The 48,037-nt window shown below is 73.9% G+C and carries 43 protein-coding genes; 27 read left to right on the top strand and 16 right to left on the bottom strand.

From position 1 onward, the window contains the following. Positions 1-161 precede the first annotated feature (161 nt). The 3 genes from ACFU7Z_RS02405 to ACFU7Z_RS02395 form a co-directional block, all read right to left on the bottom strand. Positions 162-971 (bottom strand): aminoglycoside N(3)-acetyltransferase, encoded by an 810-nt coding sequence (locus ACFU7Z_RS02405; RefSeq protein WP_380775433.1) that lies wholly within the window; start codon positions 969-971, stop codon positions 162-164. Between the two features lie 98 nt (positions 972-1,069). Continuing rightward, positions 1,070-2,191, bottom strand: a complete 1,122-nt coding sequence (locus ACFU7Z_RS02400) for an alkene reductase (protein WP_380775431.1) — start codon at positions 2,189-2,191, stop codon at positions 1,070-1,072. 34 nt (positions 2,192-2,225) lie between these two features. Further along, positions 2,226-3,593 (bottom strand): condensation domain-containing protein, encoded by a 1,368-nt coding sequence (locus ACFU7Z_RS02395; RefSeq protein ID WP_380775428.1) that lies wholly within the window; start codon positions 3,591-3,593, stop codon positions 2,226-2,228. Between the two features lie 244 nt (positions 3,594-3,837). Here ACFU7Z_RS02395 and ACFU7Z_RS02390 point away from each other — a divergent pair, with 244 nt between their 5' ends. The 3 genes from ACFU7Z_RS02390 to ACFU7Z_RS02380 all read left to right on the top strand — a co-directional run bounded on the left by ACFU7Z_RS02390 (position 3,838) and on the right by ACFU7Z_RS02380 (position 9,097). After that, positions 3,838-5,142 (top strand): MFS transporter, encoded by a 1,305-nt coding sequence (locus ACFU7Z_RS02390; protein WP_380775426.1) that lies wholly within the window; start codon positions 3,838-3,840, stop codon positions 5,140-5,142. Positions 5,143-5,283: 141 nt separating this feature from the next. Continuing rightward, on the top strand, positions 5,284-6,462 hold the full coding sequence (locus tag ACFU7Z_RS02385) for a serine hydrolase (protein ID WP_049656527.1): 1,179 nt from the start codon (positions 5,284-5,286) through the stop codon (positions 6,460-6,462). Between the two features lie 175 nt (positions 6,463-6,637). Continuing rightward, positions 6,638-9,097, top strand: a complete 2,460-nt coding sequence (locus ACFU7Z_RS02380; RefSeq protein WP_380775424.1) for a penicillin acylase family protein — start codon at positions 6,638-6,640, stop codon at positions 9,095-9,097. A 75-nt stretch (positions 9,098-9,172) separates the two neighbouring features. Here ACFU7Z_RS02380 and ACFU7Z_RS02375 read toward each other — a convergent pair whose 3' ends face one another. Together ACFU7Z_RS02375 and ACFU7Z_RS02370 are read right to left on the bottom strand one after the other, a co-directional pair. Beyond that, complete coding sequence (locus ACFU7Z_RS02375; RefSeq protein ID WP_380775435.1) at positions 9,173-10,462, bottom strand: cytochrome P450; 1,290 nt, start codon at positions 10,460-10,462, stop codon at positions 9,173-9,175. Positions 10,463-10,488: 26 nt separating this feature from the next. Then, positions 10,489-11,844 (bottom strand): glutamine synthetase family protein, encoded by a 1,356-nt coding sequence (locus ACFU7Z_RS02370; RefSeq protein WP_380663819.1) that lies wholly within the window; start codon positions 11,842-11,844, stop codon positions 10,489-10,491. A gap of 422 nt (positions 11,845-12,266) precedes the next feature. Here ACFU7Z_RS02370 and ACFU7Z_RS02365 point away from each other — a divergent pair, with 422 nt between their 5' ends. From ACFU7Z_RS02365 to ACFU7Z_RS02320, 10 genes are all read left to right on the top strand, one after another. Then, positions 12,267-12,455 carry a ferredoxin gene (locus tag ACFU7Z_RS02365; protein ID WP_049656520.1) on the top strand — a complete coding sequence of 63 codons (189 nt, stop codon included), beginning with the start codon at positions 12,267-12,269 and terminating at the stop codon, positions 12,453-12,455. Positions 12,456-12,458: 3 nt separating this feature from the next. Next, the gene (locus ACFU7Z_RS02360; RefSeq protein ID WP_380775422.1) at positions 12,459-13,781 is read left to right on the top strand and encodes an NAD(P)/FAD-dependent oxidoreductase; all 1,323 of its coding nucleotides are present in this window, start codon (positions 12,459-12,461) and stop codon (positions 13,779-13,781) included. 10 nt (positions 13,782-13,791) lie between these two features. Next, the gene (locus ACFU7Z_RS02355) at positions 13,792-14,598 is read left to right on the top strand and encodes an acetoacetate decarboxylase family protein (protein ID WP_380775420.1); all 807 of its coding nucleotides are present in this window, start codon (positions 13,792-13,794) and stop codon (positions 14,596-14,598) included. A gap of 52 nt (positions 14,599-14,650) precedes the next feature. Continuing rightward, on the top strand, positions 14,651-16,114 hold the full coding sequence (locus ACFU7Z_RS02350) for an aldehyde dehydrogenase (protein WP_380775418.1): 1,464 nt from the start codon (positions 14,651-14,653) through the stop codon (positions 16,112-16,114). Beyond that, a complete protein-coding gene (locus tag ACFU7Z_RS02345) occupies positions 16,107-17,045 on the top strand; it encodes a 3,4-dihydroxyphenylacetate 2,3-dioxygenase (protein ID WP_049650718.1) in 939 nt (312 codons plus the stop codon). Before ACFU7Z_RS02350 ends, ACFU7Z_RS02345 begins: the two co-directional genes overlap by 8 nt. A gap of 12 nt (positions 17,046-17,057) precedes the next feature. Then, positions 17,058-17,903 (top strand): fumarylacetoacetate hydrolase family protein, encoded by an 846-nt coding sequence (locus tag ACFU7Z_RS02340; protein ID WP_074005209.1) that lies wholly within the window; start codon positions 17,058-17,060, stop codon positions 17,901-17,903. 27 nt (positions 17,904-17,930) lie between these two features. Beyond that, entirely contained in the window at positions 17,931-18,548 is a 618-nt protein-coding gene (locus ACFU7Z_RS02335; RefSeq protein ID WP_074005210.1) for a TetR/AcrR family transcriptional regulator, read from the top strand. Between the two features lie 140 nt (positions 18,549-18,688). Next, positions 18,689-20,137, top strand: coding sequence for an APC family permease (locus ACFU7Z_RS02330; protein ID WP_049650721.1), 1,449 nt, complete (start codon positions 18,689-18,691; stop codon positions 20,135-20,137). A 136-nt stretch (positions 20,138-20,273) separates the two neighbouring features. Then, positions 20,274-21,761: an aldehyde dehydrogenase gene (locus ACFU7Z_RS02325; RefSeq protein WP_380775416.1), complete on the top strand. Its 1,488-nt coding sequence runs from the start codon at positions 20,274-20,276 to the stop codon at positions 21,759-21,761. After that, on the top strand, positions 21,758-22,492 hold the full coding sequence (locus ACFU7Z_RS02320) for a gamma-glutamyl-gamma-aminobutyrate hydrolase family protein (RefSeq protein WP_380775414.1): 735 nt from the start codon (positions 21,758-21,760) through the stop codon (positions 22,490-22,492). Before ACFU7Z_RS02325 ends, ACFU7Z_RS02320 begins: the two co-directional genes overlap by 4 nt. A 3-nt stretch (positions 22,493-22,495) precedes the next feature. Here ACFU7Z_RS02320 and ACFU7Z_RS02315 read toward each other — a convergent pair whose 3' ends face one another. The 3 genes from ACFU7Z_RS02315 to ACFU7Z_RS02305 all read right to left on the bottom strand — a co-directional run bounded on the left by ACFU7Z_RS02315 (position 22,496) and on the right by ACFU7Z_RS02305 (position 24,474). Further along, entirely contained in the window at positions 22,496-23,068 is a 573-nt protein-coding gene (locus tag ACFU7Z_RS02315; protein WP_375877031.1) for a MarR family winged helix-turn-helix transcriptional regulator, read from the bottom strand. Between the two features lie 147 nt (positions 23,069-23,215). Continuing rightward, positions 23,216-23,914, bottom strand: a complete 699-nt coding sequence (locus ACFU7Z_RS02310) for a hypothetical protein (protein ID WP_380775412.1) — start codon at positions 23,912-23,914, stop codon at positions 23,216-23,218. After that, on the bottom strand, positions 23,911-24,474 hold the full coding sequence (locus ACFU7Z_RS02305) for an RNA polymerase sigma factor (protein WP_074005214.1): 564 nt from the start codon (positions 24,472-24,474) through the stop codon (positions 23,911-23,913). The genes ACFU7Z_RS02310 and ACFU7Z_RS02305 overlap by 4 nt, the downstream gene beginning before the upstream one ends. A 315-nt stretch (positions 24,475-24,789) precedes the next feature. Here ACFU7Z_RS02305 and ACFU7Z_RS02300 point away from each other — a divergent pair, with 315 nt between their 5' ends. After that, positions 24,790-25,620 (top strand): SAM-dependent methyltransferase, encoded by an 831-nt coding sequence (locus tag ACFU7Z_RS02300; RefSeq protein ID WP_380775410.1) that lies wholly within the window; start codon positions 24,790-24,792, stop codon positions 25,618-25,620. Positions 25,621-25,761: 141 nt separating this feature from the next. Here ACFU7Z_RS02300 and ACFU7Z_RS02295 read toward each other — a convergent pair whose 3' ends face one another. From ACFU7Z_RS02295 to ACFU7Z_RS02265, 7 genes are all read right to left on the bottom strand, one after another. Next, entirely contained in the window at positions 25,762-26,541 is a 780-nt protein-coding gene (locus tag ACFU7Z_RS02295) for a hypothetical protein (protein WP_380775408.1), read from the bottom strand. A 30-nt stretch (positions 26,542-26,571) separates the two neighbouring features. Beyond that, on the bottom strand, positions 26,572-27,771 hold the full coding sequence (locus ACFU7Z_RS02290) for a cytochrome P450 (RefSeq protein ID WP_380775405.1): 1,200 nt from the start codon (positions 27,769-27,771) through the stop codon (positions 26,572-26,574). A gap of 97 nt (positions 27,772-27,868) precedes the next feature. Further along, on the bottom strand, positions 27,869-29,755 hold the full coding sequence (locus ACFU7Z_RS02285) for an amino acid adenylation domain-containing protein (RefSeq protein WP_380775403.1): 1,887 nt from the start codon (positions 29,753-29,755) through the stop codon (positions 27,869-27,871). Between the two features lie 4 nt (positions 29,756-29,759). Further along, the gene (locus tag ACFU7Z_RS02280) at positions 29,760-30,860 is read right to left on the bottom strand and encodes a Gfo/Idh/MocA family protein (RefSeq protein WP_380775401.1); all 1,101 of its coding nucleotides are present in this window, start codon (positions 30,858-30,860) and stop codon (positions 29,760-29,762) included. A 10-nt stretch (positions 30,861-30,870) separates the two neighbouring features. Continuing rightward, a complete protein-coding gene (locus tag ACFU7Z_RS02275; RefSeq protein WP_380775399.1) occupies positions 30,871-31,716 on the bottom strand; it encodes a hypothetical protein in 846 nt (281 codons plus the stop codon). Next, positions 31,713-32,837: a hypothetical protein gene (locus tag ACFU7Z_RS02270; protein WP_380775397.1), complete on the bottom strand. Its 1,125-nt coding sequence runs from the start codon at positions 32,835-32,837 to the stop codon at positions 31,713-31,715. The genes ACFU7Z_RS02275 and ACFU7Z_RS02270 overlap by 4 nt, the downstream gene beginning before the upstream one ends. Beyond that, positions 32,834-34,090: a type III PLP-dependent enzyme gene (locus ACFU7Z_RS02265; protein WP_380775396.1), complete on the bottom strand. Its 1,257-nt coding sequence runs from the start codon at positions 34,088-34,090 to the stop codon at positions 32,834-32,836. Before ACFU7Z_RS02265 ends, ACFU7Z_RS02270 begins: the two co-directional genes overlap by 4 nt. 423 nt (positions 34,091-34,513) lie before the next feature. On the opposite strand from ACFU7Z_RS02265, the gene ACFU7Z_RS02260 reads away from it, so the two are divergent. The 9 genes from ACFU7Z_RS02260 (at position 34,514) to ACFU7Z_RS02220 (ending at position 40,889) form a co-directional block, all read left to right on the top strand. Next, on the top strand, positions 34,514-34,819 hold the full coding sequence (locus tag ACFU7Z_RS02260) for a cupin domain-containing protein (RefSeq protein WP_380775394.1): 306 nt from the start codon (positions 34,514-34,516) through the stop codon (positions 34,817-34,819). 9 nt (positions 34,820-34,828) lie between these two features. After that, positions 34,829-35,338: a thiamine pyrophosphate-binding protein gene (locus ACFU7Z_RS02255; protein WP_380775392.1), complete on the top strand. Its 510-nt coding sequence runs from the start codon at positions 34,829-34,831 to the stop codon at positions 35,336-35,338. An 86-nt stretch (positions 35,339-35,424) separates the two neighbouring features. Further along, positions 35,425-35,919 (top strand): thiamine pyrophosphate-dependent enzyme, encoded by a 495-nt coding sequence (locus tag ACFU7Z_RS02250; protein ID WP_198959482.1) that lies wholly within the window; start codon positions 35,425-35,427, stop codon positions 35,917-35,919. Positions 35,920-35,948: 29 nt separating this feature from the next. Then, positions 35,949-37,031 (top strand): phosphoribosyltransferase, encoded by a 1,083-nt coding sequence (locus ACFU7Z_RS02245; RefSeq protein WP_380775390.1) that lies wholly within the window; start codon positions 35,949-35,951, stop codon positions 37,029-37,031. A gap of 104 nt (positions 37,032-37,135) precedes the next feature. Further along, complete coding sequence (folE, locus tag ACFU7Z_RS02240) at positions 37,136-37,669, top strand: GTP cyclohydrolase I (RefSeq protein WP_049650735.1); 534 nt, start codon at positions 37,136-37,138, stop codon at positions 37,667-37,669. 104 nt (positions 37,670-37,773) lie between these two features. Beyond that, complete coding sequence (locus ACFU7Z_RS02235; RefSeq protein WP_380775388.1) at positions 37,774-39,078, top strand: MFS transporter; 1,305 nt, start codon at positions 37,774-37,776, stop codon at positions 39,076-39,078. After that, positions 39,075-39,743, top strand: coding sequence for an HAD family hydrolase (locus ACFU7Z_RS02230; RefSeq protein ID WP_380775387.1), 669 nt, complete (start codon positions 39,075-39,077; stop codon positions 39,741-39,743). The genes ACFU7Z_RS02235 and ACFU7Z_RS02230 overlap by 4 nt, the downstream gene beginning before the upstream one ends. Before the next feature lie 70 nt (positions 39,744-39,813). Further along, the gene (locus ACFU7Z_RS02225; RefSeq protein WP_380739511.1) at positions 39,814-40,419 is read left to right on the top strand and encodes an NUDIX hydrolase; all 606 of its coding nucleotides are present in this window, start codon (positions 39,814-39,816) and stop codon (positions 40,417-40,419) included. Positions 40,420-40,487: 68 nt separating this feature from the next. Further along, a complete protein-coding gene (locus ACFU7Z_RS02220) occupies positions 40,488-40,889 on the top strand; it encodes an NUDIX domain-containing protein (RefSeq protein WP_117486925.1) in 402 nt (133 codons plus the stop codon). 1 nt (position 40,890) lies between these two features. On the opposite strand, the gene ACFU7Z_RS02215 is transcribed toward ACFU7Z_RS02220, so the two are convergent. Further along, positions 40,891-42,255, bottom strand: coding sequence for a wax ester/triacylglycerol synthase family O-acyltransferase (locus tag ACFU7Z_RS02215; RefSeq protein ID WP_380775385.1), 1,365 nt, complete (start codon positions 42,253-42,255; stop codon positions 40,891-40,893). A gap of 261 nt (positions 42,256-42,516) precedes the next feature. On the opposite strand from ACFU7Z_RS02215, the gene ACFU7Z_RS02210 reads away from it, so the two are divergent. The 4 genes from ACFU7Z_RS02210 to ACFU7Z_RS02195 all read left to right on the top strand — a co-directional run. Beyond that, positions 42,517-43,500 (top strand): alpha/beta hydrolase, encoded by a 984-nt coding sequence (locus ACFU7Z_RS02210; RefSeq protein WP_380775383.1) that lies wholly within the window; start codon positions 42,517-42,519, stop codon positions 43,498-43,500. A gap of 13 nt (positions 43,501-43,513) precedes the next feature. Further along, on the top strand, positions 43,514-45,088 hold the full coding sequence (locus ACFU7Z_RS02205) for a peptidoglycan DD-metalloendopeptidase family protein (protein ID WP_380775381.1): 1,575 nt from the start codon (positions 43,514-43,516) through the stop codon (positions 45,086-45,088). Further along, positions 45,085-46,560 carry a hypothetical protein gene (locus ACFU7Z_RS02200; protein ID WP_380775379.1) on the top strand — a complete coding sequence of 492 codons (1,476 nt, stop codon included), beginning with the start codon at positions 45,085-45,087 and terminating at the stop codon, positions 46,558-46,560. The genes ACFU7Z_RS02205 and ACFU7Z_RS02200 overlap by 4 nt, the downstream gene beginning before the upstream one ends. A gap of 67 nt (positions 46,561-46,627) precedes the next feature. Further along, positions 46,628-48,037: glycosyl hydrolase family 32 (locus ACFU7Z_RS02195; protein ID WP_380775377.1), on the top strand; the 1,410-nt coding region annotated here is incomplete at its 3' end.

Here is a 48,037-nt window from a genome sequence, read left to right as displayed (position 1 = left end):
GGTTCGCAATTGCCCCGCTGTGGCTCCCACCCCCGCCTTGCGATGCCCCCACCCCACCGCCCCCCCGCCCGCCCGGGGGGCGGACGACGGGAGTTTGAAGACACGCCCGAGGGGGTTCGGGTCGGCGGTTCCGCGCGCGCTGCGGGGACCGTCGGCCCGGCCTATGCCTCCCCGGGGCCGTCCGCCGCCCGCAGTTCGGTGAGGCGGCGGACGGCGAAGGGTATGAGCTCGCGGACCGGGACCAGGCGGCAGGGCGCGGCGCCGACCAGGACCTCGCGGATGCCCGCCAGCTCCTCGAACTCCCGCCCCACGACCGGGAAGTGGGTGTCGTTGTCGTCCCCCACGTCCGGTGCCTCGATCCAGACCCGCTCGCCCTGGATCGCCATCGGGAAGCGGCGGAGCTTGAGCCGGCGGTTGGGGGCGAAGGTCTCGGCGTAGTGCAGGAAGGTGTTGCGGTTGTGGCCGACGCCGACCAGCAGCACGTGCCCGCCGAGGTCGTGCAGCGCGCCGAACGGCGACTCCCGGCCGACGGCGAAGCCGAGCGAGCGCCGGGCGGTGACCTCCCGGGCGTGCGCGCCGACGGCGGCGACCGAGACCTGCGGGTGGGTGCTGCGCAGGCTCTCCGGCAGGGCGCGCAGCGCCTCCGCGACCGCGCCCGTGTCGCAGGGGAGCCCGGCGTGGAACAGCGGGACGGCGGCCCGGAGTTCGGCCAGCGCGGGGCCGGGCGGGCCGCTGTGCCCGGGGGCCGGGTCGTGGACCGTGCCGGAGGTGAAGGCGGGCACGGCGACGGTGCCGCCGGGCCCGACCGCCTCGCGCAGGCCGGCCACCACGGCCGCCGCGCCGCCCTCGACCCGGCCGAGGCTGGAGAGCGAGGAGTGCACGATCAGCGCCATGCCCTCACGGACGCCCACCCGGTGCCAGCCCTCCACGAGGTCGGCGGTGGTGAGCGGGCGGGTGCCCGGTGTGGTCATGGTGCCCCCTGGTGACGGCGGTGCGGTTGGTACTGGATGGTTCGGGGCCGACCATAGCGGGTGGCACTGACAGTGGGTCAGGACGGGGGTGCCCTGGGTCAGCTCGTGGTCGGCCGGACGGCGGGGCGGCCGGCCGGGAGGCGGGGGTAGTCGGTGTAGCCGGTGGCCTCCTGGCCGTAGAGGTGGGTGGGGTCGACGGGGGTGAGCGGGGCGTTCGCGGCGAACCGTTCCGGCAGGTCGGGGTTGGCGATGAAGGCGCGGCCGTAGGAGACCAGGTCGGCCAGGCCGGCGGCCAGCACGGCCTCGCCGCGCTCGCGGTCGGTGGCGGCGCGGTTCTCGCCGACGTTGCCGATCAGCGGGCCGGACCAGCGCGGGCGCAGGTCGGCCAGGGCCGGGTAGTCGTCGTTGTCGGTGAGGTGGAGGTAGGCCAGGCCGAGGCCGTCGAGTTCGGCGAGCAGGGCGCGGTAGACGGGGGCGGGGTCGGCCTCGTCCATGCCGAACTGCGGGTTGCCGGGGGACAGTCGCAGGCCGAGGCGGTCGGGGCCGATGGCCTCGGCGACGGCGGTGACCAGTTCGATCGGGAAGCGCAGCCGGTCGGCGAGGGTGCGGGGGCCGTACTCGTCGGTGCGCAGGTTGGTGTTGTCGGCCAGGAACTGGTGGATCAGGTAGGAGTTGGCGCCGTGCAGTTCGACGGCGTCGAAGCCGGCGGCGAGGGCCAGGCGGGCGGAGTCGACGTGGTCGGCGACGGTGCGGTGGATCTCCTCGCGGGTCATGGCGCGCGGGGTGACGGCCTCGGCCTTGCCGCCGTCCTTGACGTGCACCGGGCCCGGGGCCGGGACGGCGGAGGGGCCGGCCGGGACGTCGCCGAGCAGCCGGTTGAGCGGGTGGCCCTGGCGGCCGCCGTGCATCAGCTGGGCGGCGATCCGCCCGCCGGCGGCGTGCACGGCCCCGGTCACGGCGCGCCAGCCGGCCGCGTGCGCGGGCGTCTCGAGGCCGGGCAGGCGCCAGCCGGACTGGCCCTGCCGGCTGGGCCAGATGCCCTCGGTGACGATCAGGCCGGCGCTCGCGCGCTGGGCGTAGTACTCGGCGACGACGGGCAGCGGCGTGCCGTCCTCGGCGGCCCGGTAGCGCGTCATCGGGGCCATGACGACGCGGTTCGGCAGGTCGAGCGCGCCGAGGCGGTACGGGGTGAGCAGGGATGCGGTGGCGGTCGTGGTCATGCCGGTACGGTAGAACTTGACATCAGTGTCAGGTTCAAGCGCCGACGGCCGCTCCGTCCGCCGGCGCGGCAGCCTCGGTGAGGATCAACTCCTCGATCCCGTACAGGAACCGCTCCATCGCGGGGCGCGGCAGCAGGGCCGGGTCCGCCGTCATGGCCAGGCTCAGCGCCTCGGCGGACTGCAGGGCGTCCAGGGCGTAGGTCAGGCCGGGGCGCGGCTCGAATTCCACCGGCCAGCTGAGGGTGGTGTGCTCCTCGCCGGGGGCGGCCGGGGCCGGGAGCAGCTCCCGGGTGTCGTTGAACACGCAGGAGCGGTCGGCCAGTTGGACCCCCTCGGCGGTCAGTCGGTCGATCTCGGCGGCCAGGGCCAGCCTGTCGTAGTACGCGTGGCGGTAGGTGCCGATCGCCGCGGCATGGGTGCGGCGCACGACCTCGCCGAACTCGGCGGTGGCGTCCGGGAGATGGAAGAGGCCGTCGCCCGCGATCACACCGACCGCGTTGGCCAGCTCCGGCAGGAAGCGGTTGTTGACCACGACGTTCAGCACGGCCTCGGTGGAGCCGGCGAGCCGGGCGGTCATCGCGGCCGTCGCGGCGAGCAGCACCGAGCCCGTGCTGACCCGGTGCCGGGCCGCGACCCGCTCGACGGCCCGGGGCAGGGCGGGGGAGCGGAGCACCGCGTTCGGGAACCGGGCGGGCTCTGCGGTGGTCGGCGGGAGGGGGTGGGACGGGAAGAGTCGGGGCGGGCCGAGTCGGAGCTTGCGCACGAACTGCTTGCGGGCCCCCGCGTCGCGCCGCAGGCCGCGTTCGGAGGTCTGGAACTCGGCTTCCTCCAGCGGCTGTTGGGCTGGTTCGCGCAGCTCGGCCAGCTCCTCGGGGGAGCTGCCGAGGCAGAGCGCGGACAGGTCGGCGACCAGCCGGCTCATCCCGGAGCCGTCCACCGCGGTGTGCGAGAGCACCAGGCTGATGTGCCGGACCAGCCCGCCCGCCGTCACCGCACCGATCCGCACCGGCCACTGGGCGGCGGTGTCGAAGGGCTGTGCCGCCAGCTCCTCGTGCAGTCGGGTGCCGAGTTCGGCCGGGTCCTCGTGCTCCCCGGCGGGCCACAGGTGGACGTCCAGGGTGCCTTCGCCGTCGACGAGTTGGCGGAGGCCGCCGGCCTCGTCGGGGAGCAGCCGGGTGTGCAGCGAGTCGTGCAGGTGCAGCAGCCGCTCCAGGGCGGCGAGCAGGACGGGCAGGGGCAGTCCCGGGTCCAGCGGCGCGGCGGTGGCGATGTTGTAGCGCGGTGCGTCGGCCGGCGGCAGCCGTCGGACGGCGTCCCAGATGGCCCGTTGGCCCCAGGTGGCCGGTCCGGCCCCGGTCCGTCCGGACGAGAAGGCGAGCTCCAGCAGTTGGGGAGTGGTCACCGATCGGCTCTCCGTAGTGCGGTGGTCGTGGCGTCGTGGCGTCGTGCCGGTGCGTTGGGAGCGCGGGTGCTGCTGGGGAGAGTGTGGCGCACCGCCCGCCGCGCGTCGAGGGTCGTGCGGCCGTCCGCGCCCGGCGGCCGTCGGGGGTTTCGGGGCTTCCAAAAGTCTCTTGATGTGAAGTATCTTGATATCGAGATTGATGCCGATCGCGCGACTCGCGCCACGCACACGACGGGGGCCTGCCATGCGGGGGAACGGACTGATAGCGCAGCTGCGGCGGCCGCCGGGCGGGCGGGACGCGCGGATCATGCTGCTGGCGCAGTGCGTCGACCGGACCGGCACGGGGGTGTGGGCAGCGGCCTCGGTGCTCTACTTCACCTACGTCTGCGGGATGGACGCGCGGCAGCTGGGACTGCTGCTCGGGGTCGGGGCGGTGGCGGGGATCGCCGGGTCCCCGCTGGCCGGGCGGGCGGCCGAACGGGTGCCGGTGCGGTGGCTGCTGATCGGCTGCCACCTGCTGCGGCTCGGGGCGATGGGGCTGCTGCTGGTGGTCGACGACTTCGCCGCGCTGCTGCCCGTGGTGGCCCTGATCTGCCTGGCCGAACGGGCCGCCAAGACCCTGGAGATGCTGTTCGCGACCCGGGTGGCGGGCGAGCGGCGGGCCACCTACCAGGCGCTGTTCCGCAGCGTGGCCAACGCCGGGTACGCGCTCGGCGCGGGTGTCGCGGCGATCGGGCTGGCGGTCGGGACCACCGCCGCCTACCGGGTGCTGATCCTGGCCAACGGGCTGTCCTACGTGCTGGCCGCCGTGCTGGTCTGGCGCACCCGGGAGCCGTCCGGGCGCGGCCTGGTCGCGGCGAAGGCCGGGGAGGCGCCCGCCGGGGCGGCGGCCGCCGCGCCCAGCCCCTGGCGCGACCGGGGCTACCTGCGGTTCGTCCTGCTGGACATGCCGCTGAACCTGGACGACTCGGTCCTCAACGTCGGGCTGCCGCTCTGGCTGGTCCACCACACCGGCGCGCCGCACGCCGTCGTCCCGGTCTTCCTGGTGCTCAACACGGTGCTCGTGGTGCTGCTGCAACTGCGGGTCTCCGCCTGGGCGGAGGGCGCGCTCGGGGCGGCCGCGGCGGTCCGCTGGTACGGGGTGACGGTGCTGGGCGGCTGCCTGCTGATCGCGCTCGCCACCGGCGCCGGGCCGGTCCTGGCCTCGGTCGCGCTGCTGGCCGCGGCGATGCTGATCACGCTGGCGGAACTGCTGCGCTCGGTGAGCTCCTGGGAGCTGGCGGTCGTGCTGGCCCCGCCGGGCGCCCAGGCCTCGTACCTCGGGGTCGCCGGGATGTCCCAGTCGGTGCAGAAGTCGGTGGGGCCGCTGCTGCTGACCGGGGCGGTGATGGCGGCCGGGCCGGTCGGCTGGCTCGGGCTCGGCGCGGCGACCGTCGGCCTCGGCGCGCTCCAGCGCCGGGCCAGCCTGCGGCGGCTGGCGGCGCTGGGCGGGGCGGCCGACGGTGCGGGGGCCGAGCCGGCGCGGCCGGTCACGGCCTCGGTGGGCTGAGTCGCCACGGAGTCGGTGCGGGGGAGTCCCGGGGGGAGTCCCGGGACGGCGCTGGGGGACGACTGGGGGACATCCCCCATTCCTCCCCCAAGTAGCGGAGCACCGCGGCCCGTTCGGGCCGGAACCGGTTAGCGTGCGGCCATGACTTCGATCATGGGTTCGACCCTGCGCAGGCACCTCGTCGTGGCGGCCGGCGTCACCGTGCTGCTCGCCGCCAACGCGGCCACCGCCGTCGCCCGCCCGGCCGGGCCGTCCGTCGCCGAGCAGTTGCGCCGGGACGCCGCGGCGATCCACGACCTCGGCATCAGCGGCGTGCAGGCCCGGGTGATCGGGCCCGACGGCCGCCAGACGGTCGCCACCAGCGGCACCGCCGACGTCACCACCGGCCGCCCGGTCTCCCCCGACGGCTACTTCCGGATGGCCAGCACGGCCAAGACGATGGTCGCGACCGTGGTCCTCCAACTGGAGGCCGAGGGGCGGCTGTCGCTGGACGACACGCTCGGCCACTGGCTGCCGGAGGTGGTACGGGCCAAGGGCGGAGCCGGCGGCGGGACCACCGTCCGCGAACTGCTCCAGCACCAGGGCGGCATCGTGGACCACCTGCCCGGATACGACTCGAAGGACGGGTACGAGCGGGAGCGCTACAAGGTCTACCAGCCCGAAGACCTGGTGGCCGGGGCGGAGTTCGGCACCGACAAGAGCTGGAGGTACTCCAATGTCGGCTACCTCCTGCTCGACATGGTCGTCGAGCGGGCCACCGGCCGCCCCGCCCACCGGGAGGTCGAGGACCGCATCCTGCGCCCGCTCGGCCTCGACCGGACCCGGCTGATGGGCACCTCGCCCACTCTGCCCCGGCCGCACGCCCAGGCCTACCAGCTCTTCCCCGAACCCGACGGCCGGGTGGACGTCACCGAGCAGGTGCCGATGGACCAGGGGCTCTCCTGGGCCACCACCACACGGGACGAGAACGTCCTCCTCCGCGCACTGCTCGCGGGCCGGCTGCTGCCGGCGCGGCAACTGGCCGAGATGCAGCGGACGGTGACCGTGGACGACCAGACCTCGGAGATGTGGCACGGCGGCGAGTACGGGCTCGGCCTGGTCAAGCGCTCGCTGACCTGCGGCGGGACCTACTGGGGCCACGACGGCGGGGACGGCGGCTTCATCACCCTCAACGGCGTCACCGAGGACGGGAAGCGCAGCGCCGTGGTCTCCATGTCCGAGGCGCTCGGCGACAGTTGGGACCACATCAAGGCCCAGGAGGACGCGGCCTCGAAGCTGATCGACCACGCCCTGTGCGCCGGGAGCCCCCGCGCCAGCTGAGCGGGCGCCGGCGGGGCGTCGGACCCTGTGATCGACGACCGCATCGTCCGAGGGGAGGGTCGTGCGGGTAGGGAACGTCTCCTCCCCGGGGTGTACACGGATAGGTCGTAGGGTCGAGGGCAGGTCGTCCCGAGGGGCGATGACCGGCGGGTGCCGGCGGCCACAGGGTGAGGCCATGACGGAAGTGAAGAACATGAAGGAACGTCAGTTCCCATCGAAAATAAGGCGGTTCACCTCGGGCGCGCTAGCAGTCGGGCTGACGTCCGCGCTGCTGACGGCCCTGGTGCCCGCCGTGGCCCAGGCCGCCGGCACCGACCTCGGGGCCGGCCCGGACGCCGACCGGGGTGGCTGGACCGCGAAGATCAGCCGGACCGAGTACGGCGTCCCGCACGTCCTCGCCCGTGACTTCGGCGGCCTCGGCTACGGCTACGGGTACGCCTTCGCCCAGGACAACCTCTGCCAGCTCGCCGACCAGGTGCTCACCGTGCGCGGCGAGCGCTCGCGCCACCTCGGCCCGGACGGCGAGTCCGTGGACCGGGTGAGCAACCTGGTGAGCGACACCTACCAGCAGGGCCTGCTGCGCGCCGGGACGGTGCGGCGGCTGCAGGCCGCCCCCGCGCCGCTCGGTCCGACCGACGAGGTGCGGCAGCTGGTGGACGGCTACGTCGCCGGGTACAACCGCTACCTGCGCGACACCGGCCCCGACCACCTGCCGGACCCGTCCTGCCGGGGGAAGGCCTGGGTCGGGCCGATCACCGCGGACGACCTGTGGAACATCCTCTACTCCGCCAACACCCTGGCGGGCAGCGGCGCCGCCAAGCAGCAGATCGCCACGGCCGTCCCCGCGGCCTCGACCGGGCCCGCATCCGGCGCGTCGCGCGCCGAAGCCGCCGGACCCGCGGCGGACGCACCCCGGATCGCCGCCCCCGGGCACTCCGCCGACAACCCCGAACTCGGCAGCAACGCCTGGGCGATCGGGCGCGACGCCAGCCGCGACGGCACCGGCCTGCTGCTGGCCAACCCGCACCTCCAGTGGGCCGGCGAGCAGCGCTTCTACCAGGCCCAGCTGACCATCCCCGGCGTCCTGGACGTCGCCGGCGCCGGACTGTACGGCATCCCGTTCCTCCAGATCGGCCACACCCGCGGCCTCGCCTGGAGCCACACCACCAGCTACGCCGACCACTACACCCTCCACCGGCTCAGCCTGGTGCCCGGCGACCCGACCGCGTACCTGGTGGACGGCAAGGCCGAGCGGATGGCCCAGGAGACCGTCAAGGTCACCGTCCGGGCCGCCGACGGGACGCTCTCCACCGTCGACCGGAGCCTCTACCGCTCCCGCCACGGCTACGTCCTCGCCGACGGCTGGACCGGGGAGCACGCCTACACCCTCGGCGACGCCAACGCCGAGAACCTCCGCTCCCTGAACCAGTGGCTGGCGGTCGGCCGCGCCCAGAACCTCGACCAGCTCCGCCAGGCCCAGCGCACCTACCAGGGCCTCCCGTGGGTGTACACCACGGCCGTCGACTCCACCGGCACCACCTGGTTCACCGACGCCTCCGCCGTCCCGAACCTCCCCGACGCCCAGCGCGACCGCTGCCTGGTCGCGGGCGGCGGCTTCGGACAGGTGCTGGACGGCTCGACCGCCGCCTGCGACCCGGGCACCGACCCGGACGCGCTCGTGCCCGGCGTCTTCGGCCCCGCCAGCCAGCCGGGCCTGACCCGTACCGACTACGTCGCCAACTCCAACAACGGCCCGTACCTGACCAACGCGGAGGCCCCGCTCACCGGCTTTCCCGCCATGTACCAGGGCGCCTCCGCGCGGATGCTGCGCAGCCAGCTGGGCCTGCGGATGATCGCCGACCGCCGGGCCGGCACCGACGGCCTCGGCGCCCCCGGGTTCACCCTCGGCTCGCTCCAGGCGACGATGTTCGGCAACCGGGTGCAGAGCGCCGAACTCGACCGCGACGACGCCGTGGCGCTGTGCCGCGCCCACCCGGAGATCGCCGCCTCCGACGGCAGCCGGGTCGACGTCCGCCCGGCCTGCGACGCGCTCGCCGCCTGGAACACCCGGGCCGACGCCGACAGCCGGGGCACCGTGCTCTGGCAGGCGTACCGGGACGCGCTGGCGGGGACCGGCACGACCGCCTGGCAGACGGTCCCGGCCGATCCGGCCCGGCCGCTGACCACCCCGCGCGGCATCGACGCCGCCAACCCCGAGGCCCAGCGCGCCCTGGCCGACGCGGTGAAGGGCATGGCGGCCCGCGGCCTGCCGGTGGACGCCCCGATCGGCCTCGTCCAGCGCTGGGCGGGCATCCCGCTGCACGGCTGCTCCCACCAGCTGGGCTGCTTCAACGTGCTGACGGCGGGGCCGGATTCGGGCACCGGCGGCGGCACCTACCCGACGAACCTCGGCAGCGTCCCGCACGGCGGCACCTTCCTGATGGCCACCGAGCTGACCGACCGGGGTCCGCGCACCAGGACGCTGCTCACCTACGGCGAGTCCGCCGACCCGACCTCGCCGCACTTCACCGACCAGACCCGCGTCTACGCCCGCAAGCAGTGGGTGACCGAGCGCTTCACCGAGGCCGAGATCCGCTCCGCGCCGGGCCTCGGCGTCACCGTCCTGCGGCGCTGACGCGCCGTCGTACGGGCCTCCGGGCCGCCGCCCGTCCCCGGACGGCGGCGGCCCGTCCGACCTCGTGCGGCGGGGTCAGGCGAGGGTGACCTCGACCGGGAGCCGCTTGATGCCGTTGACGAAGTTGGAGCGCACCCGCGGGACCTCCCCGGTGAGTTCGATGCCCGCCAGCCGCGGGATCAGCTCCTCGAACATGATGCGGATCTCGGTGCGCGCGAGCAGGTTGCCCAGGCACAGGTGGGGGCTGCCCTTGCCGAAGGTGACGTGGTCGTTGTCGCGGCGGGTCACGTCGAAGTCGTAGGGGTTGCCGAAGACCTCCTCGTCGCGGTTGCCGGAGGCGAACCACATCACGACCTTCTCGCCCTCCCTGATCCGCCTGCCGCCGAGTTCGACGTCTCGGGTGGCCGTGCGGCGGAAGTGGTAGACGGGGGAGGCCCAGCGCAGGAACTCCTCCACCGCGCCGGGGATGAGGGACGGGTCCTCCCGGAGGCGGGCGAGCTGCTCGGGGTGCTGGAGGAGGGCCAGCATGGAGTGGCTGATGGTGTGCCGGGTGGTCTCGTTGCCGGCGACGACCAGGAGCAGGAAGTAGTTGTCGAAGTCCTGCGGCGAGAGCGGCACCCCGTCGCGGGGGGTCTCGTTGACCAGCCTGGAGACCAGGTCGGTGCCGGCGCCGCCGCGCCGCTGCCGGGCGAGTTCGCGGCCGTAGGCGAAGACCTCCAGCGAGGCGGGCGAACGGAACGGCAGGTCGCGGTACTTCTCGCTCTCCGCGCTGTGCAGCAGGACGTCGGCGTAGTCCGGGTCGGTGTTGCCGATGATCCGGTTGCCCCAGTCGATGAGCTGCTGGTTGTCCTCCGGGGGCACGTCCAGGAGGCGGGCGAGCACGTTGATCGGGAAGTCGGCGGAGACCTCCTTGACGAAGTCGAAGCGGCCCTTGGCCAGGGCGGCGTCCAGCGTGGTGGCGGTCAGGCCGCGCAGGAAGTCGGCGTAGCTGTTGATGACGCCCGCGCCGAACTGGCGCTGGAGGATGCTGCGCAGGGCGCGGTGGCGGACCCCGTCCAGCTCCAGGATGGAGGCGCGCTTCTTGATCTGGTCGTCGTCGACCTCCTCCAGGTTCACGAACCTCGTCGAGGTGAAGGTCTCGGCGTCCCGGTCGACGCGGGCGATGTCGGCGTGCCGGGTGACCGCCCAGAAGCCGGAGTTGGGCGCCTCCTCCGGCTGCCAGTGCACCGGGTCCTGGTGGCGCAGGGTGTGGAACATCCGCCACGGGGTGACGCCGTCGGTGAAGTTGTCGAGGTCGGCCAGGTCCACCTGGTCGAGGGGCAGCGGTTCGTCGATGGCGCCGGAGGCGGGCGGCGTGGACGGCACGGTGGTCACGGTTGGTCTCCTCGGTCTCACAGGTGGTACGCGTACTCGGTGAACTCCCAGTCGGTGACGTGCCGTTGGAAGCGGGCGACCTCGTCGCGCTTGTACGAGAGGTAGGCGTCGACGAAGTCCCGGCCGAGCACCCCGGTCAGGGCCTGGTCCGCCTCCAGGGCGTCGAGCGCCTCGGGCAGGGACGTCGGCAGCAGCGCGGACCTGGCGCGGTCGTAGCCGTAGCCCTCCAGCGGGGCGGCGGGCTCCTCGCCGGCGAGGACGCCCAGCAGGGCCGCCGCGACGGTCCCCGCGATCAGCAGGTAGGGGTTGGCGCTCGCGTCCCCCAGCCGCAGCTCGAAGCGGCTGCCGGAGCCGCGCTCCGGCGGGATCCGGACCATGGCGCTGCGGTTGTCCAGCCCCCAGTCGATCAGCCAGGGGGCGAGGGTGTCGGGGCCGAAGCGCTTGTAGGAGTTGACCGTCGGGTTGGCCAGTGCCGCGAGCGCCGGGGCGTGGGCGAGGACGCCGGCCACCGCGTGGCGCGCGGTCGCGCTGAGCCCGTACGGCGCGGCCGGGTCCGCGAAGACGTTGCCGCCCGCGCCGTCCACGCAGGACAGGTGGAGGTGGAAGCCGGAACCGCCGGCGCCCTGGAAGGGCTTGGCCATGAAGGTGGCCAACCGGCCTTCCTTGCGGGCGAGTTCCTTGACCGCGGACTTGAAGCGGAAGGCGCGGTCGGCGGCCGCCATGGCGTCGGAGTGGTTGAGGTTGATCTCGAACTGGGAGCCGTCGAACTCGTGGTTGCCGTTGGTGATGCCGATGCCGAGGTCGCGCAGCAGGCGCAGGGTGCGCAGCAGGTGGTTGTCGGCGTCCGCGCGCAGCCCCGCCGTGTAGACCACGCCGGCGGCCTCGCTGTAGCGGCGCCAGCCCTGTGGCGTCCCGGGTGCGGCGTCGCACAGGAAGTACTCCAACTCCGGCCCCACGACCGGGTGCAGGCCGTGCTCGCGGCACCGGTCGACGACCGTGCGCAGCAGGTCGCGGGGGGATTCCGGGGCGGGCCGTCCGGTGGCCGGGTCGGTGACGTCGCCGAGGCAGCTGGCGACTCCGGGCTCCCAGGGCAGGGCGGCCAGGGTGTCGAGGTCGGGGCGCACGCAGATGTCGGGCAGGCCGGCGTCCAGGCCGCCGGGGACGGGGACCACGTCGCCCTGGGGGCTGGTGTGGTAGACGGCGCGGCAGAAGGCGAGGCCGTGTTCGCAGGCCGAGGGCAGGTGGTCCAGCAGGACGTCCCGGGCCCGTTCGGTGCCGATGAGGTCGGGATAGGTCACCCGGACCACGTCGATGCCCTGGGCAGCCAGCCGCTCCAGGTGGTGGCGGACGGGCGGGATGTCGGATGCGCTCACCGGTGTCTCCTCTGGGGGAAGTGGGGCGCCTCCCCGCGTTCACGGCGTCGGGAGGGCCAGGGCGCACGGCAGTGGCGGGGTGGGGGAGGGGGCGCGGCGGCTTCGGGCTGCGGGGTGGGGCAGGACACGCTCGCTCGCTGGTGGCAAACGGTAGGGACGCCGGTCGCTCTCCCGCAAGGGGTCTGCCTCAGAAATTTATCCATCCGGATAGCTCTTGACCAGAGGCCGGCTGCTTCCTATGTTATTTGACATCAAACGTTTTGGCGGTCGCTCGTCACCGCCTTCCTCGGCGGCCATCGCCCCCAGCCTCCGGCGTCCGCCGCCCCCTCGGCCGTGATCCGGCCCCGCGGCCCCACGCCCCCCGCGATCCCCCCGTTCCCTCCCTTTCCCGCGACGCTCCCCCACCACCAGGAGGACCGGCCATGAAGGTCGTCGTCGACATGAACAAGTGCCAGGACCACGGCCAGTGCGTCTTCGCCGCCCCCGACGTCTTCCGCTTCGACGAGGACGGACACCTCGCGTACGTCGCCCACCCCGACGAGGGCCTGCGCGCCGACGTCGAGGAGGCCGCCGACGTCTGCCCGCTCCAGGCCATCCGGATCGAGGACTGAGCCGTGACCGCACCCACCGCCGGGGCCGGCACGCCGACCGCCGGGGCCGGCGCACCCGTCGTCGTGGCCGGCGCCTCGATGGCCGGGCTGCGCGCCGCCGAACAGCTGCGCGCCGCGGGCTGGGACGGGCCGATCACCCTCGTCGGGGACGAGCCCCACATGCCCTACAACCGGCCCCCGCTGTCCAAGGAGGTCCTGGCGGGCACGGCCTCCTTCGACTCGCTCGCCCTCCGGCCCCGGGCCGGCGTCTCCGACGTGCACTGGCGACTGGGCACCGCGGTCGTCCGGGCCGACCTCGACCGCCGGACCGTCGAACTCGACGGCGGCGAGACCCTGCCTTACCGGGCCCTCGTCGTGGCCACCGGCATGCGCGCCCGGCGGCTGCGCTGCCCCGGCCCCGCCACCGGGCGGCACACCGTCCGGACCCAGGCCGACGCCCGGGGGCTGCGCGAGGCGCTGACCCGGCCCGGCGCGCGGGTGGTCGTGGTCGGAGCCGGCTTCATCGGCTGCGAGGTGGCCGCCACCGCCGTCGCCCTCGGCGCCGCCGAGGTCACCGTCGTCGACCCGCAGCCGCTGCCCATGGTCGGCCCGCTGGGCGAACTGCTCGCCGGGTCGCTGCTCGGGCGGCACCGGCGGCGGGGCGTCCGCTTCGCCCTCGCCACCGGGGTGACCGGCTTCCGGGGCGAGGAGCGGGTCACCGGGGTGGCGCTGGCGGACGGCCGGGTGCTGGCCGCGGACGTGGTGGTGGAGTCGGTCGGCTCGGTGGCCAACACCGAGTGGCTCGAAGGCAACGGCCTGGACCTCTCCGACGGCGTGCGCACGGACGAGCACCTGCGGGCCGGCGGGCGGCCGGAGGTGGTCGCCGTCGGTGACGTCGCCCGCTTCCCCAACGCCCGGTACGACGGCGTCCCGCGCCGCGTCGAGCACTGGTCCATCCCCACCGACACGGCCAAGCACGCCGCCAGGGTGCTCGCCGCCCACCTCGCCGGCGCCGACCACGGTCTCGCGCCGTTCGCCCCGCTGCCGACCTTCTGGAGCGACCAGCACGACTTCCGGCTGCAGTCCTTCGGCGCCCCCGGCCTCGGCCGGGACGACGCGCGCGTCCTGGCCGGCGACCTCGACGGCGACCCCGACGGGGACGTCCTGGTCGGCTACCACCGGGCCGGCCGCCTGGTCGGCGTCGTCGCCCTCGGCGGGCGGGGCGCCGCGGCGGCCGCCGCCCGCTACCGCGCCGAGCTGCTGCGGCGGCCGGACGTCGAGCAGCCGGCCGTAGAGCAGCCGGCTGTAGAGCAGCCCGCTCTCCCCCACCCCGCTCCCACCGCGTAAGGAACCCCAAGTGGCCAGTGTCCGTGGATACTTCCACCCCAAGACGGCGACCGGCGACTCGTCGCTGATCCCCCCGCCGCCGTGGCGCTACTCCGGCGACCTGCTCACCGTCGAGTACCGCACCGACCCGGCCCGGGTGCGCGAGCTGCTGCCCGAGCCGCTGGAACTCGCCGAGGAGGACCCGGGCGCCGTCGCGCTGATCTGGGCCGACTGGCAGTCCTGCTCCGACTCCGGACGGGAGCTGCTCGACCCGGTGCGCGCCCAGTACAAGGAGGCGTTCGCCGTCGTCCGCTGCGCGTACCGGGGGCGGACATACAGCCGCTGCGCGCACATCTGGGTCGACAAGGACTTCGCGATCGCCCGGGGGCTGCACCAGGGCTACCCGAAGAAGCTCGGCTCCATCCACCAGACCCGGCCGCACCCGTACGGGCCCGCCCCGCGGATCGAGGCCGGTGCCCGGTTCGGCGCGACCCTCGCCGCCGCGGACCGGCGCCTGGCCCAGGCCGTCGTCACGCTGCGCGAGCCGTCGGAGAGCAACGGCTTCGTCAACGGCCACCCGATGCTCCACCACCGCTGGCTGCCCTCCATCGAGAAGGGCAAGGGCCTCGCCCTGGACGAGCTGGTCGAGTCCGGCGCCGCCTCCTTCGAGGCCGGGCAGCCCTGGGTGGGCGACGCCGAGCTGGAGCTGTTCGAGGCGCCCACCGAGGAACTGGCCCGGCTGGAGGTCCGCGAGCCGATCGCCGCCTACTACCGGCAGGTCGGCGTGGTGTGGGACGGCGGCCGGCTGCTGGAGTCCGGCACCTCCGGCGCCGAGTGACCCCCCGCCGCACCGCCCACGAGGATCCCGGAGACACGAGGAAGCGCAGGACATGAGCGAACACACCACCACCGTCGCCGGGGTCGCCGTCGACACCCGGCACTGGATCGGCGGCGAACGCGTCGCCTCCGCCGGCACCTTCACCGACGTCTCGCCCGTCGACGGCGCCGTCCTCGGCGAGATCGCCCGGGGCACCGCGACGGAGGCCGCCGCCGCCGTCGCCGCCGCCAAGGCCGCCTTCCCCGCCTGGGCGGCCACCCCGCGCGAGGAGCGGGCCCGCCTCCTGCACGCCGTCGCCGACGGCGTGGAGCGCCGGCTGGAGGAGCTGGCCGTCGTGGAGACGGCCGACAACGGCGCCCTGCTGCGCTCGCACCGCCGCGGCGTCATGCCCCGGGTCGCCCACAACTTCCGCTTCTTCGCCGACTGGCTGCTGCGGCTCGGCCACGAGGACTTCGACACCCGCGGCCACACCAACCACGTCAGCTGGGACCCGGCCGGCCCCTGCGTGCTGATCACCCCCTGGAACGCCCCGCTGATGCTGGCCACCTGGAAGGTCGCCCCGGCCCTGGCGGCCGGGAACACGGTCGTCCTCAAGCCCGCCGAGTGGTCGCCGCTGACGGCCTCGCTGCTCGCCGGGATCGCCGCCGAGGCGGGGCTGCCGGCCGGCGTCCTCAACGTGGTGCAGGGGTACGGCTCCGAGATCGGCGACGCCCTCACCTCGCACCCGGACGTGCGCCGGATCAGCTTCACCGGGTCCGTGCCGACCGCCCGGCGGATCGCCGCGTCGGCCGCCGCCAACCTCACCCCGCTCAGCCTCGAACTGGGCGGCAAGTCCCCGCTGCTGGTCTTCGCCGACGCCGACCTGGACCTCGCCGTCGACCTCGCGGTGGAGCAGTACGACAACGCCGGCCAGGTCTGCCTGGCCGCCACCCGCCTCCTCGTCGAGGAGACGGTCGCCGAGGAGTTCACCCGGCGCTTCGTCGAGCGGGCCGCACGCCTCGTACAGGGCGACCCGCGCGACGAGGCGACCGACATCGGCCCCACCGTCCACCCCCGCCAGCTGGAGAAGATCGACGGCTTCGTCCGGCGGGCCGTCGCGGCCGGCGCCCGCACCGTGATCGGCGGCCGGCCCCGGGACGGCCGGTACTACGCGCCGACCCTGCTCACCGACGTCGCCCAGGACGCGGAGATCGTCCAGGAGGAGGTCTTCGGCCCCGTCCTGACCCTCCAGACCTTCGGCACCGAGGAGGAGGCCGTCCGGCTGGCCAACGACACCCGCTTCGGCCTGGCGGCCACCGTGGCCACCGGCGACCCGGAGCGCGCCCGCCGCGTCACCGCGCGGCTGGTGGCGGGCACCGTCTGGGTCAACTGCTTCTTCGTCCGGGACCTCCAGGCCCCGTTCGGCGGCTCCCGCCACTCGGGCGTCGGCCGCGAGGGCGGCACCTGGAGCTTCGACTTCTACTGCGACGTCAAGAACACCGTCACCTCGCCGAAGGGGTGGACCAGCCATGGGTGAGATCGTCGGGGCCGGCCTGCTGGCCCACGTGCCCACCATCGTGCTGCCCGAGGAGACCAGGCGCCGACTGAACGACGGCCGGGAGATCACCCTCGTCACCGGCCTGCGGCAGCTGCGCGAGGAGGTCTTCGAGCGCGCGGACTACGACACCGTCGTCGTCCTGGACTCCCACTGGGCGACCACCGTCGAGTTCGTGGTCACCGCCCAGCAGCGCCGGGCCGGGCTGTTCACCTCCGAGGAGCTGCCGCGCGGCATGTGCCGGATGCCGTACGACTTCCCCGGGGACCCCGAACTCGCCCACGCCATCGCCTCGTTCGCCGACCGGCACGGCACCTGGATCACCCCGGTCGACGACGCGTACCTGCCGATCTACTACGCCACCGTCAACCTGTGGAAGTTCCTCGGCGAGGGCCTGCCGGACAAGCGCTGGGTGACCATCGGCGTCTGCCAGACCGGCGACGCCGAGGACCACCTGCGGCTGGGCCGCGCCCTGGCCGACGGCATCGCCGCCACCCCGGGCCGGCGGGTGCTGCTGATCGCCTCCGGGGCCCTGTCCCACACCTTCTGGCCGCTGCGCGAGCTGCGCGACCACGAGTCCGGCGACCCGGCGCACATCTTCACCCCCGAGGCCCGGGCCGCCGACCGGGAACGGATCGCCTGGTTCAAGGAGGGCCGCCACGACCGGGTCCTCGACACCATGGACGAGTTCCGGCGCCACCGGCCCGAGGCCGGGTTCTCCCACTACCTGATGATGGCCGGCGCCCTCGGCGAACGGGCCTGCACCGCGACGGCGCGCCAGTACGGCGAGTACGAGAACGCGATCGGCACCGGCCAGGCCCACCTCTGGTTCGACCGCCCGCAGGGCGGCTGGACGGGCACCGGCCCGTCCGCCGCCTCGGCCGGCCCGCGCAACCCCCACAGCCTCCGCTAGAAAGGCCCCGCCATGCCCGAGTACCGCCGCATCCTGCTCGACGGCGCCGCCGTCCAGACCGTGCGCGAGGGCGACGACCTGGTGGCCGGCGACGGCCGGCGCGTCGCGGCCGAGGACGCCCACCACCTGCCGCCCGTCGTCCCCTCCAAGGTGATCGCCGTCCACCTCAACCACCGCAGCCGGGTGGAGGAGTTCCGGATCGGCCTGCCCGACAGCCCCACCTACTTCCACAAGCCGACCTCGGCGCTCAACTCCCACCGGGGCGCGGTCGTCCGCCCCGAGGGCTGCAAGTGGCTCAACTACGAGGGCGAGGTCGCCATCGTGATCGGCCGCACCGCGCGCAACGTCTCCCCGGCCGAGGCGGGGGAGTACATCGCCGGGTACACCGTGGCCAACGACTACGGCCTGCACGACTTCCGGGACACCGACGCCGGCTCCATGCTCCGGGTCAAGGGCTCCGACACCCTGTGCCCGCTCGGCCCCGGGCTGGTCACCGACTGGGACTTCCACGGCAAGCGACTGCGGACCTACGTCAACGGCGAGGTCGTCCAGGACGGCTCCACCGACGAGATGACCTGGGACATGCACTACCTCGTCGCCGATATCGCCCGCACCATCACCCTGTACCCCGGCGACGTGCTGCTGTCCGGCACCCCGGCCAACTCCCGGCCGGTGGCGCCCGGGGACCTCGTCGAGGTCGAGGTGGAGGGCCTCGGCCGGCTCGCCAACCGCATCGTCGCCGGGCCGACCCCGGTGCGCACCGACGTGGGGGCGCAGCCCACGGAGTCGGAGGAGGTGCTGTCCACCGCCCTGGGCGGGGACTGGGAGTTCCGCGGCATCCGGCCGCCGAAGCGCTGACCGGTGCGCGCCGGTAGGGTCGATCACATGACCGATCCCGTCAAGCCCACCACCGTCGAGCGCGGCCCCCGCAAGCGCGTGACGAACTACGGGACGGGACGGACGGCCCTGCTGGACGCCGCCGTGCGCGTGGTGGCCCGGGGCGGTCTGCGCAAGCTCACCTACCGGGCCGTCGCCCAGGAGGCCGGTGTCACCCACGGGCTCGTCGTGCACTACTTCGGTACGCGGGACGCGCTGATCGAGGAGGCGCTGACCCACGCCATCCGCTCCTCGCTGAGCGTCAGCGCGCTCGGCGTCGGCACCGGCCCCGCGGCCGACTTCGCCACCGGTCTCGTGGAGATGGTCGAGTCCGGTCCCGAGGTGCAGGCCTTCCAGTACGAGCTGCTGCTGGAGGCCCGCCGCCGGCCGGAGCTGCTGCCGCACCTGCGCGGCCTCTACGAGGAGTACTTCGAGGCCAGCCGGAGCGAGTTGGGCCGGATCCTGCCCGGCCCGGTGAGCCGTGGCATGTCCCGGCTGGTCTTCGCCGCGCTGGAGGGCCTGGTGCTGCACCAGCTGGTCTTCGGTGAGCGGGAGGCCACCGAGGAGGCGCTGGCGGAGCTCAGGGGCCTGCTGGCCGGGCTGGTCGAGGAGCCCGACGGGCGCTGACGCCGCGCCCTACCACCCCCTCTTTCCTGCTTCCCGACCCCTTGTCAAACGCATGGCGCCGCCCCACGATGAGGCAACTCGTTTGACCTGAAACGACCCTCTCCGGACTTTCCCCCACTTCGACCTGGCAGGTGATCCGTGTGGACAGTCGGACGACGTCCTCCGAACGGACCGAGCGGGACGCCCCCACCGCGGCCACGCTCAAACCCAACGCCCTGGGTGTCCTGGGCATCCTCTTCTTCGTCCTCTCCGGCCAGGCCCCGCTGACGGGCATCGCCGGCGCCGCCCCGATCTCGGTCGCCCTCGGCAACGGCTCCGGCACCCCCGCGGCCTACGTGGTGGCCGGGGCGGTGATCCTGCTCTTCTCCGTCGGGTTCATCGCCATGGGCCGGCACGTCGTGGACGCCGGAGCCTTCTACACGTACATCGGCACCGGCCTCGGCCGGGCCGCCGGCGCGGGCAGCGCGAGCGTCGCCCTGTTCGCCTACTGCGTCATCCAGGCGGCGATGTACGGCCTGTACGGCTCGATCGTCAGCGGGCTGGTCTCCGACCACACCCCGCTCCACCTCCCGTGGTGGGTCTACACCCTGGTCACCATGGCCGTGGTGCAGGCCCTCGGCGCCCTGGGCATCGAGATGGGCGCCCGGGTGCTGGCCGCGTTCGTCCTCGCCGAGTTCAGCATCCTGCTGGTCTTCGGCGTGGTCACCCTGGTCAAGGGCGGCGGGCCGGAAGGGCTCGGGGTGGCCGAGAGCTTCTCCCCGTCGGCCGCCCTCCAGGGCGCGCCGGGCGTCGCCGTGATGTTCGCCCTGGCCTCGATGTTCGGCTTCGAGGCCACCGCCATCTACGGCGAGGAGGCGAAGGAGCCCAAGAAGACCGTACCGAGGGCGACCTACCTCTCGGTGACCGTGGTCACCGTCTTCTTCGCCCTCACCTCGTGGATGCTGATCTCCGCGTACGGTGCCGCCAAGGCCCCCGCGGCGGCCGCCAAGGCGGTGGCCGCCGGAGACTCCGCCGGGTTCGTCTTCGCCCCCGTGGCCGACCTGTTCGGCGGCTGGATCGGCGGCGTCCTGCCGGTCCTGCTCGCCACCTCGCTGTTCGCCGGCGTCCTGACCTTCCACAACTCCGCCAGCCGGTACCTGTTCTGCCTCGGCCGGGACCGGCAGCTGCCCGCGCCGCTGTGCCGGCTGAACCGGCGGCACGCCCCGGCGGTCGCGGGCCGGGTGCAGACCGCCATCGCCGTCCTCCTGGTCGTGCCCTTCGCGCTGGCCGGCAAGGACCCGGTGCTCACCCTCTTCTCCTGGTTCAGCGGACTCGCCGTCCTGGCGATGATGCTGCTCTACCTGCTCACCTCGGTGTCCGTCGTGGTGTACTTCCGCCGCCGACGGGTCGACACCAGGCTGTGGAACACCGTGATCGCCCCCGTGCTGGGCGCGCTCGGCATCGCCGGTGCCATCTGGCTCATCCTGGCCAACTTCACCACCCTGATCGGCGGCGAGGCCGGTACCGCGCTGTGGCTCGTCCTGTCCGTGCCGGTCGTCATGGCGCTCGGCGTGGCCAACCAGCGCATCCGGCGCCGACGCACCGGCTGACGCGCCCCCGGTCGACGCCTTCCCCGGTCGACACCTTCCCCGGCTGGCGCTTTGCCCGGCTGGCGCTTTCCCCGGCGCGCGCCCGCAGGCAGGGCGCGCGCCACCCACCCCGCACCCACGTGCTCCGGAGGACCCGATGACCCTCGCCACCCACGACGACTGGCTGCGCCGGGCCGAGGCGCTGGAACCGGCCGTCACCCACCTGATCGACGGCGCCGACGAACCCGGCGACGGCGCGTTCCGCGTGGTGTCGCCCCGCGACGGCCGGGTGCTGGCCGAGGCCGCCGACGCCGGCCCGGCCGAGGTCGACGCGGCCGTCGCCGCCGCCCGCCGCGCCTTCGACCACGGCCCCTGGCCGCGGCTCTCCCCGGCCGACCGCGGACGGATCCTGCTGAGGTTCGCCGACCTCCTGGAGGAGCGGCGGACCGAACTGGCGCTCACCATCAGCCTGGAGATGGGCAAACCGGTCACCGACGCCCACGACATCGAACTGCGGGCCGTCATCACCACCTTCCGCTGGTACGGCGGGCTCGCCGACAAGCTCACCGACGAGTCCCCGCACACCGCGCCCGACGCCCTCGCCCTCGTCACCCGGGAGCCCGCCGGGGTCGTCGGCGCGGTCGTCCCGTGGAACTTCCCGCTCACCCTGGCCGGCTGGAAGATCGCCCCGGCCCTGGCCGCCGGCTGCACGGTCGTCCTCAAGCCCTCGGAGCACTCCCCGCTGTCCGCCCTGCTGCTCGGACGGATCGGCCTCGCGGCCGGGCTGCCGCCGGGCGTGCTCAACGTCGTGGCCGGCGACGGACCGGTGGCCGGCCGCGCCCTCGGCCTCCACCCCGACGTGGACGTCCTCGCCTTCACCGGCTCGACCGCCGTCGGACGCCACTTCCTGCGCTACTCCGCCGACTCCAACCTCAAGCGGGTCTGGCTGGAGCTGGGCGGCAAGTCGCCCAACATCGTCCTGCCCGACGCCCCCGACCTGGAGCGGGCCGCGGCCACCGCCGCCTGGGGCATCTTCTTCAACCAGGGAGAGATGTGCACCGCGCCCTCCCGGCTGCTGGTCCACCGCTCCGTCGCCGAGCAGGTCACCGAGGCCGTCGTGGCGCGCGCCCGCGCCCTGCGGGTGGGCGACCCCCTCGACCCGGCCACCGAGATGGGCGCCCTGGTCGGCGAGCACCACCTCGACCGGGTGCTCGGCCACGTCCGCACCGCCCTCGACGACGGCGCCCGCCTGCGCGCGGGCGGCGGGCGCACCCTGACCGGCACCGGCGGCTCCTACCTCGAACCGACCGTCTTCGACCGGGTCGCTCCCGACAGCAGGCTGGCCCGCGAGGAGGTCTTCGGCCCGGTGCTCTCCGTCCTCGCCTTCGACGACCTCGACGAGGCCGTCGCCCTCGCCAACGCCACCGAGTACGGCCTCGCGGCCGGCCTGTGGACCTCCGACCTGTCCACCGCCCACCGGGTCTCCCGCGCCCTCAGGGCCGGCACGGTCTGGGTCAACTGCTACGAGGAGGGCGACCTCACCGTGCCCTTCGGCGGCATGAAGCAGTCCGGCAACGGACGCGACAAGTCCGCCCACGCGCTGGAGAAGTACACCGAACTCAAGACCACCTGGATCCAGTTGTGACCCGTCGCCCGCCCACGGCCCGCCGCCCGCTGATCGCCGTGCCGGCCCGCTTCGCCGCCACCACCTCCGCGCTGCGGTACGCCGCGGAGGTCAACGCCCGCGCGCTGGTCGAGGCCGTCTGGCGGGCCGGCGGCGAGCCCGCCACCCTGCACCCGCACGCGCCCGGCGGCGCCGCCGACCCCGAGGAGGTCGCCGCCCGGCTCTCCCGCTTCGACGCGCTGCTGCTCCCCGGCGGCGGCGACCTGGCACCCCACCGCTACGGGGCGCCCGACGCCCACGAGGCCGTCTACGACGTGGACGAGGAGCAGGACGCGTTCGACCTGGAACTCGCCCGGCGGGCCCTCGCGAGCGGACTGCCGCTGCTGGCCGTCTGCCGCGGACTCCAGGTGGTCAACACGGTGCTCGGCGGCACCCTGCACCAGGACATGGGCGGCCCCGGACGGGACCACCGCCACCTGCGGCACCCCGTCCCGCTCGCGCCCGGCTCCGCGCTGGCCCGGATCACCGGCGCCGGGGAGGTCCGGGTGTCCTGCTACCACCACCAGCACGTGGACCGCCTCGGGGAGGGCCTGGCCGTCACCGCCCGGGCCGCCGACGGGACCGTCGAAGCCGTCGAACTCCCCGACTACGAGGGCTGGTTCGCCGCCGTGCAGTGGCACCCCGAGGACACCGCCCACGAGGACCCGGCCCAGCAGCGCCTCTTCGACGCCCTGGTGCGGGCCGCCGACTGAGTCCTACCGGCGGGCGCGCCGGCCGCTGCGGCGCGGGGCGGGCTCCTCGCCGTTCAGCAGCGAGCGGCGCCGCTCCTCGCCCGACTCCTCGACCTGGAGCACCACGCGCCGCAGCCCGTCGGCGAGGCCGACGCACTCCGCGTCGCTCAGCCGGCCGGTGACGAAGGACTCCTCCTCGTTGAACGCGGGGAACACCTCGCGCATGAACTCCTCGCCCTCCTCGGTGAGCGCGAGCAGCACCAGCCGTCCGTCGGTGGGGTGGTCGGTGCGCCGCAGCAGCCCGCGCGACTCCAGCGTGCGGGACACCCCGGTCAGCGTCCCCTTGGAGATCCCCGCCTCCTCGGCGACGTGCCGGGTCTCGGACTCGCCCCAGACCCACACCACCCACAGCACCACGAAGGCGGTCCAGGTCAGGTCCGAGCCCCGCAGCACGGAGTTCTCCAGGTGCTGCCGGACGGCGGACGCGGCCCGGTAGATGTTGGCCACCGCGGCCATCCGCTCCCGGCGGATCGGAATGCCGCCGAGCTTCGCCTGGACGAGCCGCTCCGCCTCGTTGATGGACCGCTGGCTGGGCACCGGTGCTCCCTCGTCTCGCCGTCACCGCATCGGACATGGCCTGCGCCGCCGGCACGGAGGTTTGGGCCCGTACCAGTGACTCAGGCATCTTAGATGGCCGGATCCGCCCACCTGCGGCGCGACCGCCCGGGCGGGGCGGGTCGGGGATCAGGCGCGAGCGGCGGGGGCGGAGGCGTGGGCGAGGTCGTCCACGAGGGTGGGGGAGGGCTGGGGGATCTCGCCGTGGTCCTCGTCGTCGGTGGCGACGGGCAGCTGGTGGACGACGGCGGCCACGCGCGGTGGCAGGCGCAGGGTCAGGCCGTCGTGGCAGGCGGCGAGGGTGTCGGCCCACACGGCGGGGGGGAGCGGCCGGCCGGGCCAGGGCGCGGGCGGCGCGGCCGGGTTACGGGCTTCGGCGGCGAGCTGGTCGGCCTGGTTGCGCCAGTAGTCGGCGTCGCGGAACTCGCCGCGGGCGGCGTGCAGGAAGGAGAGGCAGCTGGCGGCGGTCGTGCTGCCGCCGCCGGCGGCGAACTGCAGCCAGAACTGGCAGCCGTCGTCGTGTCCGGCGAGGTGGAGCAGTGCGGCCAGGACGAGCGCGCCGCCGGGGTGGATGCGGCGCCGGCTGTTGGTGAGGGCCTCCAGGGAGTCGGCGGCCTCGGGCTGGGCGATGATCAGGGTCGCGGCGAGGTCGAGTTCGTGGCGGGCCTGGAGGTGCTCGGCGCCCAGGGGGGCGCGGGCGCGGACGAGTCGGCGCAGGTCGGGACCGGACACGCCGTCGGGCAGCTCGACCGGTCCGTCGGGTCCGTCGCCGTTCCCGTCGTACCGGTCCCGGGGGGTGGCTGCCCGGCGGTCGTGTCCCCGTGTCACTGCATGTCCCCCATGGTGGTGTCGGTGCCGAGGAGGCGGCGGAGCTTGGCCAGGCCGTGGCTGGTGGTGGTGCGGGCGTTGGTCTCGGTGATGCCGAGGTAGGTGGCGATCGTCGGGTAGTCGATGTCCAGCATGTAGCGGAGCACGATCATGTCGTACTGGCGCTCCGGCAGCCGCAGGATCGCCTTGTAGAGCTCCTCGTAGTCGTTGTCGAGGTTCTCCAGGCTGACGCGGGCCAGGGCGTGGGCGCCTCGGATGGCGACGATCCAGTCCGGGACGACCGCGCTGGGCGGGGCCTGGCCGGCGCTCATCTCCCGGTCGGCGATGCACCGCTTGGCGATCATCCAGGCGTGGGCCTCGATGTCGGGCTGGCTCAGCGCGCCGAGCCAGTCCTGCCCCAGTTCCCGGCGGGTGCTGCGGACCGCCTGGTCGACGAGTTCCTGGTCGTGCAACCGGGCCCAGGCGACTCCGCGCCAGGTCTCTTCGCGGCTGTCGCAGAAAGCCTGGTAGGACAGCCGATGAGTGGGGCGCACGGCTGCCCACTCGTCGTCGCTGGTCAAATGATCCTCCTCGTCGCCCGTGCGGACGACGTTCGGCCGACCCGGGGGTCGGGAACGGTGGAGTCAGGTGGAGAACGGCCGTCCTCCGTACGGACATCCAATCGTCCTGAAAAGCCTGATGTGAAGGGGATCCCAAAAAGGTTTGTATGAACTGGCATGTGATGACTTGTCAGATGGTGATCAGTCACATGCGATCAGATATCGTCACGTTGAGCTGAACGATGGCCCGCGCAAGGGTTCGCCACGCCGCGCCACGGGTTGTGGCGCGCCGGCCTGCGGGCACGACATGACGCCGACGCAGGGGGACAACGCACCATGGCAGCAGAGCAGCACGACGACAGCGCCACTCCGCCGGGCGCCGAGGTCAACCTCGCCATCCACCGCCCGCACTCGGCGCGGATCTACGACTACTTCCTCGACGGCACGACCAACTTCCCCGCCGACCGGGAGGCCGCCGGGCACGCCCTCGCGGTCTTCCCCCAGGCCCGGTCGGCGGCCCGCGCCAACCGGACGTTCATGCACCGCGCCACCCGCGCGCTCGCCCGCGGCGGCGTGACCCAGTTCCTCGACATCGGCACCGGCATCCCGACCTCGCCCAACCTCCACGAGATCGCCCAGGGCATCGAACCGCGGGCCAGGATCGTCTACGCGGACAACGACCCCATCGTCCTCACCCACGCCCAGGCGCTCCTGCGCAGCAGCCCCGAAGGGCGGACCGCCTACGTCCAGGCCGACGTCCGGGACCCCGACGCCCTCCTGGACGCGGTCCGCGCCACCGGCGTCCTCGACTTCACCCGGCCGATCGCCCTGAGCCTCGTCGCCCTGCTCCACTTCGTCCCCGAGGGCGCCCACGAGATCGCCGAGACGCTCGGGAACGCGCTGCCGACCCGCGGTTCCGCCCTGGTGATCAGCCACTTCACCCCCGACTACGCCCCCCAGGACGCGGCCCGCATCGAGCAGGTCTACCGCGACAACGGCAACCCGGTCCGCGCCCGGGCCGCCGACGAGTTCGCCCGGTTCTTCACCGGCTGGGACATCCTCGCCCCCGGCATCACCTCCACCCCCCGCTGGCGCCCCGAACCGGACGCCCCGCACGTCAGCGACGCCGAGGCGTCCTGCCTCGCCGCCGTGGCCATCCGCCCCTGACCGGCCCCCGGCACCAGTCTGGCAGTCCGCCGCCCGCGGTGTGAAAGCCCGTCACGACGAATCGGCCCCGCTCACCGCGCGACCGCCCGTCGGGGAGGAGCGGTACGGCGGCGGCCCGGCCGCCGTACTGCTCCGGCCTCCCTACGTCCCCGGGGCGACCGGGCTGATGGTGTCGCCGATGTCGCCCAGGAGGAGGGTCGCCCGGTCCTCCGGGTCCACCGAGTAGAACCTCTCGTCGAGGACGCCCGACAGGTGGCCGACGTGGAGCGTCAACGAGACCTCCCGCCGCTCCGCGTACCGGGCCAGCGCGAGCGCCCCCTCGGCGGTCGCGTGGCAGGTGAAGACGTCGACGGCGGCGCCCGGCCGGGCCGTCAGGTGCATCACCGCCATGAGGGTCACTCCGCTGGCCACGACGCCGTCGACGACCACCAGCCGGTCGCTCCGGGCGGGAAGCCGGTGGTCGACGCCGACCAGCAGGCCGCCGGCCGCGGGCATGCGCTTGGCCTGCGGCGTCCAGCCCTGGTGGCGGGGCAGCACACCGAGCAGTTCGGCCAGGATCCGCCCCTCGCGTTCCGGTGCGACGACGACCGCCCCCGGGACGGACGCGGCGTCCGCCACCCGGACGGGCAGCATGCCGTAGATGTCGAGCAGGGCGCGGAGGTAGCGGCGGCGGTGCGCCTCCTGCTGCTCGGGGAGGTTGGCGACCGCCGTGACCACCGCCATCCGCTCGACCACGCCGGGGTGCTGGTCGGAGGCGACCCGTACGCTGTCCGGCAGTTCGCCCGGGGCGTGCAGGGACTCCAGCACCTGGGGGTCGAACCGCAGCAGGTGGGTGAAGCGGGTGTCGTGGTTCCGCTCGTACGTCTCCACCGTGCGCCGGGCGTCGGGGAGGAGAGCGTCTCTTCGCACGGTACGGGGCACTGGTGACCGGCCTCCTCGGATTGGCTTCCGCTAGTGGTTGTCGAGGCTCGGGACGAACGCGACCGGGAGCGAGTCGAACCCCCAGAGGAGGTTCGAGCGCAGGCGACGGACCGGCCCGGTGACCTCCACCGTCCGGACCCGCCGGGTGAGTTCCTGGAACAGTACGGTCAGTTCGAGCCTGGCGAGCGCCGCGCCGATGCAGTAGTGGTTGCCCACGATGAAACCCAGGTGGCGGTTGGGGGAGCGCTCGATGTCGAAGCGCTCCGGGTCGGCGAAGACCTCCTCGTCGCGGTTGGCCGACGGCAGCCAGGCCACGACGTGGTCGCCGGCGCGGACGGGCCGCCCGCCGAGTTCCACGTCCTCCCTGGCCGTGCGGAGGGAGTGCATGACCGGGGACGTGTAGCGGATGATCTCCTGGATCGCCGAGGGCATCAGGCCGGGGTCCGCCCGGAGCATCCGCCACTGCTCCGGGTCGCGGGCGAGGGCCAGCAGCCCGCCCACGGTGGCGTGCCGGGTCGTCTCGTTCCCGCCGGATATCAGGGCGTCGCAGTTGTAGAAGACCTCCTGTTCGGTCAGCGGCACCCCGTCGATCTCGCCGCACACCAGGGCGCTCAGGAGGTCGTCCCGCGGTTGCTTCCTCCGCCCCTCGGCCAGCTCCTGGAAGTAGCAGAGGATCTCGGTGTGCGCCTGGACCTTCCTGGCCTCCTCCGCCGCGTCGAGCGCGGTGGAGCTCCAGGCGAAGCGGGTCCGGTCGACCATGAACTCCCAGTCGGCCTCCGGGACCCCCATCAGGTCGCAGATGACCGAGACGGGCAGCGTCTGCGCGACGCGGGTGAACTCGCAGCCGCCCTCGGCCACCGCCTCCTCGATGGCGCGCGCGGCCGTCCGCCGCATGGTGGCTTCGAGCCGGTCGACCGTTCGGGGCGTGAACGCCGAGCTGACGACCTTGCGGATCCTGTCGTGCCGGGGAGGGTCGGTGACGTTGAGCATCCGGCCCGCCGCCGCGGCCAGCACCCGCGGGTCGGAGTCCAGCCGCATGCCGTTCTCGGAGCTGAACACCCGGGGGTCCGTCAGCACGTCCGTGCACAGGCGGTGCGTCATGACCGCCCAGAAGAACTCGCCGTTGGCCCGCTCGTTCCGGTACACCGGCTGCTCGGCGCGCAGCCGCGCCCACACCGGCTCCGGATCCGAGGTCTGGTAGAGCAGCGGATCCGACAGGTCGATGGTCATCCATGACTCCGGATGTCGGTGGAGGTGGGAGGTGGAGGTGGAAGTGGAGGTGGAAGTGGAAGTGGAAGTGGGGTGTGAACGGTCGGCGGGAGCGCGGTCAGAGCAGGGCGTCCGACACGGCCGCGGCGAGCCCCTCGATGGTCGGGGACTCGAACAGCACGCGGACCGGAAGGCTGACGTTCAGCCGCGCACGGATCCGGGTGATCAGGCCGGCGGCGAGCAGGGAGTGGCCGCCGAGCTGGAAGAAGTCGGCGTCCACGCTGATGTCGCGCCGGTCGAGGAGCTCCTCCCAGATGGCCGCCAGCGCGGCCTCGACCGGCGTGCGCGGAGCGGTGTACGCGGCGCCGGCGTCGGCGGATCCGGTGTCCACGGGGGAGGTGAGGGCGGCGCGGTCGATCTTCCCGTGCGGTGTCAGGGGCAGTTCCGCGAGGAAGCGGACGCCGGGGGGAACCATGTACCACGGCAGTCTCCGGCGGAGGAATCCGATCAACTCCCGCTCCGTCAGGGCCATGTGCGCGTTCACGACCGCGTGAAGGCGCAGGGCCGGGTTGTCCGGGTCGCTGTCGTCCAGCACCACGGCGCACGCCCGGACGGCGGGGTGTTCGCCGGCCACCGCCTCGATCTCGCCCGGCTCGACCCGGTAGCCGCGGATCTTCACCTGGTGGTCCCGGCGGCCGACGAACTCGATGCAGCCGTCGGCGTCCGACCGTGCCAGGTCCCCGGTGCGATAGAGGCGGCCTCCCGGCGCTCCGGGGAACGGGTCCGCCACGAAGCGCTCCGCGGTCAGGGCCGGCGCGTCGAGGTAGCCGATGGCCAGGCCCGCGCCGCCCAGGTACAGCTCGCCCACCGTGCCCGCCGGGACGGGGGCCAGGGACTCGTCGAGGATGTGGCACCGCACGTTCGCGACGGGGTGGCCGATGGGGACGGAGGAGAAGCGGTCCGGGCTCCAGTCGGCCCCCGGTTCGAAGACGGTCGAGGTGATGGTCGCCTCGGTCGGGCCGTAGACGTTGCACCAGCGGATCCGCTCGCCGACCCGTTCCCGCCAGGTCAGCAGGGCGTGGCGCGACGCCTGCTCGCCCGCCACGACCAGCAGACGGAGCGACGACTCCTCGGCCAGCCGGACCAGGCAGTCCTCTTCCCGCACCCAGCCGTGCCAGAAGGCGGTGGGGACACTGAGGAAGGTGGTCCCGGTGTCGATCACCTGCCGGGTGAGGGCGCGGTACGTCTGCCGGAGCGGGTCGCCGTCGAGGACCAGGGCGGCGCCGTGCAGGAGCGGCGGGAAGATCTCCTCGGCGGCGGCGTCGAAGCCGAGGGGCCGGCACTGCAGGACCCGGTCGCCCGGCCCGAACCGGAAGTGACGGTTCACCGCGGAGCTGTGGTTCGCGAGCGAGCGGTGACCGACCAGGACGCCTTTGGGCCTGCCGGTGGAGCCGGAACTGTAGATGACGTAGGCGGGGTCCGCTCCGGAGCCGGCTGAAGTGGAGCCGGCCGGTGGTTCGGTGGGCAGCGTGTCGAGGTGGGTCCGGACGTCGTCGAGGTCGACGATCCCGCCCCGGTAGTCGGCGAAGAGCGGGGTGAGGCCCTTCCGCGTCAGCAGGGTGGTGGCGCCGCTGTGCTCCAGGACGTACCGCAACCGCTCGACGGGGTAGTCGGGGTCGAGCGGGACGTAGGCGGCGCCGGCCCAGAGGATGCCGAACAGCGCGCTGATCAGGTGCGGCCCCCGCTCCAGGCAGATCCCGACGCGGTCCCCCGCGCCGGTCCCGCGGGCGAGCAGGAACCGGGCGAGCTGGTGGGACCTGTCGAGGAGCCGGCGGTAGGAGATCCGCCGGCCCTGCCAGAGCAGGGCCGGCGCCTCCGGTGTGCGCGCCACCTGTTCGGCGAACAGCCGGTGGAGGCGCGCCCCGGCGTCGGCCCGTGCTCCGGCGTCGGCCCGGGTCCCGGCGTCGGCCCGTGCTCCGTCGAGGTCGTGCGGGGAACCGCTCACGGCGCTACGGCCGTTCCGTTGCTGCCCGGACGATGTCGATCATCAGCCGGGTGTCCAGGAGCGCCTCGTGCGCGTTGGTGAGGGGCTGCGCTCCCGGCGCGCCGACGCACTCGTGGAAGTGCGCGAGCTGGGCCTTGAACGCCTCCTCGTAGGACCCCGTGACGGTCTCCTCCACGGCCGCCCCCCTGCCGACGCCCGGCCCCGCCGGTGCCTCGTCACGCCAGATCCGTACGGTCGACGGCGCGTTGGGCAGGAAGGGGTTGGAGATGTCCAGCATCACCGTGCGGTCCTCGCCCCAGACGGTGAGGCTCTCCTCGAACCGGCGGACCGAGGTGGACGAGCCCTGGAAGACGCACTGGAACCCGTCGGAGTACAGGAGCGAGGCGGTGAGCGTCGTGCCGTCCGGCGAGCAGTGCGCCTTGATGGAGGCCGGCGGCGCGGGGAAGGCGGCCCGGTAGACGTTCACGTCGTGGCTCCACACCCCGAACATGTCCATGTACGCTTCCAGCGCTTCGGGCGAGGCGGCGCCGAACTCCCGGGCGACCCGGCCGCGCCGCTCGTCCGGCCCCGCCGCCCCGTCGGGATCGCCGGGGCGGGTGATCCGGGACAGCTCGGGGATGATCCAGTTCCCGTACTCGGGGCCCACCACGATGTGGATCCTCGCCATGACGGGCCGGGTGATCCGCGCGATCTCCTCCAGTCCCCGCCGGACGCCGCTGTCGTACCGCTTCATGTAGCCCACCATGACCTTGGAGCCGGTGCGGTCGGCGGCGGCGATCACCTCCTCGGTCTCCGCGATCGTGTGGCCGAGGGGCTTCTCGGTGAACACGTGCTTGCCGTGCTCCAGGGCGGTGAGCACCGGTTCCCGGTGGTCGGTGGTGAGGACGAGGACCGCGTCCAGTTCGGGTGTCTTCGCCAGCATGTCCTCGACGGCCGCGTAGGCGTTCGGGACGTGGAAGCGCTCGGCCACCGACCGGGCCAGGTCGTAGGACCGGTCGCAGAGCGCCACGATGTCGAAGCGGTCGCGCAGCGCCGCCAGATACGGGAGGTGCACCAGCTGCGCGATCATCCCGCAGCCCACGACCCCCACACGGACACGTACCATATCGGCCTCCTCAGAAACGGGCTGGTCCTGGTGCCGGCGGCTGTCGTCGGAGCACGTGCCCCAGGACGTCGACGACCCCCTCCAGGTCGGCCGCCGGCGAGACGTACCAGGCCGCGTCCCGTACGTGCCGGGGCACGGCGGGGTCCGCCACGAACGCGCACCTGACGCCCGGCACCCCGGGGACCCAGTCGGCGGGCGAGTTCCCGACGAGGAGGGTGCTCCTCGGGTCGCGCGCGGCCAGTCCGGCCAGGGCCACGCGCTTTCCGGACTCCGTGCGCGGATAGGGGTGGATCCCGGCGTACGAGCCGCCCGGACCGAGTTCGACGGAGACGGCGACGCGGCTCCCGGTGCTCCAGCCGGTCAGCCGGTGCCGCACGTCGTGGATGAAGTCCGGGGGCCCGAAGACGCTGGCGGACGCCAGGCGGTTCGCCCCGAAGGCCCAGGTGCGGCCGGTCGGCGGCCGGCCCCCGAACTCGGGGGCCACCGCGTCGCCGACCCGGGTCAGTCCGTGGGCGGCGGCCGCCTCCGCCACCTCGGCGCGCAGGCTCCGCAGCGCCGGGAACGGGGTGGTGACGCGCACGGTCCCGTCGATCGCGACCACGTTGCCGTTCTCGGCGATCACCGGGAACCCGGGCGCCGTGCCCAGGCCGATCCGGGTGCCGAACTCCCGCAGTTGCCGGAGCGGCGAGTCCGAGCAGAGGCCCACGGCGACGCCCGCGGAGGTCAGGTGCCGCACCAGCCGCCGGAAGCGCTGCAGGGCGAGGGCGTCCGGAGGGCCGCTGGGGACCGAGGGCACCAGGGTGCCGTTGACGTCGAGGAGCACCACGGCGAAGGGCTCGTGGCCGGGCCCGGTCACCGGGCGGCCGATCCGGCCGGCACGTCCGTGCCCCGCTCCTCGACCTCCGCGATCAGTTCGGACCAACTGTCCATCCCCGTCAGGAGTTTGCGCAGGACGGATATGACCGGCTCGCCCGGCTCCGCCATCCCCAGCGACAACAGCGGCCGGCGCGCGTCGGGTCGCAGGTCGGCCACCCGGAGGGTGCGCCGCAGCAGCTGGTCGACGCGGGCGAAGAAGCGCGCGTTGGCCTCCAGCATGAGGACGGCGAACTCCCGGTCGGCCCCGGCGGGGCTGCCGAGCCGGGCCGAGGTCCGGACGAAGGGGAGCCAGTACGGTGTGCGGCCCCACGTTCCGTCCGGCAGCCGGACGACGAGCCCCGAGAGGCCGAGCAGGAAGTTCCTCGGGTCGAGCAGTTCCAGGGCGGGCCCGTCCGGCCCGGCGGCGGTCCGGTAGTGGAGCACGGGGTCGACGGCGGCGCCCAGGATGGGGGAATGTGCCGAACCGCCCAGCCGGATACCGGGGATGACGTGCCGGACCCGCCGTCCCGTGTCCTGGAACAGGCGGATGACGGCGGCGACGGTCCCGCCGGTGGCGATGTCGTCCTCGATGAGGGTGTAGCCCCGCCCGGCCGGGTCCGGTGGCAGCGAGGCGATCTGGTCGCGGATGGGGGCGGCGCCGGGCCGCGGCACCAGCCCGACCTGCCGGCGGCCGCCGAGCAGGAAGCCCCGGGACACCCGCAGCGGCCGGACCGCCAGGTCGAGGAGCGGATCGAGGCTCACCGGCGGCCCGCCGGTGACCCGGCGGCGGACCGCCAGTTCGAGCCGGTGCGCGTCGACCAGGTGGAACCGGAGGCCGCCGGGCCGTGGCACTACCGTGCGCAGCGCGTCCCTCAGGTCCCGCTGGAAGGCGCGGTAGGCCTCCGCGACGGCGGGAGCCGAGCCGCCCGGCGACACGGTGCCGCACCCGGCCGGTGCGCGGCCCAGGGTCCGTACGCAGTAGGAGGTGTCGTCGCGCATGACGATGGTGAACGCGCCCGTGGCGGGGGCCTCGATGCGGGTCGTGACGTCGGAGCCCGGGTCGGGGCGTACGAGGTGGTGGTCGGGGTGTACGAGGTGGTGGCCGGGGACGGCGCGGATCACCGCGGGCTCCGCTCGCGGCCCAGGACGTACCTGCCGCGGGCGACCTCCCGTTCCCCGTCGAGCACCACCTCCAGCGGCATGGGGTGGCAGTGGAACAGGGCCAGCCCCGCGTGCAGGCCGTAGGCGCCGACGTTCGGCACCGTCAGCAGGTCTCCGACGGCCACGTCCGGAAGGCGCGCGTCCCTGGTCCAGACGTCCAGCGGGTGGCAGAGCGGGCCGGCGACGATGGTCCCGTCGGGGACGGCGGACGCGTGGGGATCGTCACCGCACTGGAAGCGCGGCTCGATCCGGTCCTCCTTGCGGAGCCCCGACATCCCGCCCAGGTGGTTGACGCCGGTGTCCAGGACGACGACGCGCCGCCCCTGCGAGCGCTTGACGTCCAGCACCCTGGTCAGCAGCCGGCCGCAGCCCGCCGTCAGGTAGCGGCCCGACTCGAAGACGACCCGCCGCTCCCCTTCCGGCCAGCCGGGGAGCCCCTCCTCGAGCAGGGCGTCGAGCCGGCTCCTGAGCGCGTCGAACCGCGGCAGTTCGCCGGGGACGGCGTACGGTGCGCCGAAGCCTCCGCCGAGGTCGATCACGGGGAGCCGGCGGTCGAGCGCCGTCTCGATCCGCCGCACGACGTCGAGCCCGTAGCGGAACACCGCGAGCAGCGCGTCCACCCGGGTCAGGTTGCTGCCCATGTAGAGGTGCAGGCCGGCCAGTTCCGCGTGCTCCCGGTCCGCGAAGAGCTCGGGCCGCTCCAGCACCCAGGCCAGGTCGGCGCCGAACTGGGAGGGGCCGCCGGTCATCGCGAGACCGGCCCCGGCCGGGGGGACGGGCGGGTTGACCCGCAGCAGTGCGCGCACCCGCGTGCCCGCGGCGCGGCCCAGCCGGTCGAGCTGGTCCAGGGCGTGCGGGGAGTCGACGGAGAACTGCCGGACGCCCGCCGCGAGGGCCCCGGCCACGTCCTCGTCGCGTTTGCCGGGGCCGGTGTAGAGCGCCCCGTCGGCCGGGAAGCCGGCCTGGAGGGCGGCGCGCAGTTCGCCGGGCGAGCTGACCTCGGCGTGGCAGCCGAGCGCCGCCAGCCGGCCGAGGACGGCGGGGTGCGGGTTGGCCTTGAGGGAGTAGAGCAGGGTGGCCGGGGCGGGCAGTGAGCCCACCAGCCGGTGGTGGGCGTCGCTCACGGCGGCCAGGTCGTAGAGGTAGGCCGGTGTCTCCCACCGGGTTTCCGGTAACGCCGTTCTCGTCGTCGTTTCCCCGACCTCGACGTCCATAGAACCGAGGGCTCCTCATGAGTCGTGCGGGCGCACCTTCTGACGGGCTTCAGGAGACCCCGCCGGGCCGGGGAGGACAAGGCCCCCTGGAGCCCGGTGGCTGCTTTCGGTCATGTCATGCCACTTCCGGATGACGGGGTTCCGGTTTCCCCGGCCGGTCGGCGGACGCCGGGAGACGGCTGGTCAGGCGCCGGTCCGGCGGGTCGGCGGATCCGTCTCCCGAGGCGCCGCGCCGTGCGCGGGTGGGCTCAACTCAGGTTGGCTCATTACGAGTTGGGGTGATGGTGGTCCGTTGCTGTCCGTTGGGCGCGCCTCTAGAGTCTCGGCATCGGCCGTGGTCTGACGACGTTCGATACCCGCAGATTCTCGGTCACGCGAAACACGCCACCAGCAGCGGCTCACGGGACAGATCGGGGTACGCACATGCAGGAGCACATCGAGCAGGTCGGTACCAAACTCGTCTACTCCGACGACCGCGTCAGGGTGTGGGTCCTGGAGCTGGACCCGGGGGAGGAGACGATCATCCACCAGCACCCCTGCGACTACGTCTACGTCGCCACGGAGAGCGGCCGGGCGGAGACCGTGCACAAGGACGGCACCGGCTACGTCGGGGAGGACAAGCTCGGCGACGCCGTCTACCACGAGGCCGGACAGCCGCACCTGCTGCGGAACATCGGGGACAACCACTACTCGAACATCATCGTCGAGTTGCTGGCCACCACCAGGTGAGGCTGCCCCATGTCGGCTGTCGCGGCGTACGAGGCGCTCGTCGAGGCGGGTGTGGAGATCGTCTACGCGGTGCCCGACTCGCTCCTGGCACCGCTGTGCCAGGAGGCGTCGGCACGGCGTGAGATCCGGTACGTGCAGGTCAACGACGAGGCCACGGCGGTCGGCCTGGCGGCCGGCGCCCGACTGGCCGGCGCCCGTTCGCTGGTCGTGATGGAGAACTCGGGGCTGCGCCGGGCCTGCGAGACCCTGGCCCGCCTGACCATGAGCCACCGGCTGCACACCGCGCTGCTGATGTCCCGGCGCGGGGCCTTCGGCGAACCGAACTGGTGGGGAATTCCGCACGAGGAGACGATGCACCGGCACACGGCGATGCTCTCCCTGGTGACCGCGGACGTCCATTCCTGCGCGGAGTTGGCGGAATGCCTCCGCAAGGCCTACGCCACGCTCGACACCGGGCAGCGGAGCGTGGCACTCGTGGCGAACGCCGGGATGACGGCGGAACTGAGGGGTGCGCCATAGAAACCGCCGAATTCCTCGAAGCCCTGTACGCCAGGCTCCCCGCGGACTCGGTGTCGGTCGCGCCGCTCGGTCGGACGAGCGAGGTGATGTACGCGCTCCGTCCCGCCGACACCCTCTTCACCGACACCATGGGCGACGTCACCGCGATCTCCCTGGGAATGGCCATGGCGGCGGCCCCGCTGTCCGTGGTCGGCATCGACACCGACGGCGGTTTCCTGATGAACCTGTCCGTACTCACCGCACTGGGCGACCAGTTGCCGAGGCTCGGCAACTACACACTGGCCGTCATCGACAACCACCTGTACGAGTCCGGCGGCGGGCTGCCCAGTCGTGGGACGGCCCTGGACTGGAGCGCGCTCTTCGGCGCCGTCGGACTGAAGTCGGTCCTCGTCGAAGCGCCGCACCAGGTGCCGGAGGTGCTGCCGCTGTCCGGCACGGTGCTGATCGCCTCCGTGCACAACCGGGCACCCGCACCGGACGCGCTGAAGACGGTCGACGGCGTCGAGTCCTCGTACCAGGTGGAGCGGGTGCTGGCCGAACGCACCGGGCGAACGCCGAGGCGGCCCGCGCTCAAACCGTGACCCTACCCGTGGAGTTGGTGGATCATCCGGTGAAGTACCTCCTGCACAGCGACGACGCGGCCTGCTACGGCCTGGACCCCGCCGGCTCCCCGACCAGGGTCCTCGTCTGCTCGACCGCGGCCTCGCGCACCCTCCTCACCGACCCGGCCGTCTCGGGCCACCGGTACCGTTCGCTGCTCGGCACCGCGGTGTCGACCGCGCTCGACCTGGTGGCGGAGGCCGATCCGGCGGTGGCCGGAGCCCTGGCGACCGAGGCGACGACGGTCGTCACCATCCTGCGCGGGGGCCTCAGTTTCGGCGTCGACAGCGCGCTGTCGCACCGCTTCGGCTCCCCCGAGGCGGTGAGCTTCGTCGGAACCGACCGGGGAGCCGCCCACCCCCTCGACATCTCGTACGAGCGCTGGGAGTTCACCGGGCGGCAGCTGCTGGTGCTCGGGGACATCATCGGCACCGGGGCGACGGTGGAGAAGGTGCTCCGGGCCGCCCGGCAGGCGGCGCACGGCCGCGGCGCGGAGATCGCCGGCTACCTGGTGCTGACCGTCGGATCCCGGCAGGGTGTGCGGCGCCTGCGGGACTACTTCGCCGAACTGGCCCACCGGGGCGAGCGGTTCAGCGCCGTCATCGTGGCCCTGGAGGCACTGTTCGAGCTGCCCGACCGCACCCGGCTCGGGCAGGCCTTCCCCCAACTGCCCTTCGACTTCCTGCGGTCCCCCCGCTGGTCGACCCCGGACTTCGAACTGCACCGGCTGGGCCACCGGGACAGCCTCTTCGAGAAGTGCGCCGTCTACGACGGCGGCGTGCGCGCCTTCACGCCCGGCGAGCACCGGCGGTTCCGGGCGGCCTGGTGGACGGAGGTACGACGGCGGGGGAGCGACGCCGGACTCTCGCTGGCCGACCTGGGCCGGAGCACCGCCGGACTCGACCGGTACGCCCGCCCCCTGGACGACTGGCTGGAGGGGATCGGCTGGGCGGCGCCGGAGAACGTCCGGCACCTCGGCGTCGACCACGCCGAACTCCACGCGCTGGGACGCCGGGCCCACGAGTACGCGGCGGCGGCCTCCCTCGACGCCTACGCCGACGCACGCCTGGCACCCGGGGAGCCGCCGCGCTGAGCACCGCCGACGGTCTTCAACCTCCCACCCCACCAGAAGACTTCGCCGGAGCCCCGGCGAGGCCGGCGGCGGAGTCCGCCGGACGGACCGAGAACGGAGACCACATGACGATCGCCGAGTGGCTACGGGACAACGTCACCACGGACAAGCGGGCCCTGGACTGGTACACCGAACCCGAGTGCGAGCCCCGCATCGTCCGCGCGTACCGGGAGCTGCTGAGCGGCTACGAGACCGACACCTCCAAGATCCTCAAGACGACCGTCCTGGTCGAGGGCGACCACCAGGGCGTCGTCCGGGTGCACGACATCAACTACTACTCGATCTGCGCCCACCACTTCCTGCCCTTCTACGGCAAGGTCGACATCACCTACGTCCCCGGGAACCGGATCCTGGGGCTCGGCAAGTTCCCGCGCCTGGTCCAGGCCTTCAGCAAGCGGTTCCAGATCCAGGAGCACCTGGTGAAGGACATCGCCGAGGAGATCATGGCCTCCGGCGGGGCCCGCGCCGTCCGCGTGGAGTCGAGCGGCCGGCACATGTGCATGTGCAGCCGCGGCCCGTCCGACCAGACCGTCATCACCGACACGACCTACGTGACCGGTGACGTCGAACTGCTGACGGCCTACGGCCCGCAGCACTGACGCGTCGTGTGATGGGAGGGTGCCGACTCCTCCTCCCCTCTCATCACACGACCGGCCGGTGCCGGCCCGCCCGTCAGCCCGTCCACTTCCCTGGAGAGCGAACCATGCGCAAGAACGGTGTCGCGCGCCGCGAGAGCACCGGGTCACCGTGGCCGGCCATCGTGACCACCTGGCTCTCCGGGGTCCTCGCCGCCTTCGGGCTGGGCGCGCTCTCCCCGCTCGGGTCCGAGATCCGCGGGGACCTGCACCTCTCCCTCGGCCAGTTCGCCTGGGCGACCTCCAGCATCACCGCGGTGAGCGCCGTCCTCGGCGTCCCCGCCGGGTGGTGGATCAGCCGGCTCGACGCCCGGAAGGCGCTGGCCGGCGGGCTCGTCCTCACCACCCTGTCCGTGGCGGCGACGGCCTTCGCGGGCAGCTGGTCGCCGCTGCTGGCGGCGCGCACCGCGCAGGGCTTCGGCTACCTCCTGGTCTTCGTGGGCGGGCCGATCATGCTGACCCGGCTGGCCGAGGGGCGGGCGCAGGCCACGGCGCTGGCGCTGTGGGGCACCTGCGTCCCCACCGGGCTCGCCCTGGCCACCGCCCTGGGGGGAGCGGTCAGCGGCGCGATCGGCTGGCGCGGCTGGATGGGCGCGACCGCGCTCCTCCCGCTCGTGCTGGCGGTCGCGGTCGGCGCCACCCGCCCCGCCGCCGCCCGCGCGCCGACGGCGGACCCGGCCGCCGAGGGCACCGGAGCGCCGCCCCCGCGGACCGGCTGGATCCCCCCGGTGCTCTTCGCGCTGAGCTTCGCCTGCGTCTGCCTGGCCGGGGTCGCGATCGTCGTGCTGCTGCCCACGTTCCTGACGGAGGAACGCGGCGCGTCCACGGCCACCGCCGGCGTCGTCGCCGCGGTGGTCTCCCTCGGCAGCGTGCTCGGCAGCGCGCTCAGCGGGCTGCTGCTGCGCCGGGGCGTCGGGCTGCTCGCGATGACTCCGGTGCTGGCCCTGCTGCCCGTCTCGGCGCTCCTGGTCTTCGCGCTGCGCCTCCCCGTGGTGGCCGTGATGGTCCTGGCCTGCGTCGGCCTGGTGGTCGACGGGGTGATGATCTCCGCGATGTTCGCGGCGGTGCCGCGGATCGCCGGCAGCCCCCGGCGCGCCGACGTCACCAACGGGCTGGTCGCCCAGCTCGGCAGCCTCGGCACGCTGGTCGGGCCGCCGGCCTTCAGCCTGGCCGTGGACGGCGCCGGATGGGCCGGCGCCGGGCTGGCCGCGCTGGCCTTCACCGTGGTCGGCGTCGCGCTGCTCCTGGTGGTCTCCCTGCCCGCGCCGCGCGGTCCCGCCCGACCCCGGTCACGCGGCGGGCAGGCGGAGGCGGCGGGGGACCGGGCGGCGGTACCGTACGGAGGACCCGGCGGAAGGGATCTCACGTCATGACGTCCGGAACGCGTGCGGGCCGCGGGCCCCGCGTCGTCCTCTTCGACCTGGACGACACCCTGGTGGTGACCGCGGAGGTCAAGTGGGCCCACCACAAGGCGGTCGCCCGGCGGTTCTACGGGATCGACCTGACGGACGCCGAGCTGGCGCTGCACTGGGGCAAGCCCTTCGACGCGATGATCCGCGCCCTCTACCGCGACAGCGACACCCTGGAACGGATGCGCGAGGCGAACCTCTCGCTGGAGGAGGAGTTCCTCAAACGGCCCCTCCCCGGCGCCGTCGAGGTCGTCCACGAGCTCTGGCGCCGGAGCGTCGGCGTCGGCGTCGTCACGTCCACCAACCGCCTCTCGGCCCTCCGGGACGTCGAACGGATCGGGCTGCGGACGGACCGGCTGGTCCTGCTCCAGGCAGCGGACGACAGCCCCCACCACAAGCCGGACCCCCGGGTGTTCGACGCCGCGCTGGCGACGCTGAGCGGAAGGGGGGTCGGCGTGGACGACGTCTGGTACGTGGGCGACGCCCTCATCGACCTCGCGGCGGCCACCGGGGCCGGGCTGCGCTTCGTCGGCGTCGCCACTGGCTTCCACACGCGCGAGGACTTCGAACGGGCCGGTGCCGAGCACGTCCTCGACGACGTACGGCAGCTGCCCGACCTGCTGCCCTGACCGGGGCGGCGAACCCCGCCCACCGGCGTCCGTGGGCGGCCGTGGGCGTCTACCGGCGCGGAAGGCCAGGATGAACATCGAGACGCTACGCCCGGCCCCGGACACCTACGCGGAGTACTGCGTGCTCTGCCGGGGCGGCCCCGTCGCCTGGACCACGGCCGGGGGCAGGCGGGAGGTCCGCTGCGGCAACTGCGGTGGGCGCAGCGCCCGGGCCATCGTCATCGACCCCGGCATCTCCTGGTGGTCCGCCGAGGACGGCGAGTACTGGCACGAGACCGCGGCGGTCTTCGTCCGCGATCCGGCGGACAGGTTCCTGCTCTTCCAACGCGTCGCGTTCCCCTACGCGTTGACGGTCCCGGCCGGCCATGTGGACCGGGACGAGGACCCGGCCGACGCCGCGGCTCGCGAACTGCGCGAGGAGGTCGGCCTGACCGCCGGCGACCGGCTCCGGTTCGTCGCCACGTTCCCGATCCCGGGCGACTCCTGCCGACGCGGATCCGACGCGCACGTCTGGCACGTGTACCTGCTGACGGTGCCGGACGGGGGGCGCGTCACCGTCAACGAGGAGGGCGAGGCGCCCCGTTGGCTCACGCTGGACGAAGCGCTGGCGGCCGACCTGACCCACGCCGTGCGGCAGGTCGTCACCACCTGCACGGAGCAACTGCTGGACGGCTGACGGCCGGTGGGGCGGTATCCTCGTGGACCGGTCGGAGCAACCGGTCGGAGCAACAGGAGGACTGGTCCATGGCGGCGCTCATCGACAAGGTGGCGTGGATCCACCTGGAGAACGGCCTGGTGCTGAGCACGCGTTCCCACGGCAAGGACGCCTACTACCTGCCCGGGGGGAAGCGGGAGCCGGGGGAGAGCGACCTCGACACGCTGTGCCGGGAGATCGAGGAGGAGCTGTCCGTCGCCGTCGTACGGGACTCGGCCGCCCTGCTGGGCGTCTTCGAGGCCCAGGCCCACGGGCACGGCCAGGGCGTGGTCGTCCGCATGACCTGCTACACCGCCGCGTACGAGGGGGTGCTCGCGCCGGCCAGTGAGATCGCCGAGCTGGTGTGGCTCACCCACGCCGACCGGCACCGGACGTCCCCCGTGGACCGGATCATCTTCGACAGGCTGCGGGCCGATGGGCTGCTTCGCTGACCTACGTCCTTCCCAACGCCTCCTCCAGGAGGCCTAGTTGGTCGCCCAGCGCGTCCCCCAGCCCGTCCAGCGGGGCGAGCAGGGAGCGGTCCCCCACCAGGCCCAGGTTCAACCGGCCGCCCGCCGAGCGGGCCGCGATGAACAGGCCGACCCCGTGGCAGACGCTGCCCAGCGGGTGGACCGTCTCCAACGGGCAGCCGGCGAAGTACATCCGCTGCGAGGAGCCGGGGATGTTCGACACCACGACGTTGTACGGGGGCCGGGTCGCGCCGCCCAGGCCCAGCACGTTCTGCGCGACGAACGGCCAGGTGAACAGGGCCCCGTAGAGCCCGGTGGAGCCCTTCTGCAGCTCGCCCAGCTCCCGCTTGGCCAGCGCGCTGGACCGGGCCACGGCGCGCAGCCGCTCCAGCGGGTCGGCCACGTCGGTGCCGAGGCTCATGACCGTCATGGCGAAGGAGTTGGCGGTGGACGCGTCGCCCGCCTCCCTCGTCGAGACGGGGGTGCCCGCGGTCAGGGACCGCGCCGGAAGCGCCCCGGCCGCGGCCAGGCACTGCCGGAGGGCGCCCCCGCACACCGCCAGCAGGACGTCGTTGACGGTCGTGCCGGCGTCCTTCGCCACCGCCCGGAACCGGTCGAACTCGTAGCTGCGGGTGATCACTTGGCGCTGCCGACCGACGGCGGCGTTCAGCGGGGAGCGCGGGACCAGGAACGGCACCGCGCGGGTGCGGTCGGCCCTGGCCCGCACGCCCCGCGCCATGGTCCTGGCGGCCCGGCCGAGGCCCAGCGCGGTGGCCGCGAGCCCGCGGGCCGTCGGTCCTTCCGCCCCGGTGCTGTGGTCGGCGGGGGCGGCGATGCTCCACAGTGGGCGCAGCCCCTCGTCCCGCGGATCGGTGCTCAGCATGCGCCGCAGGCGCTGTTGGACGCCGAGCCCGTCCGTGAGCGCGTGGTGCACCTTGACGTACAGGGCGAACCGGCCGTCCGCCAGGCCCTCGATCAGGTGGCACTCCCACAGCGGCCGCGTGGTGTCGAGCGGCCGGGAGTGCAACCGGGAGACGAGGTCGGTCAGTTCGCGCTCGCCGCCGGGCGCGGGCAGCGCGGAGCGGCGCAGGTGGTACGACCGGTCGACGTCCTGCCCGGCGAGCACCTCCCAGGTGCCGGCGAAGGCCCCCCAGCGTGCGTGGCGCGGCCGGAAGGTGAAGGGGGCCGCGACGGGCGCGGCGAGGAGCCGCTCGAACAGGCGCTGTACGTACGGCCCGGGCTCGGCACCGGCGGGCGGCCCGAAGGTGGCCAGGAGCGCCACGTGCTGGGGAGTGGTGGCGGACTCCAAGGCGAGAAAGACCCGGTCGGGCATCCTGATCCTGGCCACAGCACCCCTCCTGTCCGCGTCCGGTCACCAGTCTGGTGGCGGCGGCACCGCCGGACAAGAGCGCACCGTCGGACAGGGACACACGGCCGACGACCCGACGCTCCGGGAACGCACCAGTCTCCGCGCCCGGCCCCGCCGCTGTCAGTCCGTATGGTTCCGGATTCCGCGCCCCCCGGCGGGTGGCTACCGTCCGAACCGTCCGAACGACGGACATCCGGCGGTCGCGGACCGGCCGCCGACACGCGCCCTCAGGAGGTCACGGTGACCGCGAACCACCCCACCCGCAGGAGCATCCTCAAGTCCGCCGGCGGGCTCGGCGCCGCGCTGGCGCTCGGCGGCGCGAGCGTCCTCGCGACGGCCTCGACCGCCCACGCCGCCGACGACGGCTTCGGCCTGCACATCACCGACCGCGGCGAGGCCGACGCCCGGATGTGGTACTACCGCTTCCACACCGCCGAGATCGGCTGGGACCCGGCCGTCAACGTGCTGCTCCCCGACGACTACCACACCAGCGGGCGCGCCTACCCCGTCCTCTACCTCCTGCACGGCGGCCTCCAGGACTTCATCGAGTTCGACCGCCAGGGCGTCCGCGACTGGACCATCGGCAAGCCCCTGATCGTGGTGATGCCCGACGGCGGGCAGGCCGGCTGGTACTCCAACCCGGTCAGCACCAACGTCGGCCCCCGCAACTGGGAGTCCTTCCACATCAACCAGCTGATCCCGTGGGTCGACGCCAACTTCCGCACCTTCGCCGAGCCCGAGGGCCGCGCCGTCTCCGGCTTCTCCATGGGCGGCTTCGGCGCCCTGAAGTACGCGGCCAAGTACTGGGGCCACTTCGCCTCGGTCAGCGCCCACTCCGGCCCGGCCAGCCTGCGCCGCGACAACGGCGCGGTCGTCCACTGGGCCAACGTCTCCGCCGCCGTCAAGGACCTGGCCGGCGGCACCATCTACGGCGCGCCGCTGTGGGACCAGGCCAGGGTGACCGCCGACAACCCGGTCGAGCGCCTGGAGAGCTACCGCAACAAGCGGATCTTCCTGGTCGCCGGCACCAGCCCCGACCCGACCAACCCCTTCGACACCTTCAACGAGACCGCGGTGCTGGCCGGACAGCGGGAGTTCCGCGCCCTGCTCGACGGCGCCGGCATCCCGTACGAGGCCCACGAGGAGTCGGGCGGGCACTTCATCCGGCCCGACATGATGCGGCGCGACATCGACGGCATCATCGGCCGCCTCCGCAAGGCGTGAGGGGGCCGCACCGATGATCTCCCGCACCTCGCGGCGGGCCCTGGCCGTGGTGGCCCTGCTGCTGCCGGTCGCCGTCCCGGCCGTTCCCGCTGTCGCCGTTCCCGCTGTTCCCGTCGCTGCCGCCGTTGCCGCCGGGTTCGCGGCGGCCTGCCCGACCGACGGCGCCATCACCCAGCACTACACCGCGGAGCACAACGGCATCGACATCGCCAACAACCGCGGCACCCCGATCTACGCGGTCGGCGACGGCAAGGTCGTCATCTCCGGCCCGGTGTCCGACTACGGCCAGTGGATCCGCATCCTGCACCCGGACGGGACCATCACCGAGTACGGGCACATGCAGCGGCGGGACGTGTTCGAGGGCGACGACGTGCGGGCCGGCCAGCAGATCGCGCTGATGGGCAGCGAGGGCAACTCCACGGGCCCGCACCTGCACCTGCGGGTCTGGGCCGACCCGAACGCGTCCCAGCGCACCGACCCGGAGCCGTACCTCACGGAGCGCGGCGTCACCGTGCCCTGCGTCCCCGGGAGCGGTCCCCGGCCCGCGCCGCTGGTGTATCCGGCCGAGTCCGGCCGGGTGGTGTCGGCCCGGTCCGCGGACGGGCGCCTGGAGGTCTTCGCCGCCGGGGCGAGCGGTGTCTCGCACGCCTGGCAGACCGTGGTCAACGGCGCCTGGTCGGAGTGGGAGGGCCTCGGCGGCCCGGGCGGCGCCGAACTCGCCATCGGTCCGAACGCGGACGGCCGGCTGGAGGTGTTCGCCCTCAACGGCACCACCCTCCAGCACCGTTACCAGCTCCAACCGTCCGGCGCCTGGTCCGGCTGGGAGGACTTCGGCGGCGGGGGCCACGACCTCGCCGTCGGCGCCAACCAGGACGGGCGGCTCGAAGTCTTCGCCTCGGGACCGGCCGCCGTCTTCCACCGCTACCAGACCGCGCCCAACGGCGGCTGGTCCGGTTGGGAGGGCACCGGTGGCGGCCCGGCCAACAGTGAGATCGAGCTCGGGAAGGCCCCCGACGGCCGCCTCGAAGTCTTCGCCCTCAACGGCGACACCTTCCAGCACCAGTGGCAGACGGACGTCAACGGCGGCTGGTCCGCCTGGGACACGACCTTCGGCGGCGGGGGACACGACCTCACCGTCAGCCACAACCGGGACGGCCGCCTGGAGGTCTTCGCCTCGGGGCCGGTCGGCGTCTACCACAAGCACCAGACGAACCCCACCAGTTGGTCCGGCTGGGAAGCCACCGGCGGCCCCGCCGACTCCCGGCTCACCAGCGAACTGACCGCGGACGGCCGGGTCGAGGTGTTCGCCATCAACGGCAGTACGGCGCAGCACATCTGGCAGACCGCCCTGAACGCCCCGTACGGCCAGTGGGAGACCTTCGGAGGAGGCGGCACCGAGATCGGCGCCGCCGCCAACGCCGACGGCCGGATCGAGGTGTTCGGTTCCAACACCGACGGCGTCCACCACCGGTGGCAGACCGGCTTCTCCACCTGGTCCGAGTGGGCCTGGCTGAACACCACCCCCGGACCCGCCGTCAGTCTGAACACCACCCCCGGACCCGCCGTCAGTCGAGGAGCCACCCCGTGACCGGCCAGCAGCGCGCCCGCCGGGCGCCCCACCGTGCCCTGCTGTCCGCGATCGCCGCCCTGGGAGTCACGGCGGGCCTGACGGTCGCCGCCCCCTCCGCTCCGGCCGCCACCGGCAGCGACCTGTGTGCCGAGGTCGCCTACCAGGCGGGCTTCCGGGGCGAGGCCCTGGTGACCGCGATCGCCGTCGGCCTCGCCGAGTCCAGCTGCAACCCGCTGGCCTCCAACCGCGAGGGCAACACCCCGGACTACTCCGTCGACCGTGGCCTGTGGGAGATCAACGACCACTTTCACGGTGAGGTCTCCGACGCGTGCGCCTACGACGCCCAGTGCAACGCCGACCAGACCTACCGGATCTCCAACGGCGGCCTCGACTGGCACCAGTGGTCGACCTACAGCGCGCGCGCCCACCTGCGGCACATGGAGGAGGCCCAGGCCGCCGTCGACCGGCTCGGCCACCACGAGCCCGGTCCCGCGCCGCTGGAGTACCCGGCGGAGTCCGGCCGGGTGGTCTCGGCCCGGTCCGCCGACGGACGCCTCGAAGTCTTCGCGGCCGGGAAGAACGGCGTCTCGCACGCCTGGCAGACCGCGATCAACGGCGGCTGGTCGGAGTGGGAGGACCTCGGCGGCCCGGCCGGCGCCGAACTCGCCATCGGCCTGAACGCGGACGGCCGGCTGGAGGTCTTCGCCCTCAACGGCAGTACCCTCCAGCACCGTTACCAGCTCCAGCCGTCGGGCGCCTGGTCCGGTTGGGAGGAGTTCGGCACCGGTGGCCACGACCTCGCCGTCGGCTCCAACCAGGACGGGCGGCTCGAAGTCTTCGCCTCGGGACCGGTCGGCGTCTTCCACCGGTACCAGACGGCGCCCAACAGCGGCTGGTCCGGCTGGGAGGGCACCGGTGGCGGCCCCGCCGACAGCGAGATCGAACTCGGCAAGGCCCCCGACGGGCGGCTGGAGGTCTTCGCCCTCAACGGCAGCGTCTTCCAGCACCAGTGGCAGACCGCCGTCAACGGCGGCTGGTCCGCCTGGGACTCCACCTTCGGCACCGGCGGCCACGACCTCACCGTCAGCCACAACCAGGACGGCCGGCTCGAGGTCTTCGCCTCCGGCCCGGCCGGCGTCTACCACAAGTACCAGACGGACCCGACCAGTTGGTCCGGCTGGGAGGCCACCGGCGGCCCCGCCGACGCGCAGCTGACCAGCGGGCGTTCGCCGGACGGCCGGGTGGAGGTGTTCGCCATCAACGGCAGTACGGCGCAGCACATCTGGCAGACCGGCCTGAACGCCCCGTACGGCCAGTGGGACACCTTCGGCACCGGCGGCACCGAGATCGGCTCGGCGAACAACGCCGACGGCCGGATCGAGGTCTTCGGCGCCAACACCGACGGCGTCCACCACAAGTGGCAGACCGGCTTCTCCACCTGGTCCGAGTGGGCCTGGCTGAACACCACCCACGGACCCGCCGCCGGCTGACCACCCCCGGACCCGCCGCCGGCTGACGACGCCGGAAACCCCGCCGGAAACCCTCTGGAGCGCAGCGATGCACCCGATCAGCAGGCGCGGCCTGCTGCGGGCGGCCGGAGCGGGAGCCCTCGTGCTCCCGCTCGCGGGCCGTACCGCCCCGGCGGCCTCCGCCGTCCCGACCGGCGCCTCCGTCGGCGCCGTCTGGGTCGGCGCCGGCCCGTTCGACCACGTCTACGACCCGTCCACCGCGCGCCGCCGCTACCTCAACGACCACACCCTGGTCCAGGCCGACGGGCGCTGGCACCTGTTCAGCATCGTCGGCGACAGCGCGCCGCCCGGGCAGGCGCCTGACAGCGCGGCCGAGGTCTCGCTCGCGCACGCCTCGGCGCCCTCCCCGTCCGGGCCGTGGCGGAGCCACCCGGACGCGCTGACCGTCGACGCCTCGTACTTCGGCGAGGAGCACCTGTGGGCCCCGCACGTCGTCGAGTCGGGCGGCGTGCACTGGATGTTCTACGCGGCGGGCGGACGCGCCGGGGCGGCGGTCAACGCCGCCACCTCCACCGACCTGTCCACCTGGACGAGGCTGCCGTCCGGTCCGCTGTTCCGCGGGACCGCCGCGCGCGACCCGATGGTGCTGCGGATCGGCGCCGAGTGGGTGATGTACTACACCGAGCTGTCCGGCCCCGGCGGCCGCCACCAGGTCTGCTACCGGCGCTCCGCCGACCTGCTGACCTGGGGCGAGCCCGGCGTGGCCTTCGCCGACGCGGCCACCGCCGCGGACGGCGTCTCGGTCACCGAGTCGCCCTTCGTGGTGGCCCGGGACGGCTGGTACCACCTGTTCATCGGACCGCGCAACGGCTATGAGGGCACCGACGTCCTCGCCTCCCAGGACCCGTTCCGCTTCTCCGTCGACGGCTACGCCGGCCATGTGCCCGGCCACGCGGTGGAGGTGGTCACCGACGGGCGGCAGTGGTGGGCCAGCGCCGCCGGCTGGTTCCGGCGCGGCCTCTACCTGGCCCCGCTGGACTGGCGGTCCACCCCGCCGCCCTGGCAGAGCCCGGACAACCCCGTCGCCGCCCCGGACGTCCACGGCCGACTGACCGTGTTCGCCCTCGACGCCGCCGACCGGTCGGTGCTGCGCCGGGTCCAGACCGGCCCGGACACCGACACCTGGTCGGACTGGGAGGTGTTCGGGACACCCGCCGGTGCGGTGCCCGTCCTGGGCCGCAACGCCGACGGCCGGCTGGAGGTGTTCTCCCTCGCCCCCGACGGCGCCGCCCTGCACCACCGCGTCCAGCGGAGCGACGGCGGCTGGTCGGACTGGGAGGTCTTCGGCGGCCCGGCCGGCGCCGCCCCCGCCGTCGCCCGGAACGCCGACGACCGGCTGGAGGTCTTCGCGCTCGCCCCCGGCGGCGCCCTGATCGCCCGCCGCCGCCAGTCCTCGCCCGGCTCGACCGGCTGGGACGACTGGGACCCGGGCTTCGGC

The organism is Kitasatospora sp. NPDC057518 (assembly GCF_042802075.1).
Lineage (GTDB): Bacteria > Actinomycetota > Actinomycetes > Streptomycetales > Streptomycetaceae > Kitasatospora.
The sequence above is the reverse complement of the archived record's forward strand: the minus strand, read 5'-3'. Positions and strand labels throughout refer to the sequence as shown.

Bases quoted from the DNA above. Each gene is read 5' to 3' on its own strand.
- ACFU7Z_RS02345 (WP_049650718.1), top strand. From the start codon at position 16,107: ATGGGTGAGATCGTCGGGGCCGGCCTGCTGGCCCACGTGCCCACCATC.
- folE (WP_049650735.1), top strand. From the start codon at position 37,136: ATGACGATCGCCGAGTGGCTACGGGACAACGTCACCACGGACAAGCGG.
- ACFU7Z_RS02325 (WP_380775416.1), top strand. From the start codon at position 20,274: ATGACCCTCGCCACCCACGACGACTGGCTGCGCCGGGCCGAGGCGCTG.
- ACFU7Z_RS02350 (WP_380775418.1), top strand. From the start codon at position 14,651: ATGAGCGAACACACCACCACCGTCGCCGGGGTCGCCGTCGACACCCGG.
- ACFU7Z_RS02205 (WP_380775381.1), top strand. From the start codon at position 43,514: ATGATCTCCCGCACCTCGCGGCGGGCCCTGGCCGTGGTGGCCCTGCTG.
- ACFU7Z_RS02250 (WP_198959482.1), top strand. From the start codon at position 35,425: ATGTACGCGCTCCGTCCCGCCGACACCCTCTTCACCGACACCATGGGC.
- ACFU7Z_RS02225 (WP_380739511.1), top strand. From the start codon at position 39,814: ATGAACATCGAGACGCTACGCCCGGCCCCGGACACCTACGCGGAGTAC.
- ACFU7Z_RS02235 (WP_380775388.1), top strand. From the start codon at position 37,774: ATGCGCAAGAACGGTGTCGCGCGCCGCGAGAGCACCGGGTCACCGTGG.
- ACFU7Z_RS02260 (WP_380775394.1), top strand. From the start codon at position 34,514: ATGCAGGAGCACATCGAGCAGGTCGGTACCAAACTCGTCTACTCCGAC.
- ACFU7Z_RS02390 (WP_380775426.1), top strand. From the start codon at position 3,838: ATGCGGGGGAACGGACTGATAGCGCAGCTGCGGCGGCCGCCGGGCGGG.
- ACFU7Z_RS02335 (WP_074005210.1), top strand. From the start codon at position 17,931: ATGACCGATCCCGTCAAGCCCACCACCGTCGAGCGCGGCCCCCGCAAG.
- ACFU7Z_RS02385 (WP_049656527.1), top strand. From the start codon at position 5,284: ATGACTTCGATCATGGGTTCGACCCTGCGCAGGCACCTCGTCGTGGCG.
- ACFU7Z_RS02220 (WP_117486925.1), top strand. From the start codon at position 40,488: ATGGCGGCGCTCATCGACAAGGTGGCGTGGATCCACCTGGAGAACGGC.
- ACFU7Z_RS02230 (WP_380775387.1), top strand. From the start codon at position 39,075: ATGACGTCCGGAACGCGTGCGGGCCGCGGGCCCCGCGTCGTCCTCTTC.
- ACFU7Z_RS02380 (WP_380775424.1), top strand. From the start codon at position 6,638: ATGACGGAAGTGAAGAACATGAAGGAACGTCAGTTCCCATCGAAAATA.
- ACFU7Z_RS02255 (WP_380775392.1), top strand. From the start codon at position 34,829: ATGTCGGCTGTCGCGGCGTACGAGGCGCTCGTCGAGGCGGGTGTGGAG.
- ACFU7Z_RS02300 (WP_380775410.1), top strand. From the start codon at position 24,790: ATGGCAGCAGAGCAGCACGACGACAGCGCCACTCCGCCGGGCGCCGAG.
- ACFU7Z_RS02405 (WP_380775433.1), bottom strand. From the start codon at position 971: ATGACCACACCGGGCACCCGCCCGCTCACCACCGCCGACCTCGTGGAG.
- ACFU7Z_RS02340 (WP_074005209.1), top strand. From the start codon at position 17,058: ATGCCCGAGTACCGCCGCATCCTGCTCGACGGCGCCGCCGTCCAGACC.
- ACFU7Z_RS02280 (WP_380775401.1), bottom strand. From the start codon at position 30,860: ATGGTACGTGTCCGTGTGGGGGTCGTGGGCTGCGGGATGATCGCGCAG.
- ACFU7Z_RS02365 (WP_049656520.1), top strand. From the start codon at position 12,267: ATGAAGGTCGTCGTCGACATGAACAAGTGCCAGGACCACGGCCAGTGC.
- ACFU7Z_RS02265 (WP_380775396.1), bottom strand. From the start codon at position 34,090: ATGGACGTCGAGGTCGGGGAAACGACGACGAGAACGGCGTTACCGGAA.
- ACFU7Z_RS02400 (WP_380775431.1), bottom strand. From the start codon at position 2,191: ATGACCACGACCGCCACCGCATCCCTGCTCACCCCGTACCGCCTCGGC.
- ACFU7Z_RS02290 (WP_380775405.1), bottom strand. From the start codon at position 27,771: ATGACCATCGACCTGTCGGATCCGCTGCTCTACCAGACCTCGGATCCG.